The sequence below is a fragment of the Segetibacter sp. genome (genome assembly GCF_025963695.1).
In the GTDB taxonomy this organism is placed as follows: domain Bacteria; phylum Bacteroidota; class Bacteroidia; order Chitinophagales; family Chitinophagaceae; genus Segetibacter.
On sequence record NZ_JAOQAH010000012.1, the window covers coordinates 1 to 57,671 of the forward strand.

General features: G+C 38.8%; 51 protein-coding genes and 1 tRNA gene (1 of these 52 running past the window's edge). 14 read left to right on the top strand and 38 right to left on the bottom strand.

The features are described 5' to 3' along the window. Positions 1 to 1,115: MFS transporter (locus tag JWR87_RS00800; RefSeq protein WP_297814620.1), on the top strand; the 1,115-nt coding region annotated here is incomplete at its 5' end. Between the two features lie 280 nt (positions 1,116 to 1,395). Here the strand turns inward: JWR87_RS00800 and JWR87_RS00805 are convergent. The 4 genes from JWR87_RS00805 to JWR87_RS00820 all read right to left on the bottom strand — a co-directional run bounded on the left by JWR87_RS00805 (position 1,396) and on the right by JWR87_RS00820 (position 4,426). Next, a complete protein-coding gene (locus JWR87_RS00805; RefSeq protein WP_297814622.1) occupies positions 1,396 to 2,232 on the bottom strand; it encodes an energy transducer TonB in 837 nt (278 codons plus the stop codon). 36 nt (positions 2,233 to 2,268) lie between these two features. After that, positions 2,269 to 2,805, bottom strand: coding sequence for a biopolymer transporter ExbD (locus JWR87_RS00810; RefSeq protein ID WP_297814624.1), 537 nt, complete (start codon positions 2,803 to 2,805; stop codon positions 2,269 to 2,271). Positions 2,806 to 2,838: 33 nt separating this feature from the next. Continuing rightward, complete coding sequence (locus JWR87_RS00815) at positions 2,839 to 3,504, bottom strand: biopolymer transporter ExbD (RefSeq protein ID WP_297814626.1); 666 nt, start codon at positions 3,502 to 3,504, stop codon at positions 2,839 to 2,841. Positions 3,505 to 3,568: 64 nt separating this feature from the next. After that, entirely contained in the window at positions 3,569 to 4,426 is an 858-nt protein-coding gene (locus JWR87_RS00820) for a MotA/TolQ/ExbB proton channel family protein (RefSeq protein WP_297814628.1), read from the bottom strand. 341 nt (positions 4,427 to 4,767) lie between these two features. Between JWR87_RS00820 and JWR87_RS00825 the strand changes: the two genes are divergently transcribed. Further along, positions 4,768 to 7,356, top strand: coding sequence for a zinc-dependent metalloprotease (locus JWR87_RS00825; RefSeq protein ID WP_297814630.1), 2,589 nt, complete (start codon positions 4,768 to 4,770; stop codon positions 7,354 to 7,356). A 182-nt stretch (positions 7,357 to 7,538) separates the two neighbouring features. On the opposite strand, the gene JWR87_RS00830 is transcribed toward JWR87_RS00825, so the two are convergent. The 20 genes from JWR87_RS00830 to JWR87_RS00925 form a co-directional block, all read right to left on the bottom strand. Then, complete coding sequence (locus JWR87_RS00830; RefSeq protein ID WP_297814632.1) at positions 7,539 to 8,810, bottom strand: ABC transporter permease; 1,272 nt, start codon at positions 8,808 to 8,810, stop codon at positions 7,539 to 7,541. A 931-nt stretch (positions 8,811 to 9,741) separates the two neighbouring features. After that, positions 9,742 to 11,112 (bottom strand): NADH-quinone oxidoreductase subunit N, encoded by a 1,371-nt coding sequence (locus JWR87_RS00835; protein WP_297814634.1) that lies wholly within the window; start codon positions 11,110 to 11,112, stop codon positions 9,742 to 9,744. A 20-nt stretch (positions 11,113 to 11,132) separates the two neighbouring features. Beyond that, complete coding sequence (locus JWR87_RS00840; RefSeq protein WP_297814636.1) at positions 11,133 to 12,566, bottom strand: NADH-quinone oxidoreductase subunit M; 1,434 nt, start codon at positions 12,564 to 12,566, stop codon at positions 11,133 to 11,135. 19 nt (positions 12,567 to 12,585) lie between these two features. Further along, positions 12,586 to 14,508: an NADH-quinone oxidoreductase subunit L gene (gene nuoL, locus JWR87_RS00845; protein WP_297814638.1), complete on the bottom strand. Its 1,923-nt coding sequence runs from the start codon at positions 14,506 to 14,508 to the stop codon at positions 12,586 to 12,588. A gap of 67 nt (positions 14,509 to 14,575) precedes the next feature. Continuing rightward, on the bottom strand, positions 14,576 to 14,911 hold the full coding sequence (gene nuoK, locus JWR87_RS00850) for an NADH-quinone oxidoreductase subunit NuoK (protein WP_297814640.1): 336 nt from the start codon (positions 14,909 to 14,911) through the stop codon (positions 14,576 to 14,578). Between the two features lie 125 nt (positions 14,912 to 15,036). Next, a complete protein-coding gene (locus tag JWR87_RS00855; RefSeq protein ID WP_297814642.1) occupies positions 15,037 to 15,540 on the bottom strand; it encodes an NADH-quinone oxidoreductase subunit J in 504 nt (167 codons plus the stop codon). Positions 15,541 to 15,560: 20 nt separating this feature from the next. Then, the gene (locus JWR87_RS00860; protein ID WP_297814644.1) at positions 15,561 to 16,109 is read right to left on the bottom strand and encodes an NADH-quinone oxidoreductase subunit I; all 549 of its coding nucleotides are present in this window, start codon (positions 16,107 to 16,109) and stop codon (positions 15,561 to 15,563) included. Positions 16,110 to 16,452: 343 nt separating this feature from the next. Further along, on the bottom strand, positions 16,453 to 17,511 hold the full coding sequence (gene nuoH / locus JWR87_RS00865; RefSeq protein WP_297814645.1) for an NADH-quinone oxidoreductase subunit NuoH: 1,059 nt from the start codon (positions 17,509 to 17,511) through the stop codon (positions 16,453 to 16,455). A gap of 38 nt (positions 17,512 to 17,549) precedes the next feature. Next, complete coding sequence (locus tag JWR87_RS00870) at positions 17,550 to 18,698, bottom strand: 2Fe-2S iron-sulfur cluster-binding protein (RefSeq protein WP_297814647.1); 1,149 nt, start codon at positions 18,696 to 18,698, stop codon at positions 17,550 to 17,552. Between the two features lie 70 nt (positions 18,699 to 18,768). After that, positions 18,769 to 20,118, bottom strand: a complete 1,350-nt coding sequence (gene nuoF / locus JWR87_RS00875; protein ID WP_297814649.1) for an NADH-quinone oxidoreductase subunit NuoF — start codon at positions 20,116 to 20,118, stop codon at positions 18,769 to 18,771. Positions 20,119 to 20,308: 190 nt separating this feature from the next. Further along, entirely contained in the window at positions 20,309 to 20,539 is a 231-nt protein-coding gene (locus tag JWR87_RS00880) for a hypothetical protein (protein ID WP_297814651.1), read from the bottom strand. Positions 20,540 to 20,573: 34 nt separating this feature from the next. Continuing rightward, entirely contained in the window at positions 20,574 to 20,981 is a 408-nt protein-coding gene (locus tag JWR87_RS00885; RefSeq protein WP_297814653.1) for a VOC family protein, read from the bottom strand. Between the two features lie 32 nt (positions 20,982 to 21,013). Then, positions 21,014 to 21,514, bottom strand: coding sequence for an NAD(P)H-dependent oxidoreductase subunit E (locus JWR87_RS00890; protein ID WP_297814655.1), 501 nt, complete (start codon positions 21,512 to 21,514; stop codon positions 21,014 to 21,016). 71 nt (positions 21,515 to 21,585) lie between these two features. Beyond that, positions 21,586 to 22,821: an NADH-quinone oxidoreductase subunit D gene (locus tag JWR87_RS00895; protein ID WP_297814656.1), complete on the bottom strand. Its 1,236-nt coding sequence runs from the start codon at positions 22,819 to 22,821 to the stop codon at positions 21,586 to 21,588. A 130-nt stretch (positions 22,822 to 22,951) separates the two neighbouring features. Then, positions 22,952 to 23,188, bottom strand: a complete 237-nt coding sequence (locus JWR87_RS00900) for a hypothetical protein (protein WP_297814658.1) — start codon at positions 23,186 to 23,188, stop codon at positions 22,952 to 22,954. 280 nt (positions 23,189 to 23,468) lie between these two features. Further along, a complete protein-coding gene (locus JWR87_RS00905) occupies positions 23,469 to 24,056 on the bottom strand; it encodes an NADH-quinone oxidoreductase subunit C (protein ID WP_297814660.1) in 588 nt (195 codons plus the stop codon). A gap of 123 nt (positions 24,057 to 24,179) precedes the next feature. Beyond that, a complete protein-coding gene (locus tag JWR87_RS00910; protein WP_297814662.1) occupies positions 24,180 to 24,743 on the bottom strand; it encodes an NADH-quinone oxidoreductase subunit B in 564 nt (187 codons plus the stop codon). Positions 24,744 to 25,191: 448 nt separating this feature from the next. Then, on the bottom strand, positions 25,192 to 25,587 hold the full coding sequence (locus tag JWR87_RS00915) for an NADH-quinone oxidoreductase subunit A (RefSeq protein ID WP_297814664.1): 396 nt from the start codon (positions 25,585 to 25,587) through the stop codon (positions 25,192 to 25,194). Between the two features lie 79 nt (positions 25,588 to 25,666). Then, positions 25,667 to 26,821: an acyl-CoA dehydrogenase family protein gene (locus JWR87_RS00920; protein ID WP_297814666.1), complete on the bottom strand. Its 1,155-nt coding sequence runs from the start codon at positions 26,819 to 26,821 to the stop codon at positions 25,667 to 25,669. Positions 26,822 to 27,047: 226 nt separating this feature from the next. After that, the gene (locus JWR87_RS00925; protein WP_297814667.1) at positions 27,048 to 28,547 is read right to left on the bottom strand and encodes a spore maturation protein; all 1,500 of its coding nucleotides are present in this window, start codon (positions 28,545 to 28,547) and stop codon (positions 27,048 to 27,050) included. Positions 28,548 to 28,699: 152 nt separating this feature from the next. Between JWR87_RS00925 and ychF the strand changes: the two genes are divergently transcribed. Both ychF and JWR87_RS00935 read left to right on the top strand, forming a co-directional pair. Then, complete coding sequence (ychF, locus tag JWR87_RS00930) at positions 28,700 to 29,800, top strand: redox-regulated ATPase YchF (protein ID WP_297814668.1); 1,101 nt, start codon at positions 28,700 to 28,702, stop codon at positions 29,798 to 29,800. A 357-nt stretch (positions 29,801 to 30,157) separates the two neighbouring features. Further along, complete coding sequence (locus tag JWR87_RS00935) at positions 30,158 to 31,318, top strand: zinc-dependent alcohol dehydrogenase (protein WP_297814670.1); 1,161 nt, start codon at positions 30,158 to 30,160, stop codon at positions 31,316 to 31,318. Between the two features lie 20 nt (positions 31,319 to 31,338). Here JWR87_RS00935 and JWR87_RS00940 read toward each other — a convergent pair whose 3' ends face one another. The 4 genes from JWR87_RS00940 to JWR87_RS00955 all read right to left on the bottom strand — a co-directional run bounded on the left by JWR87_RS00940 (position 31,339) and on the right by JWR87_RS00955 (position 36,135). Next, positions 31,339 to 32,088 (bottom strand): CpsB/CapC family capsule biosynthesis tyrosine phosphatase, encoded by a 750-nt coding sequence (locus tag JWR87_RS00940; protein WP_297814672.1) that lies wholly within the window; start codon positions 32,086 to 32,088, stop codon positions 31,339 to 31,341. A 27-nt stretch (positions 32,089 to 32,115) separates the two neighbouring features. Continuing rightward, positions 32,116 to 34,083: a nucleoside-diphosphate sugar epimerase/dehydratase gene (locus JWR87_RS00945; RefSeq protein ID WP_297814674.1), complete on the bottom strand. Its 1,968-nt coding sequence runs from the start codon at positions 34,081 to 34,083 to the stop codon at positions 32,116 to 32,118. Positions 34,084 to 34,321: 238 nt separating this feature from the next. After that, on the bottom strand, positions 34,322 to 34,921 hold the full coding sequence (locus JWR87_RS00950) for a sugar transferase (protein WP_297814676.1): 600 nt from the start codon (positions 34,919 to 34,921) through the stop codon (positions 34,322 to 34,324). After that, positions 34,912 to 36,135 (bottom strand): DegT/DnrJ/EryC1/StrS family aminotransferase, encoded by a 1,224-nt coding sequence (locus JWR87_RS00955; protein WP_297814678.1) that lies wholly within the window; start codon positions 36,133 to 36,135, stop codon positions 34,912 to 34,914. The genes JWR87_RS00950 and JWR87_RS00955 overlap by 10 nt, the downstream gene beginning before the upstream one ends. A 416-nt stretch (positions 36,136 to 36,551) precedes the next feature. Between JWR87_RS00955 and queA the strand changes: the two genes are divergently transcribed. Next, positions 36,552 to 37,601, top strand: coding sequence for a tRNA preQ1(34) S-adenosylmethionine ribosyltransferase-isomerase QueA (gene queA, locus JWR87_RS00960; RefSeq protein WP_297814680.1), 1,050 nt, complete (start codon positions 36,552 to 36,554; stop codon positions 37,599 to 37,601). 658 nt (positions 37,602 to 38,259) lie between these two features. Here queA and JWR87_RS00965 read toward each other — a convergent pair. The 3 genes from JWR87_RS00965 to JWR87_RS00975 form a co-directional block, all read right to left on the bottom strand. Then, entirely contained in the window at positions 38,260 to 39,420 is a 1,161-nt protein-coding gene (locus tag JWR87_RS00965) for a Gfo/Idh/MocA family oxidoreductase (protein WP_297814681.1), read from the bottom strand. Between the two features lie 223 nt (positions 39,421 to 39,643). Continuing rightward, complete coding sequence (gene eda / locus JWR87_RS00970; protein ID WP_297814682.1) at positions 39,644 to 40,309, bottom strand: bifunctional 4-hydroxy-2-oxoglutarate aldolase/2-dehydro-3-deoxy-phosphogluconate aldolase; 666 nt, start codon at positions 40,307 to 40,309, stop codon at positions 39,644 to 39,646. Positions 40,310 to 40,557: 248 nt separating this feature from the next. Next, complete coding sequence (locus JWR87_RS00975; protein ID WP_297814683.1) at positions 40,558 to 41,034, bottom strand: hypothetical protein; 477 nt, start codon at positions 41,032 to 41,034, stop codon at positions 40,558 to 40,560. A 286-nt stretch (positions 41,035 to 41,320) separates the two neighbouring features. Here JWR87_RS00975 and JWR87_RS00980 point away from each other — a divergent pair, with 286 nt between their 5' ends. Continuing rightward, on the top strand, positions 41,321 to 41,446 hold the full coding sequence (locus JWR87_RS00980; RefSeq protein ID WP_297814684.1) for a hypothetical protein: 126 nt from the start codon (positions 41,321 to 41,323) through the stop codon (positions 41,444 to 41,446). A 138-nt stretch (positions 41,447 to 41,584) separates the two neighbouring features. Here the strand turns inward: JWR87_RS00980 and JWR87_RS00985 are convergent, their stop codons facing one another. After that, positions 41,585 to 41,941 (bottom strand): hypothetical protein, encoded by a 357-nt coding sequence (locus JWR87_RS00985; protein ID WP_297814685.1) that lies wholly within the window; start codon positions 41,939 to 41,941, stop codon positions 41,585 to 41,587. 107 nt (positions 41,942 to 42,048) lie between these two features. On the opposite strand from JWR87_RS00985, the gene JWR87_RS00990 reads away from it, so the two are divergent. Continuing rightward, positions 42,049 to 42,807: an oxygenase MpaB family protein gene (locus tag JWR87_RS00990; protein ID WP_297814686.1), complete on the top strand. Its 759-nt coding sequence runs from the start codon at positions 42,049 to 42,051 to the stop codon at positions 42,805 to 42,807. 86 nt (positions 42,808 to 42,893) lie between these two features. After that, positions 42,894 to 43,874, top strand: coding sequence for a TIM barrel protein (locus tag JWR87_RS00995; RefSeq protein WP_297814687.1), 981 nt, complete (start codon positions 42,894 to 42,896; stop codon positions 43,872 to 43,874). 176 nt (positions 43,875 to 44,050) lie between these two features. Here JWR87_RS00995 and JWR87_RS01000 read toward each other — a convergent pair whose 3' ends face one another. The 4 genes from JWR87_RS01000 to JWR87_RS01015 form a co-directional block, all read right to left on the bottom strand. Beyond that, positions 44,051 to 45,487 carry a TolC family protein gene (locus JWR87_RS01000; RefSeq protein ID WP_297814688.1) on the bottom strand — a complete coding sequence of 479 codons (1,437 nt, stop codon included), beginning with the start codon at positions 45,485 to 45,487 and terminating at the stop codon, positions 44,051 to 44,053. A 35-nt stretch (positions 45,488 to 45,522) separates the two neighbouring features. After that, complete coding sequence (locus JWR87_RS01005) at positions 45,523 to 46,185, bottom strand: ABC transporter ATP-binding protein (RefSeq protein WP_297814689.1); 663 nt, start codon at positions 46,183 to 46,185, stop codon at positions 45,523 to 45,525. Positions 46,186 to 46,497: 312 nt separating this feature from the next. Further along, positions 46,498 to 47,403: a ribonuclease Z gene (locus JWR87_RS01010; protein WP_297814690.1), complete on the bottom strand. Its 906-nt coding sequence runs from the start codon at positions 47,401 to 47,403 to the stop codon at positions 46,498 to 46,500. A gap of 257 nt (positions 47,404 to 47,660) precedes the next feature. Then, entirely contained in the window at positions 47,661 to 48,047 is a 387-nt protein-coding gene (locus JWR87_RS01015; protein ID WP_297814691.1) for an STAS domain-containing protein, read from the bottom strand. 90 nt (positions 48,048 to 48,137) lie between these two features. Here JWR87_RS01015 and JWR87_RS01020 point away from each other — a divergent pair, with 90 nt between their 5' ends. Further along, positions 48,138 to 50,675 carry an ATP-dependent Clp protease ATP-binding subunit gene (locus JWR87_RS01020; RefSeq protein WP_297814692.1) on the top strand — a complete coding sequence of 846 codons (2,538 nt, stop codon included), beginning with the start codon at positions 48,138 to 48,140 and terminating at the stop codon, positions 50,673 to 50,675. A gap of 241 nt (positions 50,676 to 50,916) precedes the next feature. Continuing rightward, positions 50,917 to 51,609, top strand: a complete 693-nt coding sequence (gene cmk / locus JWR87_RS01025) for a (d)CMP kinase (RefSeq protein ID WP_297814693.1) — start codon at positions 50,917 to 50,919, stop codon at positions 51,607 to 51,609. Between the two features lie 104 nt (positions 51,610 to 51,713). Here cmk and JWR87_RS01030 read toward each other — a convergent pair whose 3' ends face one another. After that, positions 51,714 to 52,943, bottom strand: coding sequence for a 4-hydroxy-3-methylbut-2-enyl diphosphate reductase (locus JWR87_RS01030; protein WP_297814694.1), 1,230 nt, complete (start codon positions 52,941 to 52,943; stop codon positions 51,714 to 51,716). 159 nt (positions 52,944 to 53,102) lie between these two features. Between JWR87_RS01030 and JWR87_RS01035 the strand changes: the two genes are divergently transcribed. Then, positions 53,103 to 53,966, top strand: a complete 864-nt coding sequence (locus JWR87_RS01035) for a class I SAM-dependent methyltransferase (protein WP_297814695.1) — start codon at positions 53,103 to 53,105, stop codon at positions 53,964 to 53,966. Between the two features lie 178 nt (positions 53,967 to 54,144). On the opposite strand, the gene JWR87_RS01040 is transcribed toward JWR87_RS01035, so the two are convergent. Further along, on the bottom strand, positions 54,145 to 56,274 hold the full coding sequence (locus JWR87_RS01040; RefSeq protein WP_297814696.1) for a carboxy terminal-processing peptidase: 2,130 nt from the start codon (positions 56,272 to 56,274) through the stop codon (positions 54,145 to 54,147). Between the two features lie 370 nt (positions 56,275 to 56,644). Between JWR87_RS01040 and JWR87_RS01045 the strand changes: the two genes are divergently transcribed. The 3 genes from JWR87_RS01045 to JWR87_RS01055 all read left to right on the top strand — a co-directional run. Next, positions 56,645 to 56,718: transfer RNA gene (locus JWR87_RS01045), tRNA-His, on the top strand. 67 nt (positions 56,719 to 56,785) lie between these two features. Continuing rightward, a complete protein-coding gene (locus tag JWR87_RS01050) occupies positions 56,786 to 57,391 on the top strand; it encodes a DUF445 family protein (RefSeq protein ID WP_297814697.1) in 606 nt (201 codons plus the stop codon). Positions 57,392 to 57,512: 121 nt separating this feature from the next. Then, a protein-coding gene (locus tag JWR87_RS01055; RefSeq protein ID WP_297814698.1) for a TonB-dependent receptor crosses the window boundary here: on the top strand, positions 57,513 to 57,671 show its 5' end (the start). 2,532 nt of this gene lie beyond the right edge of the window; the window shows 159 of its 2,691 coding nt (coding positions 1-159); its start codon is at positions 57,513 to 57,515; its stop codon lies beyond the right edge, outside the window.

Consider the following 57,671-nt stretch of genomic DNA (forward strand, 5'->3'; position numbering starts at 1 on the left):
CAAGTCTAAAATCACTAAACGTGGCGGGCGAAGACATAATGAAAGACGGCATCATGCTGCTAAACCTTCAAATGGCAGGCTTACTTATAGGTGGAATTGTGTGGGGCATACTGGGAGATAAAAAAGGCCGGTTGTCTGTTTTATTTGGATCTATTTTAATTTATTCACTTGCAAATATTGGCAATGGATTCGTCAATTCTGTTGGCGCTTACGCTGTGCTGCGTTTTGTAGCCGGCTTTGGTTTGGCAGGTGAACTTGGGGCAGGAATTACTTTGGTAACTGAAGTACTCCCTAAACGCATTCGAGGTTACGGAACTACTCTAGTCGCCACGATGGGAGTTTTTGGAGCATTGCTGGCTTATACTGTTTCTTACTTTTTTGACTGGAGAGCTTCCTACTTTATTGGTGGGGGACTTGGATTGATATTATTGGTACTAAGAATGAGGGTTTTTGAGTCAGGCATTTTTACCGAGTTGAAGGAAAAGAATGTACGGCGGGGTGACATACTGATGCTTTTCAATAATAAGAAGCGCTTTATTAAATACCTTACCAGTATAGTTATCGGTATGCCCATCTGGTTGATTATGGGAGTGATCATTACATTTTCGCCCGAGTTTGGAAAAGCAATAGGTCTGGACGCCCCGGTCGATGCAGGTAAAGCGGTATTATTTGCCTTCATGGGTCAAGTGCTTGGTAATATCGTTAGCGGCTCATTGAGCCAGTACTTTAATAACAGAAAAAAAGTGATGCTTTTATTCATGTTATCCTCATGCATGTTTGTTCTTATCCTTTTCCTTGCACCTGTTACAAGTATTACAATGCTCTATATTTTGTGTGCTTGCCTTGGTTTTACCTGTGGCTATTGGACTCTTTTTATTACTGTTGCCGCCGAGTTGTTTGGATCGAACCTTAGGGCTACGGTTGCAACTACAGTACCTAATTTCGTGAGAGCAACTGTCATTCCTTTGACAGCTCTCTTTGTATTTCTTAAAACTTCCGCTGGTACCATTAAAAGTGTACTAATAGTAGCTGCCATAACTTATGCTCTGGCGTTATTAGCCCTGTATTTTCTCGAAGAAACTTTTAAGAAAGACTTAGATTATGTTGAAGAATAATTGAGGCAAGACAATTCTGATGAGTAAAAAAACAACATGTAAGTCTTGTGGTGTTTTCGGCAGCTATTGTACAGTGTTCTATTCCTTTAAAAACTTCTGCAACAATTACAACAATAGAATAATTATTCGTAGAATAAACTTTCATGTTGCCGCCTCCTTAAACACTTTAAATACTTAAAAGGAGATTTTAATTAGACAAATAACGGAACCATTAGAAATAAAAAAGCCCTCATATAGAGGGCTTTTTTATTAAGTATAAATATTCTTATGTCATTATCATTTATTCTTCTGCAACCTGGAAGGTCACATACTGAATTGCCTGATAAATTACATTTCTACCGTTTTGAACTGCAGGCTCCCATTTAGGACCCTTTTTAATAACCTTTACAGCCTCAGGTCCGCAGCTTGGACATGTCTTCGGAACTTCAATTGCTTGCACGTTACTAATCCCGCCTTCTTTATCAACAATGAACTGAACTTTTACTGTATAATTACCGGCAGGTGCACCGTCATCCGCAGCAACGTTGGCATTCAGGTTTCTTTCAAGGTATCTTTTCCAACCATCCATACCACCTGGAAACTTGGCTTCCTTCTCTACTTTGGTAAATACCTTATCATAATCCTCTTCCACCTTTTTAGGCGCTTCTACCACACCAGTACCTTTTTCTTCAACCGGAGGCGCCACAAAACCTTCGTCTTTTTTACCTTCCTGGTTAATGGTACCAATCTTAGTCTCTTCTAATTTTTCTTGTGGAGGAGGGGGTTCTTTAACTTCCTCATCCTTTACAATTTTAGGAGGAGTGAACTTTGTAATTTCCACTTTTGGTGGCTCAGGTTTAGGTGGTGGAGGCGGAGGTGGAGGTTCTGGTTTCTTCTCCTCCTTCTTAATATCCTCTAGCTGAACATCCTGCACAATTATCTTGTTTTTGTCCTTATCACCATCACTCCCGAATAACTGGGTAAGAAAGACCAGCAAACATACAGCCGCCATAATAACCATTGCAGTTATTATACGTTTATTATATGTCTTTCTAAGCTCATAAGCACCATAGTCCTTATTCTTCCCCTCGAAAATAATGTCGAGAATGTCTGCGTTAAGAATTTTGTTAACTTCCATTGTTTGTCTCTTTAAAAGTATATATTGTAAATTAACTTATTTCCCCCGGGTATCAGAAATATTTACCAATTGCCCTTCTACATCTGAAATATCTACCAGGGCATAACGCTTAATATCATTAATAGTCATCTCGTCTAATGCATCCACTACATCTTTATATGTAGATTCATCAGAAGCCTTAATTACAACCATTAAATCCTCTTCTGGTGTACTTCTCTTTTTTCGAATGATCTCATCTCTTATCTGCTTCATTGTACTACTCTTCATGTTAGAAGCAGATGGATCAAGTTGCCCTTCGTAGTAGTACACGTTATTATTCTTTCCAAGTAACATTGTAAACGCGCCACTCTCTTTCAATTTATTTTGCTCCTCTGGCTTATCGGTATCTTTCGGCAAGTTTAACTTCATTGCCGTCGGCTGACTCATTGTTGTAGTAAATATGAAAAAGGTGATAAGCAGGAACCCAAGATCCACCATGGGCGTCAGATCTACTCTTGTTGATGCTTTTTTTGCTTTCTTGACGCCGGGGCCTTTTTTATGACCGCCACCGCCCGAAGTATCCATTTCTGCCATTGTGCAAGTTTTTATTTGATTAATAAATTCTGTCTACTCAGTAGTAGCCACTTCTCCTTTCATATACTTTCTCCAAAGATCTGTTCCGTTAGGTACGCTCTCTGGATTAGTGATCATTTGAAACTTGAACTGATCGCTTTTCTTAAAAGATGTAACAATATTTTTGAAAATTGGATATTTCACAATATTGTCTCCCTTTACTATCAGGTTCATCTTTGTACCTGTACTCGAGTGCGCTGTAACAATGGCATTCATCCATGTTGTTAACTCATTGTGGGCAGTATCCTGAACAGGTATTCCTGGCAAGGCGGCGCCAGTTAATTTATCTGACGGTATTTGCAAAGCAGATTTAATTTGAGAAATCGGAGTTCCGTAAAAACTGGCCTTTTTAAAAAGCGCAATATCGGAAGGCGAAAGGCCAGCACCAGCAGCTGAGTTAAGCTGACTAGCCAATTCAGCTTTCACATCTTCGTTATCAAGCGAAACGAAAACTTTACCATCTTTTGTTACAGAAACCAACGTTACATCTTTCTCAGGTGCTATTTTAGAAGATACTGAACTCGGAGTTGCTACCTCCACCGCTTCAGCAGCTTTAAATTTGGTTGTAAGAATGAAAAAAGATAGCAAGAGGAAAGCCACGTCACACATTGCCGTCATATCAACAGAAGTACTTTTTCGGGCTATTTTGGGTCTTGACATTTTTTAAAATTTAGTTCAATTATACTTAGATGCCTGTTTTGGCATTTTCCACAAAAAATTTCAACTATTTATAGTTGGCAGCAAAACTCTGCGTTAATGTGAAACCAGACTCGTCAATACCGTAAGTAATACCATCAATTCTTGTAGTAAACACGTTGTACATAATGATAGCTATAGCAGAAGTACCAATACCTAGTGCCGTATTATACAATGCCTCAGAAATACCTTGAGAAAGTTTTTGAGCAGCTTCACCACCACCGCTTTCACCAAGGGCAGAGAAAGACTTGATCATACCTACCACAGTACCTAATAAACCCAAAAGCGTAGCAACAGATGCAATCGTTGAAAGAAATACAAGATTTTTCTCGAGCATTGGTAATTCCAGCGCTGTAGCCTCTTCCACCTCTTTTTGAATATTAAGCACTTTTTGATCCGTGTCTAATTCAGTATTCGCAATCATTTCTTTGTACTTGCGAAGACCTGCTTTCATTACATTTCCTACAGAACCTTTTTGTCTGTCACATTCTGCTATCGCTTTATCTACATCTTTGTTGGCAAGATTAAATTGCACTTTCCTGATAAACTCAGCGATATTGCCTTTTCCTGTTGCTCTTGTAACTGTTAAAAATCTTTCAATACAAAATGTTATTACTATCAGCATGCAACCAATTAAAATAGGAACGATAATGCCGCCTTCGTACATCCGCGAAATGTTTCCTTTTGGTCCCTGATGATCAGGCCAAAATCCACCAGCTTTATCAGGAGCTGTAAAATTCGCATCAGCGCCGATCACATAACGCCATAAAACATAACCTAAAATAATACATGCTAAAGGGGCAATCCATGAAATTGAATTTCCCGACTTTCTTGGTTGAACTGATGTTGCGCTTTTTACTGTTGCAGTTGGTTTAGTTTCCGCCATGATACAATTTTTTGTGTTTAAGAATTTGTTTGAGAAATTAAATAAAGATTTGTTCTACAATTCTAGTGAAAATAATAATCTAAAGATAAAAGGATAGTGCAAATATTTTTATCAATTAGTCAAAAATAAAAAATCCGCACTGTTTTCCATCTTTTAATAAAGGTTTATCAGCAAGCTGTACAGCAAGTTTCAGGCCACTGCATTTAATTAAAACATCTATAGATTTATAAACATTCGAATAAGAAATCTAGGGCAATATTTATTTTTTACACTCCGGCATTTTAACTATTTGCCAATTGTGAGTTCCTTTAACTTCATGCCTACTAAACAGAAATAGTTATATGAAGAAACTTGTATTATTGTTACTTATTCCATGCTTGTCATTAAGCGTTTCTGCGCAACGGAGAAAACCTCCCACTCCTACGCCAACCACTCCTCCCACTTCTACACCTCCACCGTTGGCCACCACTCAAGCTCCGGCAGGTTTATTTGGAGGCGCCAGAACCGGACCAAAACCTTACAAAGATGTAATAACCGATAAAGCAGTGTCTCAAAAAGGTTTGTTTACTGTTCACAGAGTCGATGACAAATACTTTTTTGAAATACCTGACACCGTAATGAATCGTGAGATTATGGCTGTTACAAGGTTCATTAGAGTGCCTGCAAATAAAGGTGTGGGAAGAGCTACTTACGGTGGCGAATTAACAAACCAGCAAACAGTTGCTTTTGAAAGAGGCCCCAGTAATAATGTTTTTATGAGAGTTATTACTTTAGTAAATGTAGCCGATAGTGGAAATGCTATTTATAAGGCCGTTTCTAATTCAAACCTCAATGCTATTGCTGCCGCGTTTCCGGTTGCAGCCTATACCAAAGACTCAGCAAGTGTTGTAATAGATGTTACCGAATTTTTTAAAGGCGACAACCAGGTGGTAAGCGTAAGCCCCTCGGCAAAGAGAAGCTTCAACCTTTCTTCTATTGCATCTGATAGATCTTACATTCAGAACATTAGTTCTTTTCCTATCAACACTGAAATCCGGACTGTAAAAACGTTTAATTCTTCACCTTCTTTAGGAGGCTTTTCTCCAACCCCGTCTTCAACTATTCCTGCTGCAACCGCTGCGGGTGCAGTTACTATCGAATTAAACACATCGATGATATTGCTACCGAGAATACCAATGTCGGTACGCTATTCCGATCGTAGAGTTGGTTTCTTCTCTGAAGACTTTACCAGTTTTAGTGACGTTCAACAAAGAGTTGAAAGCAACAAATTTGCTGTACGATGGAGGATGGAACCTAAAGACGAGGACCTTGAAAAATGGAAACAAGGTCAACTGGTTGAACCCAAAAAACCCATTATATATTATATAGACCCTGCCACACCAAAAAAATGGAGAAATGCGCTTATACAAGGCATTGACGATTGGCAGGCAGCATTTGAAAAAGCGGGTTTTAAAAATGCCATTATGGGTAAAGAATGGCCCGATACCGCATCTGCAATGAGTATGGAAGATGCGCGCTATTCAGTTATCCGCTATTTCGCCTCGGACGTAGAAAACGCTTATGGCCCAAACATACACGATCCAAGAAGCGGAGAAATACTTGAGAGTCATATAGGATGGTACCACAACGTGATGAAACTGGTACACGACTGGTTCATGATACAGACCGCAGCAATAAATCCCAGAGCAAGAAAAATGAAATTTGATGACGATCTAATGGGGCAATTGATCCGGTTTGTATCCTCTCATGAGGTTGGACACACACTTGGTTTAATGCATAATATGGGAAATAGCAGCCGTACCCCGGTTGAAAAATTAAGAGATAAAGCATGGGTTGAGGCTAATGGACATACCGCTTCGATTATGGACTACGCCCGTTTTAATTACGTTGCTCAACCCGAAGACCATGTTTCAGAACAAGGGTTATTTCCTCGCATCGGTGAGTACGATAAATGGGCTATCAGATGGGGCTATGGGTACATTTCGGGCAACACTAAAGAAGAGCAAAAACTAGCAAGCAACAAGCTGGTTCTAAAAACGCTTTCCGAAAACCCGCGTACTTATTTTGGAACATATGAGTTAGGAAATTCAAATGACCCAAGAAATCAGAGCGAAGACCTGGGCGACAATGCTATGAAGGCAAGCACTTATGGAATTAAAAACCTAAAGTTCATTTTAAAGAACTTGCCCGAGTGGACGAAAGACGAGGTCGATCAAAATGAGAATATTGATGAAATGTATACCCAACTAGTTGGTCAATTTCGTCGGTACCTGGGACATGTAACTGCAAATGTTGGCGGTGTTTCTGAAACTATAAAAACCTCGGTACAAGATGAGCCGGTGTACGAAGTAATACCGAAATCTAAACAGCGCGAGGCTATTACTTTTCTTCAAAACCAGGTTCTTACAACGCCACGTTGGCTAATGTCAAAAAGCATTTGGGACCGGGTTAAAAATCCGGGAGAGACCGACCCTATTGCTACTGCGCAGGAAAGTGTATTAAATAATCTTTTAAGTACGTCAAGGCTATCGAGGTTACAAGAGTCAACCGAGCGCTTTGGATCGGTTAAAGCATACAGTGCAATGGAATTGTTTAACGATTTGCAAAAAGGCTTGTTTGTCGAATTAAAATCGAAAAAACCGATAGACAGCTACCGACGCCGGTTGCAAAAAAGCTATGTAGACAAGCTTAATAACATGATCAATCCCTCAACTTCTATGTCAGGATTTGTGATTTCTTTTGGTGGCCCTAGTGCCCTATCATCTGTTGACATTAGCCGCACCGATATTCCTTCCATTGCCCGGTCTCAAATGATGGATTTAAAAACTGAGGTTAATGCAGCAATCGCAGGAACAACAGATAAAATGAGTAGAATTCACTTACTGGATCTTAAAGAAAGAATTAAAGACGCACTTGATCCGAAAAAATAAGATAATTGAAGTAATAAAAAGTCCCGGTCAAAACTACCGGGATTTTCTATTATAAAGCCTTTTGTGTTTCAGCTACAGAAATTCTAATCAACATCGTTGTGTCACTCCCTTGTACAGCAAATTATAATTCAACTTTAATTTATGTTATCACACCCACCTTTCAAAAACCTATAAACCACAGCTTATTCATATCTCAGGGCGACTATAGGGTCAAGTTTAGAAGCTTTAATGGCTGGCCATAACCCTGCAGTCAAGCCCACAATGCTACAAATTATAATACCTGTTACAACCCATCCCCAAGGCACCACAAAGCCCGTTCCAACAGCCATTGCGAAGGCATTACCAACAAGTACTCCCAGCACAATTCCAAATACTGCACCAAGTAAACTAATGATAATAGACTCAAATAGAAATTGGTTCCTGATACTTTTCCTGGTGCCTCCAAGTGCCTTTATAAGACCTACTTCTTTTGTTCTTTCTGTAACAGCAACGAGCATTATGTTCATAAGACCAATTGCAGCTCCAATTAAGGTTATAAGGCCTATCGCACCTGCTGACCCTGATATGCTTGATAACAAGCTAATGAACGTTTCGGCAAGGCTATCACTTTTATCAATAAAAAAGTTATCGTTATCTTTTATATCCAACCTGCGAATCGCTCTTAAAGTTCCTGTCGCTTCCCCTATTGCAGGTTCTAGCTGTGTCAGGTCATCAACCATAACATTAATGGTATAAGATGTTCCGGCATTAGGTAAGCGACGTACGTTGTTATAGCTTGTAATTGCAACCTTATCCATCTGTAAGAAAGCACTGCTTCCTTTAGGCCTCAGTAATCCAACAACCCGGTATGGCAGATTCGCAATTCTTATTATTTTTTCAAGCGCAGCTTCAGGGTTGCTTGGAAATAATTTTTCGGCTATTTCGCTTCCCAGAAAACAAACACTTCTTCCTGTTTCTACATCCATGCGGCTAAAATTTCTACCGGCTTGCAGGGTATAACCATTAATCAATAAAAAATTTTCATCTCCGCCTCTGATTTGTACTTCTGGTGTTGTTTCTTTATTTCCATACTTCGCAACTACAGAGCTGGGGCCGTTTAGCTGAAGACCAATTATAGAAGGAAACTTGAAATGTTCTTTGAACATCTTAGCCTGCAAATAATCTATCTTCTTACCTACGTTCGAATTCTTATCCGGCCTGGCTCCTTTTTTAACTGCAGCAACGCTGCGCCTTCCGCCAATATTGATGTTCCTGTCTTTATACCTGATTGCAAAGGCATTTGCGCCCAAAGTTGAAAAGCTCTCCTTAATACTTTGGTTCATTGCCTGGATGGCGGTGATGATCCCTATTAAAGCCATTATTCCAAAAGCAATAATGGCAACTGTTATTCCCGTACGTAGTTTATTGCTTGTTACTGTTTTATAAGAAAGCACTAAAATATCTACCGTCTTCATAACCAAATATAAGGTAAAGTTGTAAGTGGCAGCAGGAAGTGGAAAGAGGAAACTTGCGGTTACGGATGGCCGCAAAACAGCACAGCAGGTTTGCGTTTAAAATCCACGGTAAACCGTTTTTAAAGAAATACAAATAGTACGAGAAAAATAATCTCCAAAAACTTGAATTTTTTGAATTTTTATTGAATCGCTAAAATAATATCATGAAACCTACCTGTTTTCCTTTGGAAAAGGACCTCCAATCTTGTAATATTAATAGTAGCAGGGATTTTTCTGTTATAAAAGCAACTGGGTTTTATACAACTCCAAAGGGAACGTGTGGAGACCGAGTTGCAGAGTGTCTTGGCGGTGTATATACTAAGCAGGTTGGACTTCTGTTTTGTATGTGGCTTCTACTTTTACAGGTGCTGGCCTATATACTTTTGGTTTTGCTTTAGGGTTTTGCATAGGTAGTGAGTGTTTAAGAAGACAGCTTTAACCTTTTAATATTACTTGTTATCTATGAAAAACTTATTAGTATTTTACCTATTTATTGACGTTCCGTTACTTCTGTTAGTATGGGCATTAAGATCTACGGCTATCAGTTCTAAAACATTGTATTATTATTGATACTTTATATTTTAATTTATCATCCGCTGATTTCTTCACTACGATTAGTGAGCAATAATAAAATCGAAAAATCTGAAATCTGGTACTGTTTTATCCCAGGATGGAATACGCGATTTTTTACTTTTCTTTTTTTCAACAAGTAAAAAAAAAAACAAAAGGAAAGGATTAGTGTCCTTTCCTTTTGTATCAACATTTCTTAACGAAAATTCTCCCTCGCTAATCTTAATTGAACATTTTGTTATACAAATAAATTCGCCGACGAAGGGGTGACGATGAACTGTAGAATTAAAAGCGAAAAAAAGTGAGTTTCAATTAACGGTATTTAAAAATAAAGAAAGCTAAGTAGTGCGTTTGGATAGACCCCTAAAACAACTATCAATGCAGCAACAAAAAGCAGCAGATATTTAAACCGTGCAGTAACCGGGGCGAGCACCACGTTTCCGTCTTTAAAATACATTGCCTGGATCACCTTAAAATAATAGTAAGCACTTACAGCGGCAAACAAAACTCCGATTATAACAAGCCCCAGGTATTTGCCTGTTTTAACCACCGCGGATAACATGTAAAACTTTGCGAAGAAACCCGCAGTCAATGGTATGCCGGCCAGCGATAACAGAAAGATGGCCAACAATGCGGCGATTAAAGGTTGTGATTTAGACAGACCGTTAAAGCCTTCAAGAGTCATATCATCCATTTTAGCCAGCACGGCAAAAATGCCAATAGTAGCGAGAGAGTAGGCGGCGGCATATAGAAGCAGACCTTCCTTAGCAGCATCATTAACCGCAAACAAAGAAAAAAGCATGAAACCTGCCTGCGCTATACTTGAGTAGGCTAACATTCTTTTAACGCTTTGCTGAAACACGGCGGTGAGGTTTCCAAATGCAAGGGTAAGTATGATAACAATGGCTATCAAACGATCGGTCTGGCTACCCATACTTCCTAGTCGGCCTTCAATAAGACGTATAAAAGCAGCAAAACCTGCAACCTTTACAACAGTAGCCATAAACGAGGTGATTACGGCAGGGGCGCCATCGTATACATCGGGCGTCCAAAAATGAAAAGGAGCTGCTGAGACTTTAAAACATAAAGCAATAAAAATAAGCACCATGCCTAACGCAGAAAGGTAAGACACTATACCGTTTTTAACTACATTTTCAAGCATGAAGGTTCCTCCTGATCCATATAACATTGCGATACCCATCAGCATTATTCCTGTAGAAAAAGAGCCCATCAAAAAATACTTTAGAGCTGCCTCATTTCCTTTGAGATTCTTTTTATCACTGCCCGTTAGTATGTATAGAGGAATTGAAAGAATTTCTATTCCAATAAATAGCATTAATAAATTGGTGTAAGAAGTAACTATACCAATACCGCATAATACAAAGAATATAAGCGCATGAGCTTCGGCTGTATTATTTCCTGCTTTCTCAATTTCCCTTCCGCTTAACATGACATAGATGAGAGTGGAAAAAATACAAATGCTATTGAATAGTAAGCCGAATTTATTAAAATGAAGAAAATTGGTTGTATTTATATTGAATAAGGAAGAACCTTGACTTTCAAAAATATTAAACACGAGTAACAGCAACAGTGCGGCAGATGAAATGTTTTTGTATGCAGAACGATTATGAATAAAAATGCCACTAAACATCATAACCACACCAAAGATTGCCGAAAGTATAATCGTATTCATAAATAAACCTAATCAGGTTGCTATTTTATTTGAGCTATAATTTTAGTAACAGTCTCGCTGGTTAAATTAATCATAGGCTGAGGATAAATGCCAAAGAACAAAACTACAGCAACCAATACAGCCAGCATTAACTGAGTATTGATCGGCACATTTAATACCACCCGGTCTTCATTGGCTACCTCCCCATAAAAAACTTTCTGAACCATCCACAGTGTGTATACGGCGGCAAGTATAATACTAATACATGCAACAGCCCCTAATACTATACTGTAATTGAAGACACTATTAAACATAAGAAACTCACCAACAAATGAGTTGGTTAAAGGCAAGGCTATGTTGGCAAATGACATGATAACGAACATAATTGCCAAGACAGGAGCTTTTTGAGCAAGTCCACCTAATTCACTAAACTTGCGGGTTCCTAATTGTTGCTCAATTACGTCTATCACTATCCAAAGGCCAATGATATTAATTCCATGAGCAAACATCTGGAATATCACGCCCTGAATACCCGATGCACTACCAGTGAACATACTTGCTGCCATTAAACCAATATGTGCTATTGACGAGTAGGCGACCAATCTCTTCATATCATCTTGCCTGATCGCGATTAAGCTTGCGTAAATCATTCCGGTAACCGCCAATATCATTACTATATCAGCCATTCTCTCTGACGCTCCCGGAAACATTGGTAACAACCACCTGATCACTGCAAAAACACCCATTTTAACCATGATGCCACTTAAAACCATAGTGACAGCAGTTGGCGCCTGTTCATAAGTATCGGGTTGCCAGGTATGAAAAGGGAATACAGGCATTTTAATAGCAAATGCAATAAAGAATAGCCAGAAAATAAAACTTTCTTCACCGTAGGTAAGGGCAAGATTATACAGAGAGCTGATGGCGAAGGAATGATCAGGTGTTTTAAAATAAACAAATAAAATACCTACAAGCATCAATAAGGAGCCAAGAAATGTATAAACAAAGAATTTAAATGTAACCGGTATCCTTTTTTCTCCACCCCACTTTGAACAAAGAAAATAGGCAGGAATAAGAGCAAGCTCCCAGAAAAAGTAAAACAAGAATAAATCCATTGCACAAAAAACCCCCATTAATCCAGCCTGGGTAAGCAGCATAAATCCATAAAAGGCATTAGGGCTTTTATACTTGTTATTATAAGTTGCAGCAAATATGATTGGAAAAGAAACAGCTGTTAGAAGGGTAAGAATTTTTCCCATTCCATCTAAAGAAACCGAAAAACGGCTGCCTAACATTGGTAGCCATGAAGCATCGGTAGAAAGAGAGTCTCCTGATTGAAAAAGGCTAATAAGGGAAACTGCAAGTGTTGCAACCGAACTGAGCAAAGCAAAAGCCTTTGCACTCCTTTCCTCTTTAAGAAAAAAAGAAATTAAGCCGGTTACTAAAGGAATTACAATCAATAAAACGGGGATCATACTTTATTTTTACCTGCAATTATTTTGAAAAATATTTAAGAACCGGATTCAGATTATTACCATAAAAAACAAGGATAATCATTAGAACCATACTTAAGACCATAAGAAGAATATAGTTTCCGACCTGTCCGCTTTGCATTAAACGCATCTGGCGCCCTGCATAGTTTACACCTCGTCCAACTCCATTTACGATGCCATCTATCCCGCTCTTCTCTATTACATTTTTTAGAAAACCTCCCAGCGCAACCAATGGATTAGCGATAACCTTATCGTAAAGCTCATCTACATACCATTTGTTCGCCAGCAACTTGCCGGCACCTTCGGCCTCAGCTATTTCGGGTTTTTTGCTAAACCTCGTCCATGCATAAATAATAGCTATAACAGCGAGGCCCACAGAAATGGCCATAAGCATATATTCGGTGCCGGTGTCTAAAGCATGGGCAGTCTCAGTAGATTTTACAATGACCGGGGAAAGAAAATGTTCGAGCGCATGAGCGTTATGAGCAAATGCTTCAGGAATACCAACGAAGCCACCAACGACACTTAACACCGCCAAAATTATCAACGGGATGGTCATAGCTGAAGGGCTTTCATGCAAGTGATGCTCCTGGTCGTGTGTACCTCTAAATCCACCGAGAAAAGTCATCACGTACAAACGAAACATATAGAAAGCTGTAAGACCAGCAGTGATCGCACCAATTAACCAGAGAACTTTATTATGTTCGTAAGCAGCAGCCAAAATCTCATCTTTACTAAAAAAGCCACTAAAAGGAGGAATACCTGCGATTGCCAGACAAGCCAGTAAAAAAGTGATATGAGTTATAGGCATGTACTTTTTCAGTCCCCCCATAGAACGGATATCCTGCTCATTACCCATTGCATGAATAACACTACCCGCACCAAGGAACAACAAGGCTTTAAAGAATGCATGGGTCATCACATGAAAAACAGCGCCCGTATAAGCACCAACTCCCAAGCCTAAAAACATATATCCTAATTGGCTTACTGTAGAGTACGCCAGCACTTTCTTAATATCGTTTTGCTTAAGTGCAATAGTAGCAGCAAGGAAAGCTGTAGCCAGGCCAACAACAGCAACAACAGTCATAGTTGTAGGAGCCATCGTATACAAAACATTGCTACGAACAATCATGTAAATACCCGCTGTAACCATGGTGGCGGCATGTATTAATGCAGATACAGGAGTCGGACCTGCCATCGCATCGGGCAACCAGGTGTACAAAGGTATTTGAGCACTTTTACCCATAGCGCCAACAAACAACAACATCGTAATGGCTGTTACATCAAACGTACTGAAGGTGGAGGCCCTTGCAAAAACATCACCATAAGAGACAGTTCCTAATTTTGCAAGTATCCAAAACACCGCAAGTAAAAACCCTACATCACCAATCCGGTTCATCACAAAAGCTTTGCGAGCCGCATAGTTGTAATTGTTGTTTTTAAACCAAAACCCAATTAATAAATATGAACAAAGACCAACTCCTTCCCATCCAATAAACATAATAACGTAGTTAGCGCCAAGCACCAACAACAACATGGAGAAAACAAACAAGTTAAGGTAAGCGAAGTATCTGCCATAGTGTTGCGGCTCTTCGTTATGCATGTACGATGTAGAATACACATGAATAAGAAAACCTACACCCGTAATTATCAGGAGAAACAAAGAAGAAAGCTGGTCAACCTGGAATGCAAACGGGATATTAAAAGATTGAACCTTTATAAAGTCAAACAGATGAATCACCTGAGGCTGAAAACCTTCTTGCTTCACCTGGAAAAAGATACCAAGGCTTACCGCAAAAGAAGCCAGTATAACAGCGCTTCCTATTAAACCAATCAATGATTTAGATAAAGACTTACGGCCTAAACCATTAATAAGAAAACCTATCAAAGGAAACAATGGTACCAGGTAAACAAATTTGCTCATAAGAAACCCCCTCCCAACCTCTCCCCCAGGGGAAGAGTTAAGAATTTAATTTTATTTGATTGGATGTCTAATTCTTTAATCTATTCAGAAAGTTTACATCAACTGAATGTGTATTTCTATACACCATTACTATAATAGATAGCCCCACGCACACCTCAGCAGCGGCAACAACCATAATAAAAAATACGAATAACTGCCCGTCAATTCCTACAGTTGAAGCAGGATCTTTTGCCATTGCTACTCCGTTATGCATTTTCGAAAATGCTACAAGCAACAGGTTAACGGCATTCAACATCAACTCCACACACATAAAAATGATGATTGCATTTCTACGCGTCAATACTCCAACCACCCCGATACAAAACAAAACAATAGAAAGTACTATATAATATGTTATTGGCATACCCCAAACCCCTAAAGAGGCTTTATTTAAGCTCTAAATTCCTGAAGGGACTTAAAACTGGTTTATTAATCAAATACCTTTTATTACCATTATCAAAAGACTCTCTCCTCACTTTACGGCCGGGGCTAATCCTTTTTTCCTATCACCACTGCACCTACCATCGCAGACAAAAACAGCACACTGCTTATTTCAAACGGAATGACATAATCCTTAAACAAAGCCATCCCCAGGTTTTTAATCAACCCTATATTTCCTACTTTAACCAGCGCTTTTGCGTTTTGTACTTCCCCGGCATCTCTGATCACGTCAATCATTATCAACATTAAACATCCGCCCGCAATAGTGCCTGCCACTTTAAACCGGCTATTTTTCTGTGGTTCAGAGTCGCTATTCAAATTCATTAACATCACCACAAACAGGAACAATACCATAATGGCCCCTGCATATACAATAAGGTTAACGATCGCAAGAAATTGAGCATTCAATAAAACATAATGACCTGAAATGGCGAAAAATACAATGATAAGCCACAAGATACTGTGAACAGGATTTTTACTTATCAAGACCATAGTAGCACTTACGAGTGCAAGGGCAGAAAGGAACCAGAATAGAATTTCAGTTGTACTCATTAGTTGCAGTTAGTAAAGGGTTATTGTGTTGCCGGTGCTCTTTCCCCTTTAGCCTTTTCATATTCTTCAGGTTGCGTAAGCGGGTTAGGTATCAGCAAGTCTTCTTTACCATATATAAATCCTTTGCGTTGGTAGTTGGCCGGTGCAAATGTTTCACTTAAATAAATCGCATCCTTTGGGCACGCTTCTTCGCACAACCCACAAAAAATACAGCGCAGCATATTAATCTCATATTTTGCTGCGTATCGCTCTTCGCGATATAAATTTTCTTCTCCTCTTTCCCGTTCAGCCGCCTCCATAGTGATGGCTTCTGCCGGACAAGCCAAGGCACAAAGACCACATGCGGTACATTTCTCACGTCCTTCTTCATCGCGGTTTAAAACCTGCAAGCCCCGAAATACTTTAGCGAAAGGACGCGTTTGCTCGGGATAACTAATGGTGGGAACTTTTTTGAAAATATGACTAAACGTAATGGCCATCCCTTTAAAAATCTCAGGAAGATATAACCTTTCTAAAAAGGTCATCGGTTTACGTTCTACTTGTTTTACTTTTTTTGTTAACGGTTCCATATATGTAAAGCTTCCAGCACTCAAGCTTAAGCTCTTTCCTTTAAAGGTTTGCAAAAATATTTTTCTACCACTAACCCACCAACTTTATTTACCCATACGGTTACTAAACATACTTTTCGCATCTTTTTGGTTGGCAGTCATTAATCTTTTGTCCGCATCGTTGTGTCACTCACTTGTACCTGTATCTCTTTATTCATCGCCCTCGCCTCATTAGCATTACCACAGATGAACGAAATGCGACGCAACTATCATCAATCTGAGTTGCTTTGTTGTATCTATGAAATATTAAGGTAGCTGTCCAATGTTTTCAAAATGCAGCATCTTCTGATCTTCAGACACCTCATTACCCTTGTCTCCATAATATAACAGCCCCGGTGATAAACATATTAACCAAAGCCAGCGGAATTAAAGATTTCCACCCAAGATTCATCAACTGGTCATACCTAAAACGGGGCAAAGTCCAGCGAACCCACATAAAAATAAAAATCAGGATGAAGGTTTTACCGAACAAAGCAACAAAACCAATGATGGCAGCAACATTTACAGACAAATTTGCTTCATTTACAAAAGGCATATCGTAACCACCAAAGTAAAGGGTGGCCATAATTACGCTGCTAATAAACATATTAATGTACTCGGCAAACAAGTAGAAACCCAGCTTCATACTTGAATACTCCTGGTGGTACCCAAAGTTCAATTCGTTCTCGGCCTCGGGCAAATCAAAAGGCGCCCGGTTGCATTCAGCAAAAGCGCAAATAATAAAAATAAGAAATCCGATAGGCTGATAAACAATGTTCCACCACGACCCTTCTATTTGCTGTTCAGCAATTGTCTTAAGACTAAGAGAACCACTCAGCATCAACAGGGCGATCATTGAAAGCCCCATAGCAAGTTCGTAGCTGATAACTTGTGATGCTCCCCGCATTGCAGCCATTAAAGAAAACTTGTTATTGCTCGCCCAACCTCCAATCATAATGCCGTACACACCGGTACTAACAACGCCAAAAATGTACAGGATACCAATATTAATGTCAGCGATCTGCAGGTTTACAATGCGGTCGATACCAAACATATTAATATGAATCTGGTTGCCCCAGGGAATAACAGCACTGGTCATCATCGCCGTCAACATAGCCAGGCAAGGACCTAAAATAAACAATGTTTTATTCGAGGTATTGGGTATAATCTCTTCCTTAAAGAAAAGTTTACCACCATCAGAAAGAGGTTGCAGTAGTCCAAAAGGACCTGCACGATTAGGGCCTTTACGATCTTGTAATATCGCGGCAACTTTACGCTCTCCCCATGTAGAGTACATCGCAATTACCAACGAAGCAGTAATAATTGCACCAATAAGTGCGAGTTTTTCAAACAGTAAAGCCCAGTCAATTTGTAAAAGCAACATTTTTTATAACTTTATTTAGAAGCCAATATCTTAATTCACTATTTCGCTTCCGGTAATAACTTGCCGTTATCTTTATTAAAGACCTTGCCCGTAGCCGGGCCTTCAATTTCGCTTAAATGAACAGTAGGTTTATTCACTTCACTCACTTTGTGAATATCCATCAATAGTTTAGGCTTTCGTCCACCCATTACTTCGGCTATTGTTTCGTGAGGGCGTTTTAGATCATCTAAATAATGATTAGCAGAAATCACTGAATGCCTGCTAATCTTTCTTGGCCCCTCAATAACCCAGTCACTTGTCTTCTTTTTATCAAAGCGACAAGTGTTACAGATCCACCCAGTCTTACCATCAAAGTCTTCTACCTCACCCCATTCATCTTTTCTCGCCGTTATGCGAAAAACCTCATCTCCCCTGTTCCAGATAGTTACTTTGCCGCAACATTTATCACAATCTCTATGGGCATTTAAAGGTTTTAAAAACCACACCCTTTGTTTAAAACGGAACGTTCTATCAGTTAATGCACCAACAGGGCAAACATCAATCATGTTTCCACTGAAATCGTTGTCGATGGCTTTCGAAATGTAGGTGCTAATCTGGGCATGTTCACCCCTATCCAAAATACCGTGCATTCTTGTATTAGTAATCTGATCTGCTATATAAGTACATCGGTAGCAAAGAATGCAACGGGTCATATGCAACTGAATGTATGGCCCTATATCTTCCCTTTCGAACAATCGGCGCTGAAATTCATATCGTGTCTCTTCTTTTCCGTGCTCATAACTCAAATCCTGCAGGTGACATTCTCCCGCCTGGTCACAGATCGGACAATCTAAAGGATGATTAAGCAATAAGAACTCTACTACACCTTTACGGGCATCCAATACTTTTTCACTGGTTATACTTTTTACAACCATTCCATCCATTACGTTGGTACGGCAACTTGCAACAAGCTTCGGCATAGGTCGAGGGTCAGCCGTAGAACCAGCTGCAACCTCCACTAAACATGTACGACACTTGCCTCCGCTACCTTTTAGCTTGCTATAGAAACACATGGTAGGAGGAGCTACATCACCGCCAACCTTTCTCGCTGCCATTAATATAGATGTACCCGGAGCTACCTCAACTGTTATATTGTCGATGGTAACTTTAAACATTTGAGGAGCATCTTTTTTTACTTCTTCAGCCATATTTTATTTTTTCGCGCCTGCATAAGTAGCAAAGACGTGAAGTTTAAAAGTTATTGTTAAACAGAAAGCCTTACACCGCTACTTCTCTCGCATCAGCGTAATGTGCCAACCCAAAGTTTCTTACCTGGCTTTCTTCCGGATTTAGTACATGCCATTCAAATTCGTCTCTAAAATGACGGATTGCTGCTGCCACAGGCCAGGCTGCTGCATCACCTAGTGGGCAAATAGTATTTCCTTCGATCCTTCTTTGTATATCCCACAACAAATCGATATCACTTAATTTGCCTTTACCGTATTCGAGGTTATATAGAACACGCTTCATCCAACCAGTACCTTCCCGACAAGGACTGCATTGACCACAGCTTTCATGATGATAGAAACGAGCTAAGGTTAAGGTATGACGAACAATACATTGATCTTCATCTAAAACAATAAAGCCTCCTGACCCCATCATACTTCCTGTTGCAAAACCTCCATCTGATAAGCTTTCATAGTTCATCAACCGGGTTTCGCCTTTCGCAGTCTTAAATAAAAGATTAGCAGGTAAAATAGGTACGGACGATCCCCCGGGGATGCACGCCTTCAACCTTTTGCCGTTAGGAATGCCTCCGCAATATTCGTCACTGTAAACAAACTCTTCCACGCTAATAGTCATATCGATCTCGTAAACACCAGGCTTATTGATATTTCCACATGCGCTTATAAGCTTCGTACCAGTAGATTTACCAACTCCGATCTTAGCATACTCCTCGCCACCCATATTAAAAATAGGAACGATGGCTGCTAAAGTTTCCACGTTATTTACCACTGTTGGACTTTCCCACAGACCTTTAATAGCCGGAAACGGTGGCTTAATACGAGGATTACCTCTTTTGCCTTCGAGGCTCTCAATCAACGCGGTTTCTTCACCACAAATGTAAGCCCCAGCACCGCGCTGAACATATATTTCGCAGTCAAAACCTGTCCCTAAAATATTCTTCCCTAACCAGCCGTTCTGTTTCGCCTCTTCAATTGCATATTCTAAAATATCAGGTATCCATGCATATTCACCACGGATGTATATGTATGTTCTGTTACTTCCGAGTGCAAACGATGAAACAATTAACCCTTCAATTAGCAGGTGCGGAAGAAACTCCATCAAGTACCGGTCTTTAAACGTTCCCGGTTCGCTCTCGTCTGCATTACAAACAAGGTAACGGGGAACGCCTTCCGGCTTCGCAAGAAAGCTCCATTTCATTCCCGTTGGAAAACCTGCACCACCGCGACCTCTCAAACCACTCTTCTTAACTTCTTCGACAATTTCTGCCGGGGTCATTTTAAAGGCTTTTTCTACTGCAGCATATCCCCCGTTTTCACGGTAAGCCTTGTAAAAACGTATTCCTTCAATATTTGCTTTATCTAATAATAATTTTGTACTCATACCCTAAATTCACAAAGAGGATTTTATAGTTTTTGTAGTCATCCTATTCCTATTTCTTTAGTCCCATCATTTACATTCTCATTGGATGCAATGTTCTTGTAAATGGATTTAAAACCAATCCGATTGACTCTAATGTTGTTGCTCCCAACAAAGCCGTGTCTCCTTCTTCACCATATACAACGGGAGCTGGTCATCCTTCACCTTTAAACTCAAAATAAGCTGCGCTTATCTGTCGTTTTACAGTCGTTCCATCTGCCAACGAAAAACCCATTTCTCTATATGGTTCAATTCCTAATTCGTCTAATATTTTACCGGGAACCAACCTATATACCGCACCACTATCAACTAAAAATTCTACCTCAGCAGATTTTCCAGATTTTCTATGTTCTCTCACGGTTAGTATAACATTAGTTATTCCCATATTACTAAGTCCTCAGCAATTAGTAAATCCAAACCTAGTTCTTCAACTCGTAATTAAACATCCAATTAACCCCAAACTTGTCTTTTAGCATCCCAAACCTTGCTCCCCAAAAAGCATCCTGCAATTCCATGGTAGCAGTTCCGCCTTCAGCCATTTTTTTAAACACTTCGTCTATTTGACCCTCCTCAGTGATTTCTACTGACAATTGTATGTTGCCATCAGTTTGCACCAGGTTTCCTTTAAAAGTATCAGATACCATTAATACATTGTCACCAAACTTCACTCGCCCATGTATCACTTTATCTTTATAGTCTTCATCAGATGGCGTTGGGCTATCTCCATACCGGTTAAGTTCTAATATTTCGCCTCCTAAAGCCGCCGCATAAAAATTCATTGCTTCTTCTGCCTGCCCTGTAAAATGAATGTATGGAGTAAGACGCATGCTATATTATTTTAAACTACGATAAAACAACGCTAATTATTGATTGCAGAAAAGCTACGACACTCTTCTATAATTGCATCTACTTTTTCAGGAGTTAGGTGCTCTTTGTAATGCTTACCCAGCTGCATCATTGGTGCGTATCCACATGCACCTAAACATTCAACTACTTTTAAAGTAAACAATCCATCATCTGTAGTTTCACCTACGCCGATACCCAACCTGGTTTTAATATAATTGATAATATCATCACTGCCTCTCAGCATGCATGGCCCTGTCTGGCAAACTTCAAAAAGAAACTTTCCGACAGGCTTCATATTATACATGCTATAAAACGTAGCCACTTCATATACTTCTATTGGAGTGATACTTAATATCTCTGCCACATAATCCATTACAGGCACATCAAGCCATCCACCAAATTCTTCCTGTGCCAAATGGAGTACAGGTATCAAGGCACTTTTTTGCTTCCCTTCCGGATAACGTGCAATAATTTCCTGCACTTTAAGTAAGCTCTTTTCTGAAAACTGTATCATTTATAATTTAAAAGGCAAAATGAAAAAATTGAGGTCCACTTTCCATTCTTTATTTTTATTTTTTTATCACCCTATCCATCCATCTCACCTGCAATCAGGTTAAGAGAACTCATGCAAATAATTGCATCACTTAACATACTACCTTTTATCAGTTCTGTATAGGCCTGGTAGTAAATAAAACACGGTCTGCGAAAGTGTAACCGGTAGGGTGTGCGGCCGCCGTCACTAATGAGATAAAAGCCTAACTCACCATTTCCGCCTTCTACACTGTGGTACACTTCTCCAGCAGGAATATCAGTCTCACCCATTATTATTTTAAAGTGATAAATCAGGGCCTCCATTTTCGTGTAAACATCTTTCTTTTCAGGAAGGTAATATTCAGGGGCATCCGCATGAAAAACATCAGCCTCCTTTCCTTTAAATTCCTGCACTTTCCGGTAAGCCTGCTTAATGATCTCTAGCGATTGCCACATTTCCTCGTTACGAACCAAAAAACGATCGTACACATCACCCGTCTTTCCAACCGGAACAGTAAAATCAAAATCTTCGTAACTGCTGTAAGGAGAATGTACACGCACATCATAGTCCACACCAGCAGCTCTTAAATTTGGACCTGTAAAACCGTAATTCAAGGCTCTCTCAGCAGCAATACCTCCAACACCTTGCGTACGCTCCATAAAAATCCTGTTACGATTGAACAAGTTTTCAAACTCCTTCAACACCTTAGGATACTCATTCAAAAATTTTTCTAATTTCCTGAAAGCGATATCATTAAAATTTCTTTCAAAACCACCAATACGACCAATATTAGTCGTTAAACGGCTACCACACACCTCTTCCCAAATCTCATAAATCAATTCACGGGATTGCATCACATACAAAAACCCGGTAAAAGCGCCGGTATCAACACCAACAACGGAGTTACAAATTAGATGATCAGCAATACGAGCCAGTTCCATTATAATTACCCGCAGATAGTCAACCCGTTTAGGAAGGGTAAGACCAAGCAACTTTTCGCAGGTCATATGCCAACCCATATTATTAATCGGGCTGCTACAGTAGTTTAACCTGTCTGTCAGCGGAGTAATTTGATATAAAGGTCTATGTTCTGCAATTTTTTCAAATGCACGATGTATATAACCAATGGTTTGTTCCGCGTCTACCACTCTCTCGCCATCCACTTCCAGTATGTTTTGAAATACCCCGTGCGTAGCGGGGTGTGTAGGCCCGAGGTTTAGGGTCGTGGTAGTTTTTTCTATACTTCCGTCAGGAAGCACTCTATGTTTAGGTTGTTCTACAACAGGCATTTTTTATTTTTTTGTAGTCGACTTCTCTATTCTATTCAACATTGTTGCGTCGCACTCTTGTGCTTTTAATACCTCATGAAACTAAAAGCTTTAACCAACTATATTTAACAACTTGCCAACTATATCTCCTTTAAAACGGTTCGTTCGCTTCTTCGTCAAAAATAGCTTCAAGCAGAATTTCAAGACCTTCTAAAACTTTACATCTTACAGTTGCATGTTGCACTTTTTCAGCCAACACAAAACTTTCATTTTCTAAAAAACACTGTTCAACAAGTCTTTTATCTGCATTAACCAACCAATATTCTTTTACTCCGTTTAAAGCACAAAATCTGGCGCCTGAAAAAACATATATCCGGCTTAAAATCATTTCTTCTCAAATCAACAACAGTCTTTTCACTCGTTATAACACCCATTTTATGTTTTCTAACAAACCCTGGTAAGTATATAAATAAGGTTCGCAACTGTTAAGGTATGTTTATCCTTAGCAGGAGAATTATAAAACGCTTCGCCGTTTATAAACTCCGCCTTTTCATCCTCTCTTATATACTTGTAAAAACGGTGTCGTTTTGCTTCTTCTCCAACTCCTCAACATAATCAGGTAATTTGGGAGAGTCTAAAATGCTCTTTAAAACATTCTCCACAACTGTTTAAAGCCAGGTCTTATCCTTATCAGCTTCGCTGATCGTCTTTGGCTCCTCGCTCACTTCACGGTTCCCAAAATCTATACTGCCACCTCGGCCAAACATCTCATCATCTTTATCTATCCTGCTCTGGTCTTCTAAAGGAAATTCTTTACGCATAGGGAAATAATCCATTTCCTCAACATTTAAAATTCGCTTTAAGTTTGGATGGCCAATAAAGTTGACCCCAAAGAAATCGTATGTTTCTCTTTCCATCCAATTTGCTGCTTCAAATAAACCAGTGGCTGTAAATACATCAGGTTGCTCTATCGGCATGTACACTTTAAACCGTATGCGAACGTTTTCTACCAAGTTGTGCAAATGATAAACAACTGCCAACTCCTCACCCTTGCGCTCGGGGTAATGAACTGCGCACAAGTCGGTCAAAAATTTAAAAGCGAGATCTTGTTCATTATATAAAAAACCCATCACCTTAAGGTTCATTTCCCTGGGCGCAGAAAAAGTAAGCATGCCATAAGGTTCTCCAAATTCAGTAACCGATTCTCCAAACTTGTCTACTAATCTTTGTATAATATCCGGGTTAGCTAGAGGCATTTATATAATTTGAAAATTAAACAATTTGAAAATTTGAAAATCAAAAACGGCAAGTCTTCCTTACTTTCTCAAATCCTCAAATTTCCAAACCAGCACATTATCCAATGGCTATTAGCACATAAATTACTGTATTCCGTAGCTTTCCATTAAAGCCTTGTATTGTTCTCCGTTTCTGCGGCGTGTACTTTCGTTATGCACAAGGTCTTGAATACGTAACACACCATCAATGATCGCTTCTGGTCTTGGTGGGCATCCCGGTACATAAACATCAACAGGAACTACCTGGTCGATGCCTTGTAACACACTGTAAGAATCAAATATACCACCTGAGCATGCACAGGCGCCAACTGCCATCACCCAACGAGGTTCGGCCATTTGTAAATATACTTGTTTTACTATCGGAGCCATTTTTTTGGCGATAGTCCCCATTACCATTAACAGGTCGCACTGACGGGGCGAGAAACCCAATCTTTCACTTCCAAACCTCGACAAATCGTAGTGAGAACCCATTGTTGCCATAAACTCAATACCACAGCAACTGGTTGCAAACGGCAGTGGCCACATAGAATTTTTTCGTGCAAGGCCTAAAACCTTTTCTAAAGAGGTGGCACCAAAGCCTTCTCCCATATAGGTTTCGGGAGCTTCCAATTCTTTAACTTGTGTATGAAATCTTACCGGACGAGCCATAATTTGTCTGATTTTAAATCCTTCTCAAATCACTTAATAAACACTAACACCTGATTTTTCCAGCACTTATAATAACTGCAAAACAGAAATTATAGACGTGCAAAAGTACTGCAACTGCATCAAATTCAAATAAATGTTTCGAATAGAATTATCTAAAACGAATCATAAATCGTGAGCGTTTTTAGCTTCTTAAGAAGGGTGTGAATTGTTTTTTACAGAAGTTGCAAAAAACATGCAAAGAAATTTTACTATTTATACTTTGCCACCGGTTTAAACTTGGCCACCTTTTTTTAGAAGACATTAGAACTCACAACTAAGCAATAGTTAATACAAGTACAATAAAGTTTTGCATGTACAAGGGAGTGACACAAGAATGCTGAAAAAAGTGTAGACGCTGGAACGGAAAAAACAGCACTACGCTCAGCTTACATAAAAAATATTTACCAGATTAATCTTCCCACTGCAACGCGCCCTTTTTAATGATATAGTAAAAACCAGCCAGGAAAAAGCCGACGAACATACTAAGGGCTCCGAAACCTGACCAGCCTAATTCACGAAAGTTTACGGCATAAGGATAAAAGAATATAACCTCCACATCAAACAAAACAAAGAGGATGGCTACCAAAAAATATTTAACGGCCATAGGTTGGCGCGCATTACCAACCGCTTCTATACCACTTTCAAAGTTTTGAAGTTTATCGCTCGTTGCGCGCTTAGGGCCCAGCAAGTGAGTGAGGCCCATCATAAGACCAACAAAACCAATAGCACAAAGCAACTGAAGCCCTATAGGAAAATAATTAGCCGAAGAACTGACTTCATTTATAGTAGCATCTAAAAAATACATTTCTTTAATTTTCGATGTAAAAATAAGGAGTACGGTTAAATTGAGTTGAATAAATCTTGCCACAAGTAAATGCAGAAGATTATTGCAAAAGCGAACGCCCAATTACTATCCGTTGCACTTCACTTGTGCCCTCATAAATTTGTGTAATTTTTGCGTCGCGCATCAGCCGCTCTACATGATATTCTTTAACGAAACCATAACCCCCATGTATTTGCACTGCTTCAACGGCCGTCCACATGGCCGTTTCACTGCTAAATACCTTTGCCATTGACGAGCTTACCGTATAGTCCTGCCCCTGGTCTTTCTGCCAGGCCGCTTTTAAGCAAAGCGACCTCGCCGCTGCGATCCTGGTAGCCATATCGGCAAGTTTAAATTGTATAGCCTGGTGATGCATAATTTCTTTACCAAATGCCTTCCGCTCCTTCGAGTATTTAAGTGAAAGCTCGTAGGCGCCGCTTGCAATTCCCAAGGCTTGCGACGCAATACCTATTCGTCCACCGGCCAGTGTTTTCATGGCGAACTTAAAACCAAAACCATCCTCCCCTACCCGGTTTTCTTTAGGCACCTTTACATTATCAAACATCACCGACGTGGTATCACTTCCCCTGATGCCTAATTTATTTTCTTTTCCTCCAATAGTTACCCCTGGCCACCCTTTTTCAATAATTAAAGTATTGATTCCATGGCTTTTTTGCTCGGGATGCGTTTGAGCCATAACGAGATAAACCGAAGACGTTGAACCGTTAGTAATCCAGTTTTTAATACCATTTACCAGGTAATGGTCGCCCATGTCCTCCGCTATTGTATGTTGAGAGCTTGCATCACTACCGGCTTCAGGTTCGCTAAGCAAAAAAGCACCAATATATAATTCCCCATCTTTTTTGCCCTGAGCAAGTGGGGTTAAATATTTTTGTTTTTGTTGCTCCGTTCCATATGTTTCAAGTCCCCAACATACAAGGCTGTTATTTACGCTCATACAAACGCTAACGCTTGCGTCAATTTTACTAATTTCCTCCATTGCCAAAACGTAGCTGATCGTATCCATTCCGCTACCACCGTATTGCGGGTCTACCATCATACCCATAAACCCCAGGTCAGCAAGTTTCATTATTTGCTCTTTTGGAAACCGCTGTTGCTCATCCCTCTCTATTACTCCTGGCAAGCATTCCGTTATTGCAAAATCCTTTGCCGCCTGTTTTATCATTTGTTGCTCTTCCGTGAATTGGAAATCCATGTAGTATAACAATTTCAGGCAAGGTAAGAGATTTTAAAAGAGGAAGTATTATAGAGCAGGCTTTGCGAATTCTATTTAACATCGTTGTGTCACACCCTTTAACCACATACCATTACGCTGCTTCAACAGCGGCTGCTAAGAGCAAGCATTCCAGGAGTATTTGAAGAATGCTTTGAGTAGCGGAATAAAAACTACCAACAAGCTTAAAACAATCAACGAAGGAATTTTAAACATTTCCGAAAAACAAATAAGCAAGCGTAATTGCTGTTAGTATGCCAACAAGGTCAGCCAGTAACATAGCACCAACTGCATAACGGGTATTTTTGATACCTACAGCGCCAAAGTAAACTGCAATTACATAAAAGGTAGTATCTGAAGAACCTTGCAGGATAGATGCTAAACGGCCTGCAAAAGAATCAGCGCCAAAATTTTTCATTGTGTCTACCATCATTCCACGGGCACCACCTCCGCTTAAAGGCCTGATTAAAGCGGTAGGTAAACCGTCTACAAATCTTGTATCAGCCCCTAATGCAGCAAACAAAGACTTCATTCCATTTATTACCACATCAAAAGTTCCGCTGGTGCGAAGAAGACTAATGGCAACCAACATTCCTACCAAATACGGAATGATACGAACGGAAGTTTCAAAGCCACCTTTTGCCCCATCAATAAATGCGTCAAAAACATCAATTCTTTTATACAAAGCGCCCAGAATGATCAACAGAAAAATAAGCAGGATTAAGCCATTGCTTAACACGTTCGAAAACGATTGAACTGCAGCTGCATTTAGTGAAGTAAGATAAACTACCAACAAAACAAGAATGGCAGAAAGCCCTCCAACCCATGCTAATATTACCGGTTGAAATATTCTAATTTTTTGCTTAAAACTTACCATAAACATGGCTGCCATTGTAGCTACAAAGGTTGTAATCATACATGGAACAAAAATATCGGTAGGGTTTGCAGATTTTAAGGATGCTCTTACTGCAATAATACTTACCGGAATTAATGAAAAACCAGCAGCATGCAGACATAAGAACATGATCTGCGCATTGGATGCGACGTCTTTATCGGTATTGATTTCCTGCAAACTTTCCATCGACTTAATCCCGAACGGTGTGGCCGCGTTATCCAATCCTAAAAGGTTCGCTGAAAAGTTCATCATCATATGCCCCATTGCAGGATGCCCTTTTGGAATATCAGGAAAGAGGCGTGAAAAAAAAGGTCCAATTATTTTAGATAATAACCGAATACCTCCGGCCCTTTCAGCAATACTCATAAACCCCATAAAAAGAGCCATAATTCCAATTAAACCAATACTGATGTTAACTGCACTTTTACACGTTTCTATAATACCATCAGCTTTCTTAACCAGTTTCGTTTGCACTGATTTATAAGTAAATACGGCATTACTACCAGTCGCACTTTTAATAGCAGCAACAGAATCACTATTGACATCATCAGTAATAATCACACTGGCAAGATGAGCAGAGTCAGCAGCAACATATCCATACCCGGAAAGATATTTAGCGAAGTTTTCTTTAGAAGTAATGCCTGTACTTGCGGGGGAACCTACCATTACATATCTAACGGTATCGTATGCATCGTCCGCTTTACCAACCACCATCTGGCTAAATATTTGGTTATTTCCAAAAAACGCCGCTTTTGATGCTGCAACAAAAACTGCTATTAAGATGAAAGCCGACCAAATTCTGCTTAATGCCATTAATACTGTTTAATATTAGGTATCGTGATTTAACTGCTACAATAATACGGTTATAGTTTCAAATACCTACTTTTGCCGCAAAATGGACAGGTTACTTTTCATCCGGTATTCCCCTCGTCTTTTTAATTTTTAATTTTTAATTTTTAATTACAATGGGTCTTCAAGCAGGTATAGTGGGATTGCCAAATGTGGGAAAATCAACTTTATTTAATGCACTTAGTAATGCGAAAGCTGTTGCGGCAAACTTTCCTTTTTGTACAATCGAACCAAATATTGGGGTAATCACTGTTCCTGATGAAAGATTGATTGCGTTGGAAAAAATTGTAATTCCTCAACGTGTTGTTCCGGCAACTGTTGAGATTGTTGACATTGCGGGACTGGTAAAAGGAGCCAGCAAAGGTGAAGGACTAGGCAACCAGTTTTTAGGAAATATTCGTGCTACCGATGCGATTATTCATGTGCTTCGCTGTTTTGAAGATGATAACATTATTCACGTTGATGGCAATGTAAATCCTGTAAGAGACAAGGAAATTATTGATACAGAACTTCAGTTGAAAGACCTTGAAGGAATTGAGAAGAAAATTACTAAAAACGAAAAACTATCAAAAACGGGCGATAAGGAATTTCTTCATGGACTTGACTTGCTAAAGCAACTGAAAACTTTTATGGAGCAAGGTAAAAATGCGCGGAGCTTTGAAGTAAGCCCTGAAGATAAAGAAAAGCATTTTGCTGATTTATTCCTGCTTACCATGAAGCCTGTTATATACGTATGCAATGTGGACGAAAAAAGTGTAGTAAACGGCAATAATCATTCAGCGGCTGTAAAAGAAGCAATTAAAAATGAAAAGGCGGAGACGTTGCTTATTAGTGCGTCTATTGAAAGCGAAATTGCTGTGATGGAAAGCTTCGAAGACAGACAATTGTTTTTAGAGGATATGGGACTTCATGAAAGCGGTGTGGCAAGATTAATCACTTCAACTTATCGCTTGTTAAACCTAGCCACTTATTTCACTGCCGGGGTGCAGGAAGTTCGTGCATGGACTATTACAAAAGGAATGCTTGCGCCACAGGCAGCCGGAGTAATTCATACAGATTTTGAAAAAGGTTTTATCAGGGCTGAAGTAATAAAGTATACAGATTATATAAAGTACGGTTCAGAAGCAGCTTGCCGTGATAACGGTAAACTTGCAGTACAGGGAAAAGATTACTTGGTGGAAGATGGCGACATTATGCACTTCAGGTTTAATGTGTAAGTGCTAATTGTAATAGTGTTTTAAACGAGAGAGACTGTATTTTTGCAGTCTCTTTTTTTATGCCTGTAAAAATTTCTTCAGTAAATAATTACAAGGATATTGGTGCCTGTAGAACCCTTAACCCAGGCCGACAAGAGCTTAATAAGCGGTCGTATAGCTGAACGAAATGCGTCGCAACGATTTTAAATAGAAGTACAAATGCCTGTACCCAAAAAAAATAGCTTCTCAAGCCTAATCAATCATAGCAACATAGCTTTCCTAATCCGTTTTATTTAAATGGCATAATTTTTTTCACTTTAAAATTATCTCTCCTTAAAAAGCAAGCACCAGTATTTCATTCATTCTAAATCATTTTCAATGAAAGCGGCAGTATTTCATAATCCCAAAGACATCAGGGTTGATAATGTACCAGACCCCGAAATAAAACAACAGGGAGACGCAATTATCAGGGTAACCTCTACAGCTATTTGCGGATCTGACCTTCACATTTACAACGGTATGTTTCCACAGCCGAGAAATATGATTTTAGGGCATGAGTTTATGGGAATAGTGGAGGAAGTGGGAACGAATGTCAGCAAGTTAAAAAAAGGAGATCGCGTGGTAGTTCCTTTTCCGGTTGCATGTGGAGGATGTTACTTCTGCAACACTGGCTTAGTTGGTCACTGCGAGAATTCGAACGCGGACAATTATGGACCTGAAGGTGGATTGATGACTGAAAAAGGCGGCGGATTATTTGGTTATACTGATCTATACGGAGGGTACGACGGCGGACAGGCAGAATATGTGAGAGTTCCTTATGCTGATTTTGGACCCAGGAAAGTATCGGACGCGCTTACTGATGAACAAGTACTATTTCTTACAGATATTTTACCAACAGGTTATGCAGCCGTTGAATGGGGTGGTGTAAAAGGCGGTGAAACTGTGGCTGTTTTTGGTTGCGGGCCAGTTGGACTTATGGCTATGAAAGTGGCGTGGCTACGTGGAGCATCGAAAGTAATTGCGCTTGACATTGAGGACTACAGGTTAACAATGGCTGCAACGGTTTGCGGTGCAGAGATAATTAACGTAAAAGACCACGGTAAAGCGATTGAAGAAATTAGAAATTGGACAGGTGGACGAGGAGCCGATGTTGTTATTGATGCCGTCGGGATGGAAGCAGATAGAAGTGCCCTTGACCGGGTAAAAAGTGTGATAAGAATGGAGAAAGGAACTATAAATGCTTTAAGGATGTGCTTGTCAGCCGTTCGGCGGGGAGGAACAGTTTCGGTGGTAGGCGTATACGGATATCCCTACGATAATTTCCCGTGGCACCAGATTTTCGATAAAGGATTGACGATTCGAGCCGGGCAAGCTCCGGCCCACACTTTTATTGACGAATTAAATGGATGGGTGGAAGAAGGCAAAATAAGATTAGACGATATTATTACACATCGTCTGCCGCTTTCTCAAGCGGCGTATGCTTATGACATTTTTAATAAGAAGGAAGATAATTGTGTAAAAGTGATTTTGAAACCTTAGATCTATATCACTAGCAAACACTAGATCAACGTATTGTTTAAAATCTCGGCGCCGCTAACAAGTTGGTAGAATTCTTTTTTAGTTGCCAGGCCTTTGAGCATTGCTAAATGTCTGTCGTGATGAAGGTCTGTTCCTAAAAAATCCACCATCTCGTTTTTAAATAATCTTTCAGCAATCTTTTTCACATGCGGACCATAACCGCCTGATAAAGACAGCAGGTTCACCTGCAGCTTGCAGCCGAGGTCCTTAAATCTTTCGTACTGCTCAAACTCATGATGATAATAGCTATACCTTTCGGGATGGGCAAGTATTGGTTGTAAACCCATCATCCGTAAATCAAAAATTGCCTGATCAAAGTTTGGGGAGGGCGATAAGTAAGACATTTCAACAAGAATATAATCACTCCCTATTGTTAAAAGGTCTTCTTTTTTTGATTTTGACAGTAAGTCAGCAAACATATGATCTATCATATACTCCGCTGCTGCTTCTATCTGGATGTCTACCCCAGCCGCTTTCAAAGCATCTCTTACAAGCGCCAATTTCGGCAAAATTGTTTGGGGGCTGTTAGGATATAAATCTGAGAGGATGTGTGGTGTGCAAATAAGTTTATGGTACCCCAGGTCTTTAAGGTCTTTGATATACGCTACTGAGTTTTCCAATTCCTGCAAACCGTCGTCTATGCCCGGCAGCAAATGCGAATGCATATCTATTCCTATAAATGACAAATCGGGTTCAACTGGTTTACCCGATCTCTTAAAAAAATTAAACATGTAACAAAGATTCGTGCAATTTATATACTAACCATGAGAAGTAAGGCTAGAGGATAAGATTTCTTCATCCATTGCTTCGTAAATAGAGTTGTTACTTATGTATTCCGGAACAATACGTTTCATTTGTTTTACAACTTCATCATCCTTATTTAACATAGCAATGCTTACTGCTTTATCTATACTCTTTGAAATTTTTTCGTAATCGTATTCTATCACTTTAGCAATAAGTATTTTTTTATTGTGCGTGAAAATTACTTCTTCTTCTTTATTAAGCAGTTCTTCGTACAATTTTTCTCCAGGTCTTAAACCGGTAAATTTAATGTCGATATCCTTTGCGGGGCTAAGGCCGGCAAGCTTTATCATCTTTTTTGCAAGGTCGAGTATTTTGACTGGCTCACCCATGTCAAACAAAAATACTTCTCCTCCATTGCCCATAGTTACCGCTTCTAAAACCAAAGAACAAGCCTCAGGTATGGTCATGAAATAACGGATGATATCAGGATGTGTAACCGTAACTGGTCCACCCTTAGATATTTGCTCTTGAAAGCGTGGGATAACAGAACCGTTAGACCCAAGAACATTTCCAAATCTTGTAGTAATGAATTTTGTTCTTGTTTTTCTGGGAGCTAATTGAATAACACCTTCGTCAATCACAGGAATTGTTTTCCTTGATTGCAGAGACTGACAATAAATTTCGGCTATTCGTTTTGATGCTCCCATCACGTTAGTCGGATTGATTGCCTTGTCTGTTGATACAAATAAAAATCTTTCGACCGAATAGAATTCTGACAAGTCTGCAAGCACTTTAGTTCCTAAGACATTATTTCTTACTGCTTCTGAAGGGTGATTTTCCATCATTGGCACATGCTTGTATGCTGCAGCATGAAACACAATATCGGGCATGTATGATGCGAACATGTTGTTCATTGCCTTCTGATCTTTTACATCCCCAAGAAAGACCTTTAAACTATTACCTAACTGATATTTCTTTTGCAACTCATATTCAAGTTCGTATAAACCTGTTTCTGTCTGATCGCAAATAATTAAAGAGAAAGCATTAATTCCTGCTATCTGCCTTGCCAGTTCGCTGCCAATAGATCCTGCGGCTCCTGTAATTAAAACTTTTTTATTTCGAAGCAAATTTGTTACATGCTCGTTTTTTAAACTGATTTGAGGACGCCCCAATAGCTCATCTATTTTAACCTGCCGTAATTGATTAATGTTTAGATGACCTTGTATCCATTCTCCCATCGGAGGTATATTCATCACCTTAATGTTCTGTTCAAGGCAGTAATCAACTATTTTATTCTTTTTACTCAAATCAAAATCTTGTCGCGCAAAAAACAGCATTTTTATTTGCCACGACTTTATTACGTTTTGAACCTGGTTGAAAGAGTAGATTTTTACATTATCAATTGTCTTTCCAAACAAGTTTTCATCATCGTCAATAAAAGCTACGATTTTATAACGGTTGTTAGAAGTTTGCTCGATCGTTTTCTTTAGAACAGATCCGTTGAGTTCAGCTCCGTAAATAACAATATGAATATTCTCCTCCTGGTTAACGCTTATCTTGTATAGGTGCTTTACTAAGAGACGATATCCAAAAACAGAAAAAGAAGAAATAAAGAAGTAAATAAACAAAACAGAGGTTGGAATAAATGAGGCAATTCCAAAAATTCTCAACCCAATACTCAGAAGTAACATTATGAAGAAGGAATAGAAAACTGCCGAAATGCTTCTAAAAGCTTCCTGAAATCCTGAAAGCCTTATGATGCCGTGATAAGTTCTAAAAATGTAGAATAAGATAGAGTTGGTTATGACCGTCGCAATTATATCATCTACCAGGTCTGTAAGATGGATAAGATTTAAATCAAAATTTAGTCTAAGGTAATTAGCATAAACTATAGCGAAACAGCAAATACTAAGGTCAAGAACAAATATCAGCCATTTGGGAGCTATTCTGTTTCGCAGTAAAAATTTCCTTAAGTTTTTCACAACCTTTTTTTGTTTTGATAAAAGCCACCCGATGGATTGCCCGTATGCTAAATTTCATAAACCTCATGTAAGTTTTGCCGCAAGTTGAATAAAGCTCCTGGCCGGAAACCTTACGTAAAGCAGTACACTTAAATTTATAAAACGCCCCGACAAATATGACTAGGGAAAAGAAAAAATAGTTGCTTCTTAAATTGATAGTATTTAAGCAGCTGAAATATAGCCCTATTTTCTTCTTATACTATTTTCCTGCAAAAGAAGTAGCTACGGTTTTAGCGATAATTCTAAAATACTCTAAAATATTTCGATTATTGATGTATTTGAAATTTAATTCGATCTTTCTTGGCAAAATCTCCTTCACATAAAACGCTTCGGGGTCATGGGAAAGTGCCAATAAATCATTTTCGTTCCGATACTCGAGAGAAGCATAATCAGTGATACCAGGTAGCACCTTTAGCGCCTTCAGTTGGTCTTTACTGTACATGTCCACATACCTTCTTACTTCAGGTCTTGGACCAACAATACTCATTTCCCCCTTTAATACGTTAATTAACTGAGGTAACTCATCCACCTTAAATCGCCGAATATAATAGCCTATTCGCGTAACCCTTGCATCTTTTCCTCCAACTGTTAATAAACCTTGTCGGTCAGCATTTACCTGCATGCTTCTAAACTTGTAAACTTTAAAATCTTTACCGCCCTTTCCTACTCTGCATTGCTTAAAAAAAACAGGTCCTTTAGAGGTAAGTTTTATAATTAATGAAACAAGTAAAAGAAAAGGCAATAAAATAATTAATCCTACCAACGAAAACACAAAGTCAAAGCACCTGATTAAATCCATGATCCTATGGTTTGTCTTACAGCATTTCTGACTACCTTAACGATCCTCTCACACTGGTTATTGCTTAGTTGAGGATAGATAGGTAAAGATATCTCTCGCGAATAATTATTATATGATACCGGATAATCCTGCATTTTGTAATCGAGCTCTTTAAAAACTGTCAGCATTGGTAATGGTATGAAGTGCACATTTACTGCTACTTCGTCCGTTGAAATTCGTTCAATAATTCTATCTCGCTGTTCTTCGCTAATGTCTCGTATTCTAAGCGGATACAAATGATAACTACAGCAGGAAATATTGTTATTAAAAGGTGCTACCTCGGCCCATTCATCTTTAGAAAATTCTGCTGTGAAATATTCGTAGATTCTTTTTCTTTCATTCAAAATTGCTACATCATACTTTCTTATTTGAGCTAATCCAATAGCGGCACAAACATCAGGCATATTCATTTTGAAACCGGCGTACACCACATCATATCTCCAACCACCCACCTGGCTCTTAGAAAACGCATCTTTTGTTTGTCCATTCAAACTCCATAAACGTAAAGTCTTATAAATCTCCGCATTATTAAAAGGCAAAGGCAAGGTTATACAGATAGCTCCGCCCTCAGCAGTAGTTAGGTTTTTGACCGCATGATAAGAAAAGACTGTAAAGTCAGCAAGGTTTCCTGTTCTTTTATTTTTATAGGTTGCCCCAAATGAATGTGCTGCATCAGCAACAACAGCTATCCGGGCTAATTTTTCTTGTTTATCTCCTTTAGCTTCAAATATGCTTCTAACCTCATTATCGTTTACAATTGCAAACAAAGAGTCATAATCACAAGGCCATCCTGCGAAATCAACCGGAACTATGGCTTTTGTTTTTCGTGTAATTGCTGCTCTAACCTTTTCAGCATCTATATTAAAATCCTCTTTTACATCAACCATCACAGGTGTTGCGCCAACATGTAAAACAGCCAAAGCAGTTGCGCAATAAGTATAAGCAGGAACAATGACCTCATCTCCCTTGCCAATTCCTAACCAGTGCAAAGCCAGCATCAACCCTGACGTTGCTGAGTTTATGCATAGCACCTGTTCAATTCCTGCGTATTTCGCTGTCTCTTGCTCAAGAGCTTTCACTTTCGGGCCTGTAGTGATCCATCCACTTTCGAGTGCTGACATTACCTCAGCTTTTACATCATCATCTATAAAAGGAGGAGAAAAAGGAATCTTCATTTTTTGGATCTGGGCTATTGTTTGTGCAATAATCGATTAAAACGAGTGTTTTTACTTAAAATTATCCTTTCACGATATTAATCTTACAACTACATCAGACATTTGCACTGTTGCGGGCAAAAAATCTTGTCTTGCAGTTTGTATTTTCGAGGCCTTTAGAAGAAATTATTAAGTTCAGTTCCTACTTGGAAAGAAACGCCCCTATTGTCAAATTTCATTTCTTTAACCCGGTCCTATACGTTAGATCAGTGTTATTTTACAAGTATTTATGCCTATAGTTCAGGCAATAAAGTCTTAACAATTAGTTTCGCGTTAAAATAAGCTGTAAAAGGCTAATTTTGCACACCTATTAAGTTTTAGATAACAGCCTTTTTATAAGGTTCTAAGGTTATTATAGTGACTTTTCAAAAGAAAATATGAAATTATCGAAGTTTATTTTTGACCTACCTCTCAACCTAATTGCTCAAAATCCTACAAAGAAAAGAGAGGATAGCAAAATGATGGTTGTCCATCGAAAAACTGGACAACTAGAAGATCTCCACTTCCGCGACATCTTAAATTATTTTGATGACAAGGATGTTTTCGTAGTTAACAATACTAAAGTTTTTCCCGCAAGAATGTATGGACGAAAGGAAAAAACGGGTGCAGTAGTTGAAGTTTTTTTATTAAGAGAATTAAATGCGGCAAATCGTTTATGGGACGTAATAGTTGATCCGGCAAGGAAAATCCGTGTTGGAAATAAACTTTATTTTGGAGACAACGATGAATTAGTGGCTGAAGTGATTGATAACACAACAAGCCGTGGAAGAACTATTAAGTTTCTTTGGGAAGGTGCTGAAGACGATTTCAAAAAACAACTAGAGGCATTAGGCGAAACGCCTTTGCCTAAGTATATAAAGCGTAAGCCCGATGAAGAAGACCGCGAAAGGTACCAGACTGTTTACGCAAAACATGAAGGTGCAGTGGCCGCGCCAACTGCTGGTTTCCACTTTAGTAAGGAATTAATTAAGCGTTGTGAAATAAAAGGTATTCGATTTGCAGAAGTAACGCTCCATTCAGGATTAGGAACTTTCAGACCTTTAGAAGTAGAAGATCTGCATAAGCATAAAATGGATGCAGAGTTTTATCAGATAGACGATTTTGCATGTAAAATTGTAAATAAGGCAAAGGAAGATGGCCGCCGTATTTGCTCTATAGGTACTACTACTATGCGTGCCTTGGAAAGCAGCTATACATCACAACAGCTGCTAAAACCAAGCGAGGGCTGGACAAATAACTTTATTCATCCACCTTATGATTTTAATGTGGCCAATGCAATGGTCACAAACTTTCATTTACCAAAAAGCAGTCTGTTTATTTTGACTTGTGCCTTTGGTGGCTATGATCTTATTACTGAAGCTTATAAAAAAGCTATAAAAGACAAATACAAGTTTTCTACTTATGGCGATGCCATGCTGGTTTTATAAATTGCGGCTTTTTTTAAATGACCCAATGAACCACTAAAAAGAGTCGGAGTTTTGTAACAAGGGTATAAAGGTAGAATACCATTATAAAGACACTGCGCAAAGAGAATACTAAAAAGAGCTGCTTTTGGTTAAAGCAGCTCTTTTTATTTTGTAGATTTTTTTGGTCCCATTTGTAGCAAGGCTATAAAAAAGGCGTTAAAAGCTGGATACAATTATAAAGACGGTGGACAAGAGAATGCTTAATTAAACCAGAAAAGCATCCTTTCGGTTGCTTTTTAATTTTTTTAGAAAGATATGTTTAGATGTTTATTTGCCTTTACCATCTGAGATATTAAGGCCTTTATTTATGAGCCAAAGAAATACTATACATGCGCTGCCGATTAGATAGCCTATATAACCCTCCTGATTCTTTAACTGCATAACTGTACAAATTTTTACCAAGATACACGTTTTAATAATTTTCGACCAACATATATATATAAACGTAAAACGGCGTAATTGTATTGTAATAACGGCTTTTAAATTCTCAAGTTATTTTGGCGGTAAAAAAACGAAGAACCTTAGTAACGATTTTTAAATATCCTTTTACTTTTAGCAGTAAAAAATTAACCGTCAATTTAAGACGGTTAATTTTTTATTAAGCGCCTCTGGCGCAATATTACATGATTGAATAATCGGTCCACTTTTCGTTACTCTCGTGGCTTTTTACTACGTTTTCTATGAAAGCCATTCCCCTGATGCCTTCGGTGATAGAGGGGAATTCTATTATACTATTATCGACTGTTGTATTATTTAAACGTGCAGATAAGGTATGCGCAAAATTTCGATAGATGTTAGCAAATGCTTCTAAGTAACCTTCAGGATGACCGCCGGGAGTACGTTGGTTTTGTTTAGCTAGGTTGCCCAGGAATGGAGTTCCTGCTCTTAATACTTCCATCGGTTTGTCAAGCCACTTTACAATAAGAGTGTTGGGCTCCTGTTGGTGCCATTCAAGGCCCCCGTTTTCCCCGTAAATTTTTATTGACAGGTTGTTTTCTTCGCCTGCTGCTATCTGTGTTGCAGTCAACACTCCTGACGCTCCATTATCAAATTTTAAAAACACACCTCCATCATCGTCTAGTAATCTGCCTTCCACCACAATATTGAGATCAGCGCAAAGTTTGGTGACCTGGAGACCTGTGATATATTCTGCAAGATTAAAAGCGTGGGTTCCAATATCGCCCATTACACCGCTTTTTCCAGACTTCTTGGGATCTGTTCTCCAGCTAGCCTGCGCATTCCCTTCTCTTTCTGATAATCTACTCAACCACCCTTGATGATAATGAACATATACTTTTCTTATTTTGCCTAAAGCACCTGTCGAGACTAACTCTTTCGCCTGTTTTACCATAGGGAAACCAGTATAGGTATGAGTCAGGCAAAGTATGAGTCCTGTTTCATCTAGCTTCTGTTTTAGCTTCTGTGCTTCTTCCAGCGAAACTGTTATCGGCTTTTCAATCACCACATGAAATCCTTTGTCTAATGCCATAACAGCGGGTGGAAAATGCGCAAAGTTTGGGGTGACAATAGTTACGAAATCCATTCGCTCGCCCTCTGGCAACTGGCTCTCTTTTTCGATCATCTCCTCGTAATTCGTATAGATCCTATCCTCGGGAAGAAACAGAGAACGGCCACTTTCTATAGCAATCTCTTTATTAATACTTAGAGCGCCACATACCAATTCTACCATTCCATCCATATTGGAAGCATAGCGATGAATACTACCTATAAAGGCGTCTTTTCCACCTCCTATCATACCCATCCTTAATTTTCTTTTCATAGCAAACAGAGTTTTGATTTTAGTTTTTTTTTAAAATTTAAATAGTTACAAAAATATAGATATTTATTCCCGGTAGATATATAGTTTGTTAAGCAACAGTGGTTCTTTATCCCTTGCTCCAACAACTACAAACTGTACAAGAATGCGACGCAACAAAGGCACGTTAGAAGCACCAATGCCTGTTACCACAACCTTCTCTGCGCCTACCTTTCCTGTTGTGTAATTATTTACTTTTTACTGATCTTACAATTTCCATTGCCTCTTTAGTCAAACTTTCAATCTTACTGTAATCTTTAGCTTCGAGCAGTTGCTTACTAATAAGTTTACTGCCCATACCAACTGCAGTTACACCTGCTTTAAACCAACCGGCAATATTTTCTTTGTCAAGATCAACTCCTCCTGTTGGCATGAACATGATCTCTGGAAATAATTCTTTGATAGCACTTACAAAAGCAGGCCCCAGAATATTACCCGGAAACAGTTTCACAAACTTAGCTCCTAGTTGTTCTGCCCTGATTATTTCTGTGGGCGTCATACATCCGGGTACCCAAAGCATATTGTTTTGATCTGCCACTCTTGCTGCGTCTTCAACTAAACCCGGGCTTATTATATAATCTGCTCCTGCATCAATAAAAGCTTTGGCAGTATCTGCATTTTTAATTGTTCCAATTCCCAGATACATTCCTTTTAGTTCGCTCTCACATAGCTGCTTCATTTCCCTAAAGTTCTTTAGCGCGGCTTCTCCCCTGTTGGTGTATTCTACCGTTCTAACTCCGGCGTTAAACAGCGCTCTTAAAACGTTTAGACTTACTTCTGTGTCTTTATAAAAATATAAAGGCAAGATTCCTTGTTCGGGAATAAGCTTTAGTAGCTCGATCTTTTTATCCATATAGATTGTTTTGCAAAAGTTTTGATTGGTGAATGGGGATGCAATTAAGACGGGAAGTTACAAACCATAATCATTGAATATAAAAAGCATGGTAGTTTTCTTTCAGTCACCACAAATTTTACTCAAACGTTTTACATTATGTACTTACACGAGTGAGTCTTGAAACGCTATTGCAGATGGTAAACAAATAAAAAACCCCGCAATTCGCGGGGCCTTGTCAGTTGCAGAGATAAAGTAGAAAATTAAAGTTATTCAGTGTCATTCTTCTCATCTTCGGCTTTGTAAAAATTCTTTTTAGCTTCGATGACTTCCTGATCTCTTTCGTACTTTAAATCGCGGACCTTTTGTTTTCTTTCATCTTTCGATATTGATTTATCCTCTTTTGCGGACGATATTTTGTAATCGTATTCATTTTCTATATCCTCTATCTGAAGGTCTAACTGGGTAGGTCTTGTCTCACGCCTGAAGTCGTTCCGCTGATAGTAAAATGGATCGTTGAAGGGTGAATATCCATAACCAAATCTACTGCCGTAACCGTATCCCAGACCCATACCATAAGAACGGTACATTGGGGCATAAGGCGCTATAACAGTAACGCGGGGTCGTACATATTTTGCTCCTCCGCCATTATAAACACGGCCACGAAAACCTCCTCCAATCTTAGGTTGAGCTACAGCGCCCAACGTTAAACCTAACGCAAACAATATCACAAGTAGCTTTTTCATAATTTAATTTTTATAGTAACATTTATACAAATTATGTGCTGATTAGAGTTAAGACATTGTCTTATAACTATTCAATAACAAACCGAAATAGAACGGCTTTTAGAAAGAAATACCGGAATGTTTTAATGACAGAATTAAAAGAAAAAACGATTAAAATTGGCAGTTTTTACAGTGTTTAAGTATGAATTGAACACCGTTTGGCAGTGCGGGGTTATGACATATCTAAAACGATATTGATCGCTGTTCTAAATGGTATATTAATTGTGTTTTGATAGAAAAATTAATTATGAAAAGTTTCTTCTTAACAGCAGGAATCGCCGGAGTAGCAATCGCGGGGGTGATCTATTATTTAAAAAATCGTGGCACAGGACAGGTTATAAATGTTGAAGATGGATTTCCAGTAGACGCTTAATTTATAAGAAGCTGGTTTTAGTAAAAATGAGAATACGATAAGTACGGCTAACCTTTTCATCCTAACAATCATAACAGTCTAAAACATTAGGCTGTTATGATTAACGCGTATCGCCCCAGGCTTTAATACTCACTGGTATCAATCCTTTTCAAAGAGTAGATCGGTTTCCGATTCAAATTGCACGTACGCTCGTTTCCAGGGTTTATCATCAATCAACTTCCATTTGTGGCCCGAACCCCACGTATCCATAGCTAAAAGAATTTCTCCTGGTTTTAAGACAAACGTTTCACCTAAAAAGGTTTCAAATTCAAGTGTACCTGTCAATGTTATTACATATTGAATTGATGGAGCCGGGTGCCAGTCATATGAAGAATATGGCGCTGTTTCTTTGAACCGGATGGTTTGTGCCTTGGCAAGCAAATCTTCTGCAACTGACCCGGTGGTGACATGCGTATGACCGTCAGAACCAGTATAAATTTTATAAGCCTTTATCATATTGTTTTGTTTTAAAATTTTATGCCTCCTTATATCTTAACTATATAGGCAGCTGTCCGCCCGCTGTTGCAGAGATAAATTGAAAAGGGTAAGAAGTATATTTACATATGAAATTTTTTGTCGAAAAGGATTCTGTGGTTCGCGAGATATGGGGCAAAGGAGATACTATTCTGTTCATTTTTGCAGGAGCTTCTGCTGAATTTGCTCTCAATAAGGCAGTCGATTGGCTATATTATACAGGTCGCCTTCCTGCTGACCCATTAGGTCGACTATTTTCGACGGTGGATTATGCGCGGCAAATAGTCTTTGCAGAAAATGAGGCTGCGTTACGGGCTATTGATAAAATTACGGCCATTCATACAGCAGTGGAAAAACAAAGAGGTGCTCTAATACCTGATTGGGCGTATCGAGATGTTTTGTTTATGCTAATCTATTATTCAATACGCTCATATGAAGTACTTGAAAGAAATCTTTCCGAAGCAGAAAAAAACGAAGTTTTTGATGTGTTTAATCGCGTAGGGAAACGAATGAACTTAGAGGGACTTCCTACTACTTACCAAGAGTGGATGAAAATGCGTGAAGAACACTTGCACAACGACCTGGCAAAAAGTGAATTCACAAAAGATCTTTATAAACAGTATCGAAAACATTTGGGGCTGGTAAGGTATAAGCTGCTGCTTGAAGGGCAAAAATTGGTAGTTCCACAAAAGGTTGATGAACTATTAGGTCTCGGACGTTTTTCGCTTCTAACTCCGGTTTTAGGCTTTTACAAGTTATTGAGAATATTGCGACTCGACTGGTTTTTGAAATCGGCTATTTTACCGGCAGCGTACAAACAGGAAATTAAAGAATTAGACGTAGTGTAGTTTGTGAGTTTTAAGACTACGATTCTGGCCGTCTTTCTATTCAACATTAACTAATTTTAGAAAAACTAACACATAAAAAAATACAAATGCACAACAGCAGACGGAAGTTTATTATACAATCTGCATTAGCGGCTTCTGCTTTATCATTTGATAAAAATTCTTACGCAAAGGCATTGGCACAACCGGTTGCCCCTTTAACTGGTGATGCAAAGAAAGAGGCATTAAGCGTTTCTGTTTTTTCCAAACATCTTCATTGGCTTAGCTGGAGCGATATGGCTGTGGTAGTTAAAGAAATGGGCTTTGATGGAATTGATTTAACTGTAAGACCTGAGGGACATGTACTTCCTGAAAAAGTTGAGAAAGACTTGCCAAAAGCAGTAGCAGCCATCAGAAAGCAGGGACTGGAAGTACATATGATTACTACAGCCATTACGAAAGCTGCTGAACCGTACACAATTCCTATTCTAAAAACGGCCGGGGAACTTGGAATAAAAAATTACCGCCTTGGATGGTTTTCTTACAATAAAAACCTGAGCACCCCCGATAACATTTCCAACTTTAAAAAACAATTGCAGGAGCTGGGCGAATTAAACAAGACATATAAGATTCATGGTGATTACCAGAACCATGCGGGCAGTTATTTTGGAGCTGCTGTGTTAGACTTATGGATGGCTTTAAAAGAACTAGATGCAGAGTGGATAGGAAATCAATACGACATCAGGCACGCAACCGTGGAAGGCTCTCATAGTTGGCCCATAGGATTTGGCCTGCTACAGCCTTACATTAAAACAATTAATTTAAAAGACTTTCAATGGGCTAAAAAGGACGGAAAATGGGTGGAAGAAAACGTGCCGCTGGGAAATGGAATGGTTGATTTAAACAAGTATTTTAAACTTGTGGATGAGTCAAAGTTTAGGGGACCGGTTTGCCTGCACTATGAATATGAGTTAGGAGGTGCAGAAAATGGTGCAAGAACGCTTACCATACCAAAAGAGAAAGTTTTGGAGGCAATGAAAAGAGACTTAAATACTTTTAAAGGTCTTTATAAAACTTACATTAATATTTGAACCAAGCCAACTTCTTCTTAAGCCCATCTCATTAAAGTATATTTTTCGTAAAAAGACGAGTTAAAAAGATCTGTACAAGTGAGTGACACAACAATGTTGGGTTGAAGAATGCATGCTTGCTAAAATAAAAAACCTTTTTAGACCTTTTTTGGAATTTATTATAAAAACTACTTATTCTACAAACTCAGCCTTCCCTGGTAATAGTCAAGTATTTTAAGCCTGAAAATGTAATCATACCTGGTAGAAATCGAGTTGGCTCTAGCCCTGTCAACGTTATTCTTAGCTATTAGATAATCAATTTGGTTAATCGCCCCTGCATTGAACCTAACCTCGGCTGTTCTATACGATTCAGAAAAATCGTCCACTTGCCGCTGCAAAACCTGGTATTTCTCACTCGCCGCAGTCATATTAAAATATGCCTCTTCTATGTTTTGGCTTAACTGAGTCTTTACCGTTTCTGCTACTACCTGGGCATTTTTTAAATCAATTTTAGCCAATGCTATCCGGTTTTTAGCCCGAGACCGATTTAAAATTGGAACCTGGATACTTAAAAATAGAGATGTGTTGTAGTTGTTATTGAACTGGTCGCCATAACCTATTTTCTGCGAGGTGAAGGTTGGCCTTGTAGTTATTACCGGAACTTTTGATCCGCCGACACTTACGTAATCACCAGATGCTATTTCCTGGGAGTTAACAAAAATGTCGCGTGTTGCAGCATTTGAATAGTTTGTATTGAAACTTCCATTTAATCCAACTGTGGGATATGCAATGCCTTTGGCTACCTGCACACCTTTCGTTGCACTTTGAGTTCTTAATTCTGCTGCTTTTACAATTGCCAATTGTCTTACAGACGCCTCGTACAAAGCTTTAGGATCGGTGTTGTATTGCAAGGCTAAACTGTCAACAGACACTCTTTCTACTGCCAGGCTACTTGCAAATGGTACATTCATTAGTTGTGCTAAACTCAGCCTGGCAGCGTTTAATACGTTTCGATTATTTACAATAGTTAACTCGTCGGTTGCCAGTTGGCCTCTCAAATCATATAATTGTGCAGGGGGAATTGCACCGGCATCGTGCATAACGGTTAGTCGCTGTACCTGTTTCCTTGTAACCTCAGCCGAAATAAGGGATTGCTGGAATTGTTCCTCGTTGTTTAGAATTTGCACATAAGCTAAAATGACATTTAGGGTTACATTGTCTTTTATTTGCTGTAGGTCCATCTTGTTTGCTTCATAGCTAAGGCTATTTTGCTTTATCAAATTCTTCAGCTGAAATCCATTGAATAAAACAACTGACGATCCAAGGCTGTAGCTGGCAAAAAGGATTTGTTGATTAATGTAACTATTGGTAAAAGGATCGATACTTCTTCCCTGGTTGAAACCATGGCCTAAATTTCCAAACAAGTCTGGAAGTACGTTTGACTTTGCTTGTTTCAGACTGACAGCAGATGTTTGCATTTGTAAGTCACCTTGTCTTACCTGTAAGTTGTTATTAATTGCTGCGTCTACACATTGTTTTAGTGTAAGTCTACGTTCGTTGCCTGTTTGACCTATCGCTTGTAATTGACTAAATAGAACCAAATAAACAATCCCTGCTATTATTCTTTCTTTCATTGTTTAATTCTTTATAAATATTTTTTTATACCTGTTCAGCTTTCAATGCGACCGTCGAGCAGGTTAATTATTCTGCTTCCATACTCAGCATTTTTTTCAGAATGGGTTACCTGTATTATGGTAACACCTTCTTTGTTTAGCTCTGTAAAAAGCTCCATAATTTCTTCGCCCTGTTTAGAGTTCAGGTTGCCTGTAGGCTCATCTGCCAAAATCAGTTTTGGCTTTACGATTAATGCCCGTGCGATACCTACCAGCTGTTGTTGTCCTCCTGACAATTGAGATGGGAAGAGATCTTTTTTTCCTACCATTTGAAACCGGTCTAAAATGTCTGCAACCATTGCCTTTCGCTCAGAACTTTTTACATCCTGGTAAAGAAGTGGCGTTTCTATATTTTCGTATACTGTCAATTCATCTATCAGGTGATAAGCCTGAAATACAAAACCTATGTTTTGTTTATAAATCTTTGACCGCTGTTTTTCTTTGAGTTTGTTTACAGCTTCGCCTATGAAGGTATATTCGCCTTCATTCGGTTCATCCAACATTCCTATTACATTTAAAAGGGTGGACTTGCCTGATCCTGATGGCCCCATTATTGAAATAAACTCACCTTCATTTATAGTAAGATTAATGTCTTTTAGAATGAAAACAGGCTTACCCGCTTGCATGTGCCATTTAGAAATGCGTTTCAGCTCTATCATTGATTTTGGTTGTTTGTGCTAAGTTGAATAAGTCGGTAAGTTAGCCGGTTGTCAATTTCCTGTAAAATTTCAATGGGGTACTGTCAACAATATGCCATTTTTATAACTACTTGATTAGCAAAGTAGAAGAAGTATTGTTCACAAGTAAAATGTTTCGTTTGTGATACAGCCTGTGTTCGTTTTTGATACAACAATACCGAGCTCGAGATTGAGTAGAAGAAAACTTTTTAGAAAGCAAAAGCCTAGCTCTTAAACCAGTAAGGCTTGTAATAGTTTTATTGCTGTAATTACAAAGGATGGAAAGGTATTGTTTTACATGATCCGGTAAGTAACTCCCTCAATTGCAAGATCGGTGGCAGGAAAAACTTCTCTCGTTTCTTCAAGAAATTCATTCAGCTCTTCGTATTTACTACTAAAATGGCCAATCAGTAACCTCATTGCATTGGCCTTTAAGGCTATATCAGCAGCCTGGTGAGTTGTTGAATGATAGCGTTGAGATGCGCGTTCCTCGAGGCCCTTTAAATAAGTTGTCTCGTGATACACCATCGTTGCATCTTTAACTTTGTCTGCAAGGGCAGGATTGTATACTGTATCGGCGCAATAAGCATAGCTTCGGGCTGGAGTATTAGCAATTGTGACGGCTTCGTTTAATACCTCCTCCCCTTTGTCAGTTATTACATTTTCGCCGGCCTTAAGTAGTTCGTATTGCTGCGCATTCAAGTGATAATTGCCAATTGTTTGTTTATTAATTTTTCTAGGTTTTTTTTTCTCCCTAAATATAAATCCCCAACATTGAATGCGATGGTACACCTGAAAGGCTTCGACGGAAAATTTAGGATTATCCACTAATAAGCCTTCTTTGTCCAAAGGATGAAAATGGAGAGTATAACTAAATGTAGTATTAGCCGCAGTTAGTATTAAGTTGATAATTGGTTGCAGTTCGGGAGGCGCATATAAGTGAAGATCTGTTTCGCGACCCAAGAGTCCCATACTGTTAATGAGACCTGGTAAACCAAAATAATGATCACCATGAAGGTGAGAGATAAAAATGTGGTTTATACGACCTCGCCTGATTTTGTAACGTGCCAGTTGCATTTGGGTTCCTTCTCCGCAGTCAACTAGAAACTGGAACTGGTCTAAAGTAACTACCTGCGCGGTGGGATGCCGGTCGTATGCAGGCAACGCAGAATTATTTCCTAAAATAGTTACTCCAAACATTGTTACAACAGCATTTTTTATTTTAGATAAAGATAGCGGAATTAGCCTTTCGATGGCCTAAAGTGAAATTGTAAAAGCTGAACAGGGACTTGTAAAATTGGGAAGGAAAAAACCTAGCGTGAAAAAAGCGGCGGTGTAACGCTTGCCTGAGACATTGTGAGAAGTTTCTTAAAAAAAGATAGAAAAAGTACTTTAGTTGCAGTGTGCGACGCAAGGATGTTTGGAGAAGATAAAAAGCTGGAACATCAAAAATATGTTTAAAGATTTTCGTTGTTGTCGTCCATATATTCTCTTTCAATTTCTTCCATTTGAACAATATCCCAGGCTTCGCTTTCACTTGGTGTAATATTCATTTCTTCAAGCAAGCCCATCTCATCCAGCTTTTGCTCAACTTCAGGCTTTAAATCACAAATTACAAATGAGGCATTTTTTTCATAAAACACCTGTTGAATTTGTGCCAATTCTTCAGCAGCTCTGTCTTCGATATTTTCTACGTCTCCAATCTTTAGTACCACATTACTAATCTCTTGATGTAGAAATTGCGTAACTAATTGAGAAAGGTCTGCTGCTATATTGTCAGAGAGAATTGGCTCTATTAGCGTTATAACATGAAATTTCTCTTTGGTATCAATTTTGACCTTCATGATTACGGTTTGATTAACATGTGTGAATAACGACGCATACTCAAGCTTCAAAAATATTCGTTATTATTGTATCTAAGCAATTTAAACTTTATGGATAATAATTTTTCAGCCCAGGTAAAGGAAATTATTTCGTTTAGCAGAGAGGAAGCTCTCCGTTTAGGAAATGATTTTATAGGGACGGAACATTTGCTGCTAGGTTTGATAAGAGAGGGCGAAAACACAGCTATCCGCATTTTAAAAACATTAAATGTAGACCTGTATGAACTTCGCAAAGAAGTCGAACTTGCAGTAAAAGATAAAACAGGAAAAAACATCGCAAACATTAATAGTTTGCCTTTAACAAAGCAGGCGGAAAAAGTAATTCGTGTAACCGTTTTAGAAGCTAAGGCGCTAAAAAGCCCGCTTGTGGAAACTGAACATTTAATGCTTTCAATTCTTAAGAATAAAGAAAACATAGCGACACAAATCTTAAATCAATTTGATGTGGACTATGATGTATTTAGAAACGAATTGGGAATGGTTAGAAGCAGCGAGCCAAGAAGCGAATACACCGAAGACAATGACGATGATTTTGATGATGACAGGAAAGGCTATTCGCAGCAGCAACGCGCAAAGCAGCAAAGCAATCCTAAAAGCAAAACACCAGTATTAGATAACTTTGGACGAGACATTACTAAGCTGGCTGAAAGTGGCACCTTAGACCCGATTGTGGGTCGTGAAAAAGAGATCGAAAGAGTTAGCCAGATTTTAAGCCGTAGGAAAAAGAACAACCCAATATTGATAGGTGAACCAGGTGTGGGTAAAACTGCCATCGTTGAAGGTTTGGCTTTAAGGATCGTGCAAAGAAAAGTTAGCCGTGTGTTGTTTGACAAAAGAGTAATTAGCCTTGATCTTGCAGCACTTGTTGCCGGAACTAAGTATCGCGGCCAGTTTGAAGAGAGAATGAAAGCTATCATGAACGAACTGGAAAAGAACCGTGATGTGATTTTGTTTATTGATGAGATACATACCATAGTTGGTGCCGGTGGCGCCAGCGGATCGTTGGATGCTTCTAACATCTTTAAACCGGCCCTTGCAAGAGGGGAGTTACAATGCATTGGTGCCTCTACTTTAGATGAGTATCGCCAGTATATTGAGAAAGATGGTGCGCTTGATCGTCGTTTTCAAAAGGTACTGGTTGAACCACCTACAGTTGAGGAAACAATCCAGATACTTACGAATATCCAAAGTAAGTATGAGGACTATCATAGTGTTTCTTACTCCGTGGATGCCATTGACGCTTGTGTAAAGCTTAGCGACAGGTATATGACGGATCGTTTATTGCCCGATAAAGCGATTGACGTGTTGGATGAAGTAGGTGCAAGAGTTCACTTAAAGAACATTAATGTACCGAAAGAGATTCTTGAACTAGAAAAGAAGATTGAAGATATTAAGCTTGAAAAGAACAAGGTTGTAAAAAGCCAGCGATTTGAAGAAGCCGCAGCTCTTCGTGATACTGAAAAGCGCCTTGGTGAAGCCTTGGAAAAAGCAAAAACTTCGTGGGAAGAAGAAAGCAAAAACAAGCGCTTTCCTATTGATGAGGAAGCGATCGCAGAAGTAGTGAGCATGATGACGGGAATACCTGTGAAACGCATGGTAGAAGCGGAAACAGAGAAGCTTCGTCGTATGGGCGACGATATGAAAGCAATGGTAGTTGGTCAGCCTGAAGCCATTGCAAAAGTCACCAAAGCTATCCAACGTAATCGTGTAGGTTTAAAAGATCCGAAGAAGCCGATTGGCACTTTCATTTTCTTAGGTCCTACCGGAGTTGGTAAAACTGAGCTGGCACGTTCTTTAGCCCGTTACATGTTCGACAGCGAAGATTCACTTATTCGTATTGACATGAGTGAATACATGGAAAAGTTTACGGTTAGCCGCCTTGTTGGTGCGCCTCCGGGATATGTGGGATATGAAGAAGGTGGACAGCTTACTGAAAAAGTACGCCGCAAACCCTACAGTGTAATATTATTAGACGAGATCGAAAAAGCCCATCCAGATATTTATAATATCCTCTTGCAGGTGTTAGACGATGGCCAATTAACAGACGGTTTAGGTAGGAAGGTTGATTTTAAGAATACGTTAATCATAATGACTTCAAATATTGGTGTTCGCCAATTAAAAGAGTTTGGAGATGGAGTCGGTTTCGCAACAGCTAACCGTGTGCAAAATGCAGACGAAAACAATAAAGCGGTTATCGAGAAGGCTTTAAAACGCACCTTCTCGCCCGAATTCCTCAACAGGATTGACGATGTGGTTGTTTTCAACTCACTTTCAAAAGATCACATCTTTGAGATTATTGATATATTGATGAAGAATGTGATGAAGCGTTTGACTAATCTTGGTTTCAGTTTAGAGATTACCCCTGCTGCCAAGGACTTTATTGCAGAGAAAGGATATGATGTGCAGTTCGGAGCAAGACCATTACATAGGGCTATTCAAAAGCACCTGGAAGATGAACTTGCCGAAGAAATTCTTAGCATGAACGTTAAGCAGGGAGATGTTTTAATTGCAGACCTGGATAAGGTAAATGAAAAAATAGTTTTTACCCTCAAGGAAAAAATAGAGGAAAAAGAACAAAGTCAAGCGTAGTCTTCGTAATTTCAGCTTTTTAGCCATTCATCCTTCGGGTTGGGTGGCTTTTTTTTTGACTATCTCTTTTTTTTTAATTAACTGCTCTCTATCCTTTAATCTTTTGCCTGTGTTTTCCACCATCTTAGAAGCCTTTTTCTTTTCCCTCTAAAAGATTTGGTTAATTACAAAAACCGAGTCTTTTTTAATCTCTTTTTGTTTCCAATAATTGTTACTTACTTGCACAAGTAATAGGGCTCTTATGAAAAAGATTATTATCACTATAGATGGTTATTCCTCCTGCGGGAAAAGTACTTTGGCAAAAGCGCTGGCAGGAGAGCTTAACTATGTATTTATAGATAGCGGGGCTATGTACCGTGCTATCACTCTTTATTTTCTGCGTAACCACGTAGATTGGAATATAAAAGAATCTGTTGTTAATGCTCTTGAAAACATTACACTTGAATTTTGCTACAGCAAGGATACAAATGCTTGTGAAATATTTTTGAACGACGAGAATGTTGAATGGCTAATCAGAGATATGGTAGTTGCCGAAAATGTAAGTGAAGTGGCGTCTGTAAGGGAAGTTCGCGAGTTTGCAGTTGAACAACAAAGAAAAATGGGCGACACTAAGGGAATTGTAATGGATGGGAGAGATATAGGCACCACTGTGTTTCCTGACGCTGAATTGAAAATATTTTTAACTGCAGATCCGGCAGTGAGAGTAGAAAGAAGGTTTCGCGAATTGTTGGCTAAAAATCCCCATATTACAATAACGGAAGTAAAGGCAAATCTTGAAACAAGAGATTATATTGACAGTCACCGGGAATTTAGTCCTTTAAGAAAAGCAAAAGATGCCATTGTTTTAGACAACTCTAACCTGTCAATAAAAGAACAATTAAAAATAACTTTAAAGCTTGTAAAAGAGAGGCTGGCAGAGGCGCCGGTAATGTAATTTTTTTAGCCGGCCACATCTCTTCTATAAACATTGTTGTGTCACACCCGTGTACCAAATAACATTACTTAAGCATGTAAGAACAGCTAAAGTGGCAATGCTGGCTATTTAATAAAGCTTAGAATATCTTCTTCAACTGTTTGCCTAAGATCAAAAAAAGAAAGCAGTCTTCTTATTACCTTCTCAACTACTGCATCCGGGCAACTTGCCCCACTGGTAATCAAGATTCTGGCAGGTACTGTAGCAGGAAGATAATCGATAGTATGCAGCTCCTGCCTGCTATGGAAGTCATAATGCAAAATTTCCTTTTGAGACAGTAATTTTTCAGGAGAGTCTATATAAAAAGTGGAAAGCTTCTCCTCGCATAGTTCAACCAGATGAGAGGTATTGCTACTGTTATAACCACCAACAACAATTGCAAGATCAGCCTCAGTTTCAAGTAAACCTTGAACAGCAGATTGATTGTCATTTGTAGCATAACATAGCGTATCACGAGTGTCAGCAAACCGGTCATCAATATTTGCATTAGACAAACCGTAATGCTTCATCATCACTTCTTTCAGGTAATCGCTTATGGCCTGCGTATCACTTGCCAGCATCGTTGTTTGGTTTACCACACCAATTTTTTGCAAATCCCGCTCTACAGTAAATCCCTCTGAATGGCGTCCTTTAAATTCTATGCAAAAATCGGCTGGCCGTTTTTCACCTGTAATATATTTAGATAGTTCAACGGCCTCCAACATGTCGTTTACCACAACGGTTGGGGCACTTGCAGCACTATGACTGAAAGTAGCCCTTGTTTCTTCATGCGACGGCTTGCCGTGCACTATAATAGTGTATCCTTTATTAGCAATCTGCTCGCTTCTATTCCATACTTTCTCTACAAAAGGACAAGTAGTATTATACTTTTCTGTTGTTATACCAATTTTATTAAGTCTCTCTTCAATTAAAAGCGTTGTACCGAAAGCAGGAATAATAACTACATCGTCTGCGGTCAATTCATCAAAATCAACTAAAGCATTCCCCTTTGTATCCTGCAAAAAACGGACACCTCTTTGTACCAGGTCTGCATTTACTTGGGGGTTGTGAATCATTTCGCTCAATAGAAAAATCCGTTTTCCAGGGTTTTCATCAATTGTACGAAAAGCAATTTCTATTGCATTCTCTACTCCATAGCAGAAACCAAAATGGCGGGCCAGAAAAATTTGCAGCTTGCCAAAATCTAATAAAGTAGGACTAAAGTCTTTTTTAAGCTTGTCCGCTTCCTTCCTCCTGCTTTTAATAGCACTAATAACGCTACTTCGATAAACAACGGGAACATTAAATTTCTTCATAGTTCTTATAACACTGTAAAGGTACAAAGTGACAAAGCAATAAATGTTAAGGGTAGAAGAAATAACCGCTACTGATTTGTCGTTTAAATTTAGTTCCTTTAAATATTACATTTAAAAGTCCAGACATATCAGCGGCACAAAAACTTAAAAAAAATCTAATTGCGAAATTCAGTTACCTGGAATGAAAGTCAAGTGAAAAACGAGCAGTTTTACGACAGTGTGTACGCTACCGTAAATATTGACAGTATTTTAAGCAAGGTAAAAAATAAGGAGACTTTTTTAGATAATGCTGTTAGAACGTATACCAGCTTTGCCGGGTTTTATCATGGCAATTTTAAAGATCAAATTGAAGAAAAAAAAGTTTTAGAACTGGGATGTGGTGATTGTGTAAATGCTGCTTTAATGGCTGCTCTTGGAGCGGAAGTTGTAGCCAACGATATTTCAGCGCAGTCAGGAAGGATAATAGAAGAATTGAACCGGCAATACCCTTTCAAATATCCAATCAAATTCATTTATGGCGATTTTTTGTTAGCAGACCTACCAGATAGTTCTTTTGACATAGTTGCCGGAAAGAACTTCGTGCACCATCTAACGCACGAACAGGAGTTGGAGTTCACGAAAAAAATCGTAAGCATTTTAAAGCCTGATGGTATAGTACGATACTTTGAACCTGCCGAAAATAACAAGTTGTTGGATAATATTCGTTGGATAATTCCTGTTCCCGGAAGGCCGTCTATCTTGCAAAAAAGAAAATTTGCCGAATGGAAGAATAAGGATCCTCATCCTTTAAGAGACAATAGTTACAGAAGCTACTTAAAAATTGGTAGCAGTTTCTTTAATAAAACCGAAATAATTCCAATCGGAGGTATTGAGAGATTTAACAGGCTTCTTCCCCAAGGCAGCTTTAACTTCAGGTTTAGACGTCTGGCTTTAGCGTTTGAAAAACTTTTACCTCGAAAATTAAATTTGGTGATAGCCCGTAGTCAAACCATAATATATGAGGGCCCTATTAAAGCGGTTTGACATTTTAAAAACAATCTTTCTTAAATTTAAATTCACCGCCTTTCAAGGATTTGAAGCCGATATTACATAACAGTTGTAGCCTTCTACCAGAATCTTTAAAATGTAACTTCCCAAATATAGGAAATTGAAAAAGCCACCTTTTTAAGGGTGGCTTTTTCAATTTCCTATATTTTCCAGCTTAAGAAGACTTTACTAAACCCGAAGACTTTGTGGTGGTCATGTCTTTGATAACATTAGCTGCTTCATTTATATAAATGTCTGTCTTAAGGTTTTTAAGCCAATTCTTATACCGCTCTCCTTTGTCTTTATCTACATTATTATATTTTGCCTCGTCAGCCTTCAATCCCTCAAAAGGCAACTCGACAGTTAATTTTGCCAGGCTATCATTTTGCTTAACAGTAGCTCTTAAGGCTTTTTGCTCTGTTTTGTATTTGTCAAGATTCAAACTGTAAATTTTGTCATTTTGCTTCGAAAGCCACAACGCATTACTATTAATTAAATTAAAGTTTACGTTGTTCTTAATTCTTTCGGCACTCTTTGCCTTTACTTCGTTTACGTTCCAATCTCCCTGCCACTTGTTAAAGGTAGTTTTCTCAATCTCATCCCAGGGGAGCGCATTCTCATTATCTTTTTCCCTGAATTTCAGGTACTCATATTCGTCAGGAAGTACGATATCCGGAGTAACTCCTCTTAGTTGTGTTGAACCTCCATTAATTCTGTAAAACTTTTGAAGCGTAAGTTTAATAGCTCCAAATTCGGTTCTTCCGGTGAAAAGGTCTAAAGGTCTACCAAACGGAATATTTCTTTGAACCGTTCCTTTTCCATACGAAGAGGTGCTGCCAATAATAACTCCACGTCCGTAATCCTGAATAGCGGCAGCAAAAATTTCAGAAGCAGACGCACTAAATTCATTGATCAACACGGTAAGCGGTCCTGTGTAAGCCACAGATTTATCGTTATCTCTTAAAACAGTTGCTTTGCCTTCTCTGTCCTTAACCTGAACGATAGGTCCATCCTGAATAAATAACCCCACCATTTCAACCACTTCAGGTAGGTAACCACCACCATTATTTCTTAAATCCATTACTATCCCATCTACGCCCTCTGCTTTGAGCTTTTGAATTTCTTTGGCAACGTCTGAAGAACAACGATGTCCATCCGGCTTCTCATAATCTGCATAAAAATCAGGAAGGAAAATGTAACCGATTTTCTGTTTTCCGTTAACTATTGCACTTCTTACATATACTTCGTCCTGCACTATCTCATCACGAATAATAGGAACGAGCTTCAATGACCCATCAGGTTTTTTTAGAGTCAATCTAACCTCAGTTCCCTTATTTCCACGAATTATTTTTACTGCATCCTCTACAGCTAATCCAGTCAGCTCTGCAGGTTCATCTTTTCCTTGTCCAACCTTCATCACAATGTCGCCAACCTGTATTTCGCCACTTTTCCAGGCAGGGCTACCAGTAAGCAAACTTGCGACCTTTATGTTTCCTTCTTCTTCTTTCAACGAAGCACCAATTCCGTAAAATTTGCCGCTCATCTGCTCATCAAACATTCTCTTTTCTACAGGCGGAAAATAATCAGAATGCGGATCCATGTAAGAAGTAATCGTATTAATAAAAATATTGAAACGATCATCAGCATTAAATTTCAACCGAATCCGTTCAAAATTCTTGTCCATTATTTTTCCCACTTTCTCCCGGGCCTCTTTTTCGAGTTCTGCATTTGTTTTTACAACAAAATCCTTCTTGTCCTTATTTTTTTCACGCTGATCTAACAAATCCGTATACCGTTCAAGCGTAAGAAACTTGATTTTTTTCTTCCACACTTCCTTCCTTTGAGACTCGTTAGCAGCGAAATTCAGTTTCTTTCCATCAATTACGATTTCCTCGTTAGCATTAAAGTCAAAAGGCCTGGCAAGAAGCTCTTTATAAAAAGACATTACTTCCTGCATCCTTTTGCTATACAACGCGTCAACTGCGGGAACAAATTGCATTGTAGCGCCGTGAATTTCATCGTCGATGGACGTCTCGTATTTTTTTAAAGAGTTGACATCGGCTTGCAGAAAAATATTTTTATCAGGATCAATCGACTCCAAAAATTTCTTAAAAATCTGCTGAGAAAAATTATCATTAATTGCTTTAGGATTATAATGGTTCTGCTCAATTATAGTTCCTAAAGTGGTTAATATTTTTTGCTGTGTAGTTATAGAGCCGCCATTCCCTCCATGAGATTGAAATGCCCAAAAGACGCCAGAAAATAAAACAACCAGCACCACCGGCAACACTTTGCGTTTAAGCATAAATTGAAAGATTTTTTTCATTCGTATCAAAAATAAAGTAAAAAGCCTTTTATTACGGTTCAACTTTTTATCTTAACAAAGGTTTTACCGCAACCAGATTTTATATCATAACTACTAACAAACCTTAATTGTTGTTCTGATAAAAAAAGAATTAGGTGGCTATGAATTTAGAATACCAACAATAATCGGACTAAGTAAAATTGTTATATGATAAAGACGTAAAAAGTAAATTTTAATCGTAGCATTATAGAAAGCAGAAGGCTTATTTATATGAAGAAAGATAATTGAAAAGATTGCAATAGAGAAGCGGTTATTTAAAATTATTGTAGAAAGAATTTTTTTTCTATTTTTGCCAACCAATTTTAATACGGAGATCGTAGCTCAGTTGGTTAGAGCGTCAGTTTGTGGCACTGAAGGCCGTGGGTTCGAAACCCATCGGTCTCCCTTAAAAAAAACCTTGTTCATTGTAACAAGGTTTTTTTATTCTCGCACTTTATTATTTTCTATTTACATGTATTGGACACTTTTTTTAATTCCCGTTATTTCTGCTTCTATTGGTTGGGTGACAAACTGGATCGGATTTAAATTCCTTTTTCATCCAAAAAAACAAAAAAAAGTACTCGGAATAACACTTCAAGGAATTCTTCCGAAACGACAACAACAGTTTGCAATACAACTAGGTAAGCTGGTAAGTTCAGAACTCCTATCTTTTGCTGAGTTAGAACAAAAGATAGCTGACCCGCAAAACGTTACTAAAATATTACCGCTACTTGAAATACACATTGATACTTTTCTACGGGAAAAGCTGACTGCGGAAATTCCTATGCTTGGAATGCTAATTGGAGAGAAGACGATTGCGCAGGTAAAAGGTGTGTTTATGAAGGAATTGGAGGAGCTTTTTCCTGTACTAATGAAACAATACCTGGGCGTACTACAAACCGAACTTAATATTGAAAAGATAGTCATTGAAAAACTCAGTAATTTTTCTACGGAGAAAGTGGAGGAACTGTTAATTGAAACAATGTCAACTGAATTAAGATTTGCAGGCGTCCTTGGTGCGATTATAGGTCTTGTAATTGGATTATTTCAAGTTTTTTTGATAATGGCAATGAGGTGATAGAGTGAAAAGGGAGAAAGTAAGACTACTAATCCATTTATCTCCCTATTTTACCGTTTATACCTTTTATTAGCCCTTGTTCATAGTAGCAGTGTGAACTTTACACTCAGAAAATGAACATATGAGAAGAATATTAGTCACTTTTTCGATTATTATTTCAATAGGATTAATGGCGCAAAGGCCAGGTGTAAGACCCGCAGGAGCGGGACGAGCAGGGGGTGCTCAAAATTCTATTGCCGGCCATATATATGGAAAAATAGTAGATAGTAAGACCAATAAG

Coding starts and splice junctions, on each gene's coding strand:
- nuoH (WP_297814645.1), bottom strand. CDS start 17,511: ATGTTGCTTTTACAAATTGACTGGGCTTTACTGTTTGAAAAACTCGCA.
- JWR87_RS00815 (WP_297814626.1), bottom strand. CDS start 3,504: ATGTCAAGACCCAAAATAGCCCGAAAAAGTACTTCTGTTGATATGACG.
- JWR87_RS00995 (WP_297814687.1), top strand. CDS start 42,894: ATGCACAACAGCAGACGGAAGTTTATTATACAATCTGCATTAGCGGCT.
- JWR87_RS01015 (WP_297814691.1), bottom strand. CDS start 48,047: ATGAAGGTCAAAATTGATACCAAAGAGAAATTTCATGTTATAACGCTA.
- JWR87_RS01050 (WP_297814697.1), top strand. CDS start 56,786: ATGTATTGGACACTTTTTTTAATTCCCGTTATTTCTGCTTCTATTGGT.
- JWR87_RS00915 (WP_297814664.1), bottom strand. CDS start 25,587: ATGTATTTTTTAGATGCTACTATAAATGAAGTCAGTTCTTCGGCTAAT.
- cmk (WP_297814693.1), top strand. CDS start 50,917: ATGAAAAAGATTATTATCACTATAGATGGTTATTCCTCCTGCGGGAAA.
- JWR87_RS00920 (WP_297814666.1), bottom strand. CDS start 26,821: ATGGATTTCCAATTCACGGAAGAGCAACAAATGATAAAACAGGCGGCA.
- JWR87_RS00855 (WP_297814642.1), bottom strand. CDS start 15,540: ATGAGTACAACTGAAATTCTATTCTGGTTCCTTTCTGCCCTTGCACTC.
- JWR87_RS01010 (WP_297814690.1), bottom strand. CDS start 47,403: ATGTTTGGAGTAACTATTTTAGGAAATAATTCTGCGTTGCCTGCATAC.
- JWR87_RS00825 (WP_297814630.1), top strand. CDS start 4,768: ATGAAGAAACTTGTATTATTGTTACTTATTCCATGCTTGTCATTAAGC.
- JWR87_RS00910 (WP_297814662.1), bottom strand. CDS start 24,743: ATGGCTCGTCCGGTAAGATTTCATACACAAGTTAAAGAATTGGAAGCT.
- nuoK (WP_297814640.1), bottom strand. CDS start 14,911: ATGCCAATAACATATTATATAGTACTTTCTATTGTTTTGTTTTGTATC.
- JWR87_RS00900 (WP_297814658.1), bottom strand. CDS start 23,188: ATGATTTTAAGCCGGATATATGTTTTTTCAGGCGCCAGATTTTGTGCT.
- JWR87_RS00965 (WP_297814681.1), bottom strand. CDS start 39,420: ATGAAAAGAAAATTAAGGATGGGTATGATAGGAGGTGGAAAAGACGCC.
- JWR87_RS00955 (WP_297814678.1), bottom strand. CDS start 36,135: ATGAAGATTCCTTTTTCTCCTCCTTTTATAGATGATGATGTAAAAGCT.
- JWR87_RS00925 (WP_297814667.1), bottom strand. CDS start 28,547: ATGGCATTAAGCAGAATTTGGTCGGCTTTCATCTTAATAGCAGTTTTT.
- JWR87_RS00980 (WP_297814684.1), top strand. CDS start 41,321: ATGAAAAGTTTCTTCTTAACAGCAGGAATCGCCGGAGTAGCAATCGCG.
- JWR87_RS00935 (WP_297814670.1), top strand. CDS start 30,158: ATGAAAGCGGCAGTATTTCATAATCCCAAAGACATCAGGGTTGATAAT.
- JWR87_RS00940 (WP_297814672.1), bottom strand. CDS start 32,088: ATGTTTAATTTTTTTAAGAGATCGGGTAAACCAGTTGAACCCGATTTG.
- JWR87_RS00885 (WP_297814653.1), bottom strand. CDS start 20,981: ATGCGTCTTACTCCATACATTCATTTTACAGGGCAGGCAGAAGAAGCA.
- JWR87_RS00830 (WP_297814632.1), bottom strand. CDS start 8,810: ATGAAGACGGTAGATATTTTAGTGCTTTCTTATAAAACAGTAACAAGC.
- JWR87_RS00835 (WP_297814634.1), bottom strand. CDS start 11,112: ATGAATACGATTATACTTTCGGCAATCTTTGGTGTGGTTATGATGTTT.
- JWR87_RS00870 (WP_297814647.1), bottom strand. CDS start 18,698: ATGGCTGAAGAAGTAAAAAAAGATGCTCCTCAAATGTTTAAAGTTACC.
- JWR87_RS00805 (WP_297814622.1), bottom strand. CDS start 2,232: ATGGAAGTTAACAAAATTCTTAACGCAGACATTCTCGACATTATTTTC.
- JWR87_RS01000 (WP_297814688.1), bottom strand. CDS start 45,487: ATGAAAGAAAGAATAATAGCAGGGATTGTTTATTTGGTTCTATTTAGT.
- JWR87_RS01020 (WP_297814692.1), top strand. CDS start 48,138: ATGGATAATAATTTTTCAGCCCAGGTAAAGGAAATTATTTCGTTTAGC.
- JWR87_RS00820 (WP_297814628.1), bottom strand. CDS start 4,426: ATGGCGGAAACTAAACCAACTGCAACAGTAAAAAGCGCAACATCAGTT.
- JWR87_RS01030 (WP_297814694.1), bottom strand. CDS start 52,943: ATGAAGAAATTTAATGTTCCCGTTGTTTATCGAAGTAGCGTTATTAGT.
- JWR87_RS00810 (WP_297814624.1), bottom strand. CDS start 2,805: ATGGCAGAAATGGATACTTCGGGCGGTGGCGGTCATAAAAAAGGCCCC.
- JWR87_RS01005 (WP_297814689.1), bottom strand. CDS start 46,185: ATGATAGAGCTGAAACGCATTTCTAAATGGCACATGCAAGCGGGTAAG.
- ychF (WP_297814668.1), top strand. CDS start 28,700: ATGGGTCTTCAAGCAGGTATAGTGGGATTGCCAAATGTGGGAAAATCA.
- nuoL (WP_297814638.1), bottom strand. CDS start 14,508: ATGAGCAAATTTGTTTACCTGGTACCATTGTTTCCTTTGATAGGTTTT.
- queA (WP_297814680.1), top strand. CDS start 36,552: ATGAAATTATCGAAGTTTATTTTTGACCTACCTCTCAACCTAATTGCT.
- nuoF (WP_297814649.1), bottom strand. CDS start 20,118: ATGAGTACAAAATTATTATTAGATAAAGCAAATATTGAAGGAATACGT.
- JWR87_RS00975 (WP_297814683.1), bottom strand. CDS start 41,034: ATGAAAAAGCTACTTGTGATATTGTTTGCGTTAGGTTTAACGTTGGGC.
- JWR87_RS00880 (WP_297814651.1), bottom strand. CDS start 20,539: ATGGGAATAACTAATGTTATACTAACCGTGAGAGAACATAGAAAATCT.
- JWR87_RS00890 (WP_297814655.1), bottom strand. CDS start 21,514: ATGATACAGTTTTCAGAAAAGAGCTTACTTAAAGTGCAGGAAATTATT.
- JWR87_RS00860 (WP_297814644.1), bottom strand. CDS start 16,109: ATGGAACCGTTAACAAAAAAAGTAAAACAAGTAGAACGTAAACCGATG.
- JWR87_RS00985 (WP_297814685.1), bottom strand. CDS start 41,941: ATGATAAAGGCTTATAAAATTTATACTGGTTCTGACGGTCATACGCAT.
- JWR87_RS00840 (WP_297814636.1), bottom strand. CDS start 12,566: ATGATCCCCGTTTTATTGATTGTAATTCCTTTAGTAACCGGCTTAATT.
- JWR87_RS00895 (WP_297814656.1), bottom strand. CDS start 22,821: ATGCCTGTTGTAGAACAACCTAAACATAGAGTGCTTCCTGACGGAAGT.
- JWR87_RS01040 (WP_297814696.1), bottom strand. CDS start 56,274: ATGCTTAAACGCAAAGTGTTGCCGGTGGTGCTGGTTGTTTTATTTTCT.
- JWR87_RS00990 (WP_297814686.1), top strand. CDS start 42,049: ATGAAATTTTTTGTCGAAAAGGATTCTGTGGTTCGCGAGATATGGGGC.
- eda (WP_297814682.1), bottom strand. CDS start 40,309: ATGGATAAAAAGATCGAGCTACTAAAGCTTATTCCCGAACAAGGAATC.
- JWR87_RS00950 (WP_297814676.1), bottom strand. CDS start 34,921: ATGGATTTAATCAGGTGCTTTGACTTTGTGTTTTCGTTGGTAGGATTA.
- JWR87_RS00905 (WP_297814660.1), bottom strand. CDS start 24,056: ATGCCTCTAGCTAACCCGGATATTATACAAAGATTAGTAGACAAGTTT.